This window comes from Flavobacterium sp. IB48 (assembly GCF_016405855.1).
GTDB lineage: Bacteria > Bacteroidota > Bacteroidia > Flavobacteriales > Flavobacteriaceae > Flavobacterium > Flavobacterium ginsengisoli.
The window spans coordinates 403701-461371 of sequence record NZ_JAEFCA010000002.1; the positions used below are offsets into that span (position 1 = coordinate 403701).

Consider the following 57671-nt stretch of genomic DNA (forward strand, 5'->3'; position numbering starts at 1 on the left):
TAGACTTAATCATAATTGTATTTTTTTAAAAACGATATAAAAGGTACAATTTATTTTAATTTTTAGATTGTGTAAAGTCTATTATTTTTTGAATAAGTCTTTTTTCTAAAACACAAATAGCTTTACAATGATCCTGCTTTTACAAAAGTCTGCCAGCCGCGCATGGTTTCAATAAAACGTTCGCTCAATCCTCCTTGCCTTAAATAATCTGCCATTACAGGCAATTGCGGACTGTCGTACATTGGATTTGCTTTTACCTGAAGCGGAAAATCTCTCTGAAGAATCGCTGCGCGGGCAATAAGTACAAAATCGCAGCCTTCATCTAAAAGTTCTCCTGCACGCTGTGCACTCATAATTTTTCCGGCTGCACCTAGACGAACTCCTTTGCGGGGAATTTCAGTAAAAACACTCAACATGGTTTTTCCTTTAAAAGTTCCTTCACGAACTATTTGAGCTGAATCCCACAAAGCGAGATCTAAATAATCAATTAATTCACGATCAAAAATATCGGCCGTTACTTCTCGCAATTCTTCCAAAAGCAGTCCGTAACGTTCAATAGACAATCGCCAGCCAATCTGAAAGTTAGGTCCACAAGCTTTGCGAATTCCTTCGATTACTTCTATGGTAAAGCGGGCTCGGTTTTCTAGGCTTCCACCATACTTATCTGTACGATCGTTTAAATTCGGAGACATAAACTCAGAGAGAATCCATCCAAAAGCTCCATGAACTGAGATTCCGTCAAAACCTGCTATTTGCGCTCTTTTTGCCGCAGCGATAAAACTATCACGAATCCGTTCTACTTCTTCGGTCGTTATTGCCTTAATTCCTTCTATCGTTTTGCTCGACGCTGGAGCTGGTATTCCGCCAATTGAAGGTTTTGCGCGATGTCCGGCATGATGCAATTGCACCGCCGACAATGCGCCACCATCACGAATCGCCGACGCCATTTTGGTCAATCCAGACAAATGATTATCACTATGAATTCCTAATTGTCGTTCAAAAGCGATACCTCCTGCTTCTACCGTAGAAGCACTGGTTTGAATTAATCCGTATCCGCCTTGCGCAAGCTGTTCCATCCAATATTGATCGTATTCAGATGCAGTGCCATCATATTCACTTTGCTGGCTGGTTAAAGGAGCTAACATAAAACGGTTTCTCATTGCAGGGCCGTGCAGCAATGTAAGCGGTTTAAATAAATCAGAAACAGACATATTGTTTATTTTTTTAAGTTCTACTTATTATTATCGAATGCAAAGTTGTCGAGATAATCATTTGAGATAAATGGATGATTTTTACTTTATAATGGACATTTATAATTGAGATATAACAAAATGAAAATTCTCCATCATAAAGTAAATTTCCTCCATTCTCTAGCGGATAATGCTGTCAGATCTTTGCCTTGTTCATAAAAACAATTCAAAATGAAAAAAACAGCTATTATTATTCTTTCTGATCCAAAAGCGGGTTCAGAAGAAGCTTTAGGACGTGTATTCAATGCTTTAGCATCGGCTTATGAATTCAAACACGAAGGTCAAGATGTAAAAATTATTTTTCAAGGTACTGGTATAAGATGGCCAGAACAACTTGAAAAACCTGAGCATCCCGTTAATGCTCTTTATAAAGAAGTAAAAGATCATGTTCACGGACTTTCTAAAGGATGTGTTGCAGTATTTGGCACTGAAGTGTCTGGCTATGAATTGCTAAAAGACAATGAAGTTCCTGGAACTCCTGGTCTTCCTAGTTTTGTAAATCTTAAAAAAGAAGGTTACGAAATTTTGATTTTCTAAACTAAAAACTGCCCTCGAAAATAAAAAAGAGGGCAGTTTTTACATCATCTAAAAATTAGATGGAATACAAAAGAACGCTTAAAATTGTTCCTTTTTTGAGTAATTTAGCGTAGTATGAATACTCCATAAAATCAACATTTAAGTCATAAAGTTATGCAAGAAGATTTTCAATATTACATGAATCAATGTTTGGATTTAGCCAAGAGTGCTTTAAAAGCTGGAAATCCGCCTGTTGGCGCGTTGATTGTATTGGATGGAAAAATAATTGGAACGGGCATAGAATCTGGAAAATCAACTGGAGATATAACCAATCATGCGGAAATATTAGCTGTTAGAGATGCTTTAAAAAACGGATATTCAGATAATCTCCATTTGGCTCGTATGTATACTACTCATGAACCCTGCATTATGTGTTCGTACATGATTCGCCATCATAAAATTGCTGCAATAATTTATGGCACATCTGTTCCTTATGTCGGAGGTTTTACTTCCCAGTTTAATATTCTTTCTACAGAAGATGTTTCAAAATGGGAAAATAAACCGCAAATAATTGGTGACGTGTGCATTGAAGAATGCAACAAACTCAATGCGCAATTTTTAGAGCTAATAAACAAACACTAAAAACATGCTATCTCAATCTGTATATACTCTAGTTAATCAGCAAAACGGAAACTTATCCTTCAAAGTGTTTGAGTTTGACAATAGCAGTTATTTTGATCATATTCAGCGAAATAATTATTTTACTATAATCATAATTACATCTGGAGAAGGATTAGCAAAAGTTGATCTTAGCGAATATTCGTTTCAAGAAAACACTTTATTTGCGTTTTATCCCTATCAGCCTTTTATGCTTGCTTCAGAAAAACCGCTGACTGGCATTTCTATTCAGTTTCATCATGATTTTTTCTGCATTTACAAACATCATAAAGAAATTGCATCAAACGGAATTTTATTTAATAATGTGTATCAGCAGCCTTTTATCTTTTTGGATCAAAATAATAAACAGACGCTTCTTAATATTGTCAAAGAAATTGTTAACGAACTAAAAATGGAAGCTTTAAGAAAAGATGAAGTTTTGGTTTCTTACTTAAAAATATTTCTGGTTTTTGCTACTCGAATAAAACTAGAACAACAATCTATAAAAGAAGTAAACATTACTGATAAACAGCTTTTTATTGTTCAGAATTTACGAAATGCGATTGAAGATAATTTTAGAACAAAACATTCTGCAAGCGAATATGCAGATATGCTGCATGTAACGCCAGTTGTTTTAGCGCGTGCTGCAAAAAATCATTTCAATATGACTCTTTCAGATTTAATAACCGAAAGGATTATTGTTGAAGCAAAAAGAGAACTGTATCTAACCAACAAAACTGTCAAAGAGATTGCCTACGAATTGGGCTATGATGATGAATATTATTTCAGCAGAGTATTTAAAGGCAAAACCGATATATCTCCACAATTATACAGAGATACTATTGGTTTTAATAGAGGGACATTATCATAAAATAGTATAAAAAAACAAAGTTATTATTTCGACAAAATATACTATCACTAAATTTTGAATCAAAAATTCCCTAAAAAATAATAAGATTCTAAATTAGCAGTACTGTTTAATATCAATACCATATTTCCGCCAATTTATAGAATCCCGTCGTTGTTTTTATGGCATCGTTTGTTTAAATTTGTGACTCTTATGAAAAATTGGTGCACTAAATTTTTACTTTCAATTGTCATTCTCTTAAATGGATATGGCAATGTTTATGCACACAATAACATTGTTTTATATAAAAAGTTTTCGTTCTGTACACTTATAGATCATACTCAAAGTGAATCTAAATTAAATCGAGGACGTTCATTTGAATCTTTTAAAAGAAAAATATGTCTTTTCGATAATGAAGAAAACGAAGATAATTTTTCGGCTACTCAAAAACAGGTTGTAAAAAACAACTACTTTTTAATTTTTCACAGTAGTAATCATTTTGTCGTTTCTGCGACTGCTTTTACTCAAAAAGTAAATGACTGCAAAATTTTCAGTTTACTTGACAATAAAGTATATCTGTTATTTCAGGTTTTTAGAATTTGATTTTTAACGCTATTGCTAGCCAATAGCCAATCACTTTATAGTTTTATCCTCTGTATTCTTTAGTTAGATAATAGACGGATATGAACTTATATGGTCTATTCCCAAAGGCCTTTTTATCTAAAATCAAAAATAAATTACGTTTTAATGCTGAAATAATTATGAAGAGAATTTTCATGATCATGACTTTATGCGCCTTAGTTTTTGCGGGCTGCAATTCTAAAAAGGAAGAAGAAAAAGAAGAAAAAACCAAATTTCTGGTTACAAATCCAATCGAAAAAGATACTACCATTACGAAAGATTATGTATCGCAAATACATTCTATTCAACATATTGAGATAAGAGCTCAAGAGCGCGGTTATCTTGAAAAAATATATGTAGACGAAGGACAAATGGTAAAAAAAGGTCAGCTGCTATTTAAAATCATGCCTGCTCTTTATGAAGCCGAATTAAAAAAATCAAAAGCTGAAGTAAGTTTCAGTTCAATTGAATATCAAAACGCTAAAAAATTAGCTGATGAAAAGGTAGTTTCTCCAAATGAGCTGGCAATGGCAAAAGCTAAATTAGAAAAAGCAAATGCTGAAATGGCTTTAAGCAAAGTTCATCTTCAGTTTACAGAAATCAGAGCGCCTTTTGACGGAATCATTGACAAGTTTCACGTACGTCAGGGAAGTTTAGTTGATGAAGGAGAATTGCTTACAGAATTGGCAGATAACAGCTCAATGTGGGTATATTATAACGTTCCAGAATCTGAATATTTAGATTATCAGGAAAAGACAGGAAAAAGCGGTAAAATGAAAGTCAATCTTTTAATGGCTAACAACAAAAAATTCCAATATCCTGGAGTTGTAGAAACCATTGAAGCCGATTTTGACAATGAAACCGGAAACATTCCATTTAGAGCCACTTTTCCTAATCCAAAAAGATTATTAAGACATGGAGAAACAGGAAGCATTCAAATGCCTATCGAACTTAAAAATGCTATGCTAATACCTCAAAAAGCGACATTTGAAGTTTTAGACAAAAAATATGTGTATGTAATTGATAAAAATAATGCTGTAAAATCTAGAGAGATTGTTATTGCTGCCGAAATGCCTCACCTATTTGTAATAAAGGAAGGCTTGTCTCTTAATGATAAAATACTTTTAGAAGGACTTCGTCTTGTAAAAGAAAATCAAAAAATAGACTACGAAGTGGTAAAACCGCAATCGGTTATGTCCAATTTAGAGCTGTATGCAGAATAACCGAATCTAAAAAAGAAGAAATGTTTAATAAATTTATACATAGACCCGTTTTTGCAATTATAATTTCGATTATAATTGTCTTTATAGGTACGCTGTCCATCAAACAGCTTCCTATATCGCAATTTCCACAAATTGCGCCTACAACCGTAAATATCTTTATCGCTTATCCAGGTGCAAGTGCCGATGTATTGGTAAAATCTACCTTAATTACCTTAGAGAATTCGCTTAATGGTACACAAGGTGTTCGTTACATGGCTACAGATGCAACAAGTGCCGGAGAAGCAACACTTAGAATAATTTTTGAACCAGGAACCGATCCTAATGAAGCTGTAATTAGAGTTAAAACAAGGGTAGATCAGGTAATGCCATTATTACCTGAACTGGTTCAGCGTGAAGGAGTCGTTATTACTCCTATTCAACCGAGTATGTTGATGTATGTCAACCTTTACTCGAAGAGCAAAAGCATGGATGAGAAGTTTCTCTACAACTATGCCGATGTAAAAATGATTCCAGAAATTAGCCGTGTTAAAGGTGTTGCAAGAACTCAGATTCTTGGAAGCCGTAAATACGCCATGCGCGTTTGGTTGAATCCTGATAGAATGAGAGCTTATAAAATTTCTGTTGAAGAAGTTATGCAAGCACTTCAAGAACAAAGTATTATTGGCCGTCCTGGGCGATTAGGACAAAGTTCTGGTATTGCTGCACAATCTTTAGAATATGTGTTGACGTATAAAGGAAGATACGATGAGCCTAAACAATATGAAAATGTAATTGTGCGTGCCAATTCTGAAGGTGAAAGCATTCGCTTAAAAGACATTGCAAAAGTTGAATTAGGAAGCGAATTCTTTGATATTTACTCGAATCTAGACGGTCATCCTTCTGCAGCAATTGTATTAAAACAAAACTACGGAAGTAACGCGAGTGACGTAATTAATGATGTTAAAGCGAAACTGGAAGAAATGAAAGCGAGTTTTCCTCCAGGAATGGATTATAAAATTAGTTATGACGTTTCTCAATTCTTGGATGCTTCTATCGATCAAGTTGTTCATACTTTGAGAGATGCTTTCATTTTGGTAGCTTTGGTTGTATTTATATTTTTAGGAGATTGGCGTTCTACTTTAATTCCAATTATTGCCGTTCCAGTATCTTTAATTGGCGCTTTCTTTGTGATTCAGCTGTTTGGAATGTCAATTAACTTGGTTACTCTTTTTTCATTGGTATTAGCAATCGGAATTGTAGTCGATAACGCTATTGTCGTCGTCGAGGCCGTCCATGCCAAATTTGAAGAATTTCCGCATATTACACCTTATCATGCCGTTAAATTAGTATTGGGCGAAATTGGAGGTGCCATTATTGCTATTACAGCCGTTATGGTTTCTGTATTTATTCCTGTTTCGTTTATGTCTGGTCCCGTGGGAACTTTCTACAGACAATTTTCGGTTACGATGTCGAGCTCAATTATCATTTCTGCCATTGTAGCTTTGACCCTTACTCCTGTTCTCTGTGCTATTCTTTTAAAAAACAATCATGGAAAGCAGAAAAAAGGAAATGTCCTGACAAAATCTCTAGATGCTTTTAACAGATGGTTTGAAAGACTTACAGGCCGCTATGTTGTGGTTTTAAAAACAATTGTAAGCAGAAGAGTTTTAACTTTCGGAATTCTAATTGCTTTCTGTGCTTTTATTTTTATAGAAAATAAAGTACTCCCTTCTGGATTTATTCCGAGTGAAGATCAGGGAACCATTTACGGAATCATTCAAACACCTCCTGGCGCTACTTTAGAAAGAACCAATCAGGTTGCTCAGAAATTGCAAAAAATCTGTGAAAAAGTCGAAGGCGTTGAATCTGTTTCTTCTTTGGCAGGTTACGAAATCATGACGGAAGGTCGTGGTTCTAATGCTGGAACCTGTTTAATTAACTTAAAATCATGGTCTGACAGAAAGCATTCTGTAACAGAAATCATGGAAGAATTAGAAAAGAAATCTAAAGATCTAGGTGCTGTCGTAGAGTTTTTTGAACCGCCCGCAATTCCAGGATTTGGTTCTTCTGGTGGTTTTTCTATGCGTTTACTAGACAAAACTACCAGTACCAATTACCAGGAATTTGATAAGATCAACAAGCAGTTTATGGCCGAACTAGGAAAACGTAAAGAGCTTTCTGGTTTGTTTACTTTCTTTGCTGCCAATTATCCGCAATACGAACTGGAGATCAATAATGATTTAGCAATGCAAAAAGGCGTTTCTATTGGTAAAGCAATGGAAAACTTAAATATTTTAATTGGAAGTACCTACGAACAAGGTTTTATCAAATTTGGACGTTTCTTTAAATTATATGTACAATCTGACCCAAAATTTAGAAGACTCCCATCAGATGTATTGAATCTCTTTGTAAAAAATGATCATGGAGAAATGGTGCCTTATTCTGCCTTTATGACTCTTAAAAAAACACAGGGACCTAATGAGATCACGCGTTACAACATGTATAATTCTGCTGCTATTCAGGGTCAGCCTGCAAAAGGATACACCACTGCAGATGCCATTAAAGCGGTACAGGAAACCGCTCTTAAAACACTTCCTAAAGGGTATGATATTGCATGGGAAGGTCTTTCTTATGATGAAGCTGGAAGAGGCAACGAATCGCTTTATATCTTTTTAGTGGTATTGGCTTTCGTTTACTTCGTATTGGCTGCACAATATGAGAGTTTTATTATTCCGTTGTCTGTAATTTTATCTATTCCTGTTGGAATTTTAGGTTCGTTTGTCATTCTTCAAATGATGGGCTTGCAAAACGATATTTACGCTCAAATCGGATTGATTATGCTGGTCGGATTGCTTGGTAAAAATGCCGTACTGATCGTCGAATTTGCTGTATTAAAACATTCGCAAGGCGCGACAATTCTCGAAGCTGCAATTGAAGGTGCCAAAGTTCGTTTTAGACCTATCTTAATGACATCATTTGCCTTTATTGCTGGTTTGATACCGTTAATTTTTGCTTCTGGAGCGGGCGCAATTGGAAACAGAACTATTGGAGGATCTGCGCTTGGAGGAATGCTTTTCGGAACCATTTTCGGAGTAATCATAGTTCCTGGACTATATTACATTTTTGGTTCATTGGCACAAGGCCGAAAACTAATTAAAGGAGAAGAAGAAAGCTCATTATCTGATGATTTCATGCATCATGTAGATGATTTTTCAACAAACAATCAAACGGAGGAAAATGAAGAATAACAGAAATATTAAATACGCAGGTCTTATCTGCGTATTACTCTCTATAGCGGGTTGTAAAACAACTTCTATTGTAGAAAAAACAGAAAACAAAACGGTACCCGAAAACTATGCTGATAATGGTTTAGATACCCTCAATACTGGAAAAGTTCAATGGAGAAGTTATTTTACAGATGAAAATTTGGAGAATCTGATTGATATTGCATTGAAAAACAATCAGGAATTGAATATTACGCTTCAAGAAATTGAAATTGCTAAAAGCGAAGTAAAAGCACGAAAAGGAGAATACCTGCCATTTGTTGGTTTTAGCGCTGGTGCCGACTTAACCAAATCTGGACGATACACCAGCACAGGTTCTGGCGAAGCAACAACAGATATTATGCCTGGCAAAGAAACACCTGATCCGCTTCCTAATTATCGTTTTGCACTGACTTCAAGTTGGGAAATAGATATTTGGAACAAACTTCATAATGCAAAAAAAGCCGCTTTAAACCGTTATTTAGGTTCTATTGAAGGAAAGAATTTTGTGATTACCAATTTGATTGCAGAAATAGCCGATTCGTATTATGAACTTTTAGCATTAGATAATCAACTAGAAATCACCAAACAAAATATTGACATTCAAACCAATGCTTTAAAAGTGGTTAAAATACAGAAAGAAGCCGCAAGAGTGAACGAATTGGCTGTACGTAGATTTGAAGCGCAGATTTTAAGTACGCAAAGTCTTCAGTTTGATATTCAACAGCAAATTACTGAAACGGAGAATAAAATCAATTTCTTATTAGGGCGTTTTCCTCAAAAAATTGCTAGAAGCAGCAATACTTTCAGCACTATTACTCCGGCAGATATTCACGCAGGAGTACCTTCACAGCTTTTAGAGAATCGTCCAGATATTAAAAAAGCAGAAATGGAACTAATTGCTGCAAAACTGGATATTAAAGCTACTAAAGCAAAATTTTACCCTTCGCTAGGCATTTCTGCAGGGATTGGATATGAAGCTTTTAATACCAAATATTTACTGACTTCTCCAGAATCTTTGTTGTATTCTATAGCAGGCGATTTGGTTGCTCCTCTAATTAATAGAAATGCAATAAAAACAGAATATCTTACCGCTGGAGCTAAGCAAATTCAGGCTGTATACAATTATGAAAGAACATTGGTAAATGCTTATATTGAAGTTGCCAACCAATTGTCTAAAATTCAAAATACGGCAAAAAGCTATGACTTGAAGTCACAGCAAGTTGATGCTTTAAACGAATCTGTTCAGATATCTAACAATTTGTTTAGTTCTGCCAGAGCAGATTATATGGAAGTTTTATTGACTCAAAAAGATGCTTTAGAATCAAAATTTGAACTTATCGAAACCAAAAAACAGCAGATGAACGCCTTTGTTAATGTTTACAGAGCATTAGGAGGTGGCTGGAATTAGTAGTTTTCATTTTTATTTTTTGAAAAGGAGATTGGCTGAAAAGCTAATCTCCTTTTTGTATTTAAAATGCTAAGCTCTTACTTAACTAAATATTTTTTTTATAATTTTAGTACATTAAAATTCAGATTTTCTACAAAATTAAAATGAAAATTCGCAGCATGAAAATTTTAATTATAGAAGACGAAAAAGAAATTGCCAAAAACATTAAAAATTACTTTAATAGCAATGGCATTCAATGCGAAACAGCTCATACCTATAGTCTAGCACTTAACAAAATTGAAAGTTATGATTACGATTGCATTCTTTTAGATTTAATGCTACCTGATGGAGACGGATTCGAAATATTAAAAGAACTAAAAAATAAAAATAAAACAGAAGGCATAATTATCATTTCGGCTAAAGAAACTCTAGAAACAAGAATAGAAGGTTTTAATCTTGGAGCCGATGACTTTCTTACTAAACCTTTTCATCTTTCTGAGCTTCTTGTTCGCATGCAAGCTCTTATACGCCGCAAAAACTTTAAAGGCAGTAATTCTGTCGTGTATAACGAAATAACTGTTGATATTCTCTCAAAAAATGTTACGATAAAAGATCAAAAAATTGATCTCACCAAAAAAGAACTTGATTTATTATTATTTCTTATCGGAAACAAAGAAAGAGTGTTGTCAAAATCTGCAATTGCAGAACATCTTTCTGGCGATATGGCAGATATGCTAGATAATCATGATTTTATTTATGCTCATATAAAAAACTTAAAAAAGAAACTCAGTCAGGCTGGCGCTGGAGATTATATAAAAACGGTTTACGGATTAGGATATCGATGGGAAAATGAATAAAAAAAAATTACTTCACAAAAGCACAGAAAGCTTTCTTATTTTTTCAGTTATAATACTTCTGATTGCAGCTCCTGTTTTCTATTTCATTAGCCAATGGCTTTATATATACGAAACAGAAGAAGTTCTTTTGATGCATAAAGGTGCTTTTGTAAAAGAGAGTCATTCTAATTTTACAGAAAAAGATATAAAGCTTTGGAATAAATACAATCGTGATGTTATGATTGTTCCCGATATGGGCGTAAAAAAGGACAGTATTGTTGGGGTTATAATGTACGATTCGATTGCTGAAGCAGATGAACCTTTTCGTATTATATATTCTCCTGTTAAAATAAATGGTAAAAAATATACTTATACAGAAAGAATTAATCTTCTCGAAATGGAAGGAATGGTTTTTAGTGTAGCAGCAATGTTTTTAGTAATCATCATCATACTCCTTATTGGAATTATATTGCTTTCAAAAATAACATCGGCTAAACTATGGAAACCTTTTTACAATACTTTAGATCAAATTCATGACTTTGAAATTGACAAAAACAAAGCTCCGCACTTTACTCCTACTGATATTGACGAATTTGATCGTTTAAATAAAAGTCTTGACCTTTTAATAGAAAAAAACACAGCTATTTATAAAAGCCAGAGAGAGTTTATTGAAAATGCTGCTCATGAACTTCAAACTCCTCTTACTCTCTTCCAAACAAAAATAGAGACTTTGTCACAGCTCAATCTTAATGAAGAGCAATCTAATCTAGTGGGCTCGATTTCTAATGATGTATCCAGACTTAACAGACTTAATAAAAACTTATTGTTGCTCTCTAAAATCGATAATGAAATTTATTTTGATAAAAACCCTGTCGTAATCAACAATTATATAGAAAAACATCTTGACTTTTTTACTGAACAGGCAGCATCTAAAAGTATTGCAATTAAAACCGATTTCAGATTTAGTTTAAAAATAACAGCGAATCCAACCTTAACTGAGGTTCTAATCAATAATCTTTTTCTTAATGCCATTCGTCATAATAAAAAAGACGGAAGCATTATCGTAACTACGCTAGAAAATGAACTTATTTTTCAAAATACTGGAGTAAAAGCCCCTCTTGATACAAAAAAACTTTTCAATAGATTTTCAAAAAGCAATCCTTCTTCTCAAGGAAGCGGTCTGGGGCTGGCTATTGTTAAAAAAATTGCTGAAGCCAACAATTGGAAAATCAAGTACACTTTTGACCAGAATCTACACTGCTTCAGTATTAGATTTTAGCTAATTCAGAATTTCTGCAAAATCACTTTTAATCTTTGTTCTGCAATATATTTATAATCCAGTACAATGAAATTAAAAATGATTTTGCTGTTTTCATTTCTAATAATAGAAGTTTTCAGCACGACCGCACAAAACCATACTGCATCTGTTTCAGGCCTTATAAAAGATAATGTATCTAAAGAATCTGTACCATTTGCCAATGTCCTAATTAAAAACGCCTCTGATCAAAAATTCATAGCAGGAACTGTAACCAGCGAAGATGGACGCTTTACTATTCCAAATATAACTTCTGGAAATTATCTGCTTGAAATTACTTCAACAGGATTTAAAATGAAGACACAGAAACTATTTATCGGAAATCTTTCTGAATATCTTGATCTGAATAGTATTGAAATTGAACCAGACATCAATAATCTTGCTGAAGTTGTAGTGACCAATAAACCTTCAGGATCAAGTAATCAAATAGATAAAAAAGTATTTTCGGTTGCAGACAATATCACGCAAAGTGGCGGATCTGTACTTCAATCTATGCAGTCTCTTCCAGGTGTTACCACCAACGATGGAAAAATTCAGCTTAGAGGAAATGATAAAGTAATAATTTTAATTGACGGAAAACAAACTGCTCTTACTGGTTTTGGAAACCAATCGGGTCTGGATAATATTCCTGCTTCTGCTATTGAAAAAATTGAAATTATAAATAATCCATCGTCAAAATTTGATGCGAATGGAAATGCCGGAATTATCAATATTATTTATAAAAAAAACAAACAAGAAGGCTTTAATGGTAAAATTGGAATTAGTTCGGGATATGGAGCTTTGTGGGAGCGAAAAGCAAATCTTCCTTCTGTACGTCCTCAATACCAAATGACACCAAAAATAAATCCTTCGCTTTCCTTAAATTATCGCAAAGAAAAAATAAACGCTTATCTGCAAGTAGATTATTTGTATACAGAAACACTGAATAAAAACGAATTTGTAAACCGTACTTATGATGATGGCACTGTTATAAATCAGCAAACAGTTAGAAATCGCGATACGCATTTTACAACATTAAAAACGGGCATTGACTGGAATTATAACGAGAACAATACTTTTGCTTTTTCTGGTCTTTTTGGTAGTGAAAAAATTATTGATAATGGAGACGAGCCTTTCTTTAATCAAGATTACTCACAACGTCTTCGTCTATGGCAGTTTTTAGAAGATGAATTAAAAACAACTGTAATGGCAAGTGCTTCTTACGAACATAAATTTATGGGAGCTGGACATAAGCTAAACGCTGGAATTAATTACACTTATCATAGAGAAGACGAGAAATATTTCTTTACCAATACATTGCCTGACTTTATAGGTCAAGATGCTTTTAAGCTCCTTTCTGATGAAAAGGTTCTCGATTTGAATGTCGATTATGTTCGCCCGTTAAAATATGGACGTTTTGAAACCGGTTTTAAATTTAGAAATCGAGAGATTCCAACCAATATGCAGTTTTTTCCAGGCGAAAATTCTCCTATTGATGCGGCAGCTGGCGGCTGGGCAGTATACAAAGAAATTATTCCTGCACTCTATTCTAATTACATCTACGAAACCAATAAAATTGAAGCAGAAATAGGGCTTCGTCTCGAATATGTAAAGTTGAACTATGATGTAAATCCCGATCATCCAACGTATAAAAGTAATGGTTATAATTATACAGAACCTTTTCCGAGTGTTCGTTTTGGCTATAAAATAAATGAACAAAATAAAATTACAGCATTTTATAATCGCAGAGTTGACAGGCCAAATGAAGTGGATATTCGTATTTTTCCAAAATATGATGATGCAGAGATCATAAAAGTCGGCAACCCTGCTTTAAAACCTCAATTTACAAGTGCATTTGAACTTGGATACAAAAAAAGCATCGAAAAAGGAAGTCTTATAGCTTCTCTTTACTATAGAATTATAAACGGAACCATAACTAGAATTGCTACAACTGTTCCTGGAAGCACATTGATTTATAATGTTTTTCAAAATGCAGATAAAAGCACTTCGGCTGGTATTGAGGCCATTTATACGCAAGAACTTACTTCATGGTATTCTTTTAATTTGAATGGAAATCTTTATCAAAATACAATTGATGCTTTTTCGGTTACCAACTTGTATCCGCAACCAAGCACCTACTTTGGCGAACGACAGCAGATGGTTTCTGGAAATTTAAAATGGAACAATACTTTGCTGTTTGACAAGACTTTAAAAGGGCAAATTTCAATGATTTATTTAGCTCCAGACATTATTGCTCAAGGCAAAATTAATTCAAGATTTTCAGTAGATCTTGGAATTAAAAAAACGGTTCAGAAAGGAAAGGGAGAAGTTTTTTTAAATGCATCTGATATCTTTAACACCCTTATAATTCAAAAAGAAGTTCAAGGAATGGGCTTCTCATACAATAGTAAAGATTATTATGAAACACAAGTGATACGTTTTGGATACAGTTACAAATTCTAGATTTCAAAAATTCAAATTTAGATTTTATGGCTTTTGAACTTATAATCTTATTTTAAATGGCAAAAAAGACAAAACTTCAAGAAATTCGCTTAAAGCGTCAAATCAATCAAGACGTTATGGCTGTTCTAGTAAACATGAAGCAGGGAACTTACAGTAGAAAAGAACGAGGTCTTACTAGCATCTCTGATTCTGAATGGGAAAGAATTGCATTGGTTCTAGGTGTCAATAAAGAAGATATTTATCAAAACGACAAACGTGCAAGCCTTTCTTCTGGCAAAACTGGTGTGTCTAATACGTTTACACCTGTAGAAATGCTAAAAAAAATCGACTCTCTCGAAAAAGAGAATAAGAAACTTAAAGCAGAAATTAAAACACTGAAAAAATTAATCAAGCAATAGAACCTCAACATATAAAAAAGTCCTGCTTATTACGTAGCAGGCTTTTTTATGCTTAACTATAGATCATTAAAATTGTTCCAGATATAATAAGCAATACTCCAAAAATTCCTAGCGGACTTATTTTTTCATGCAGAAATATAACTGATAATATTACAGCAATAGCAACACTTATTTTATCTACTGGCGCAACTTGAGAAACTTTTCCGGCTTGTAAAGCCTTAAAGTAAAATATCCAAGAAAGACCTGTTGCAATACCAGACAAACAAAGAAAAATCAAATTTTCTCTAGTAAGTAGGGAAATATTCTTTGTTGCACCCTTAAAAAAAACAATTCCCCATGCCAAGATCAAGATAATTACTGTTCTAATAGCCGTAGCTAGATCTGTATCTACATTTTTGATACCCATTTTGGCAAAAATAGCAGTCAAAGCTGCAAACAAAGCCGAAAGTAAGGCAAATATCCACCACATAATTTATTGTTTTTTAAGATTATTAATGAATTGTAAAAAAGCAAATATTAGACATAATTCTGAAAAAATTCTGCATGTTTTATTCAAAATCCTTCTATGTAAAAACATTCTTTTTCCTTTAAAAATTAGTCTATATAAAGTTCTTATTAAAACTGCATTAAATAAAAATTAATTGAGGAAAAAATCAGAATTAATTCAGAATTGGAATCTAAATTTCCCTTCAAAAAAAACATTTAGAAAAGATTCAACAACATTTATTGCAGTCGTATTAACTATGGATTATCCTTTTTACAAATCGTTTTTAGAAAAAAAAATACCTTTCAGAGACATTTTTCAAAATGCAGAATGTATTAACGCAAGTGTCGGAGACAGATACTCAAAATTAAAGATATCCTTATTTTTTCTGCCTCTATTACTCCTTTTTGCAATTGCAGCCTTTCTTTTTCAAAAAAATGCTTTCACTGCAGATTCTTACATTGCACTGCAAAAAAATAGTTTTTATTACATCAATTCTATTTTAGGCCAATTTCCAAGTATTGAATATAATCTAACACAAGTAGGAAATGCTTTGATACCATTTTCTTTTTTGGCTATTCTTGTTGTTTATGTGCCTAAAATATGGGAAGCTTTGGCCTCGGGATCACTCCTATCTCTTTTACTTTGCAATTTTTTAAAAGGGTTCTTTGCAGTTCCAAGACCTGCGGCCGCATTGGATAATAACAGCTTTATAATTATCGGAAAAATAGTATGCGGAAATAATAGTATGCCTTCTGGACATTCTATTACCATTTTTACAACCATTACAATTTTGCTTTTTGGATTTATGCCTTTAAAATTAAATTCTAAAATTTTATGGTGCTGTATACTGACCGCTTTAGGATTGGTTTTAATATTAACCAGAGTTGCTGTTGGTGCACATTATCCTCTTGATGTAATTGTTGGAGCCATCATTGGATACATCTCAGGATTACTTGGTATTTTTATAAATCGAAAATATAATATTTGGCAATGGATTAATAATAAAAAATTCTATCCTGTTTTTATTCTAGGTTTTACCATGTGCGCCTACTGCCTTATACATAAAATAATTGACGAAAATCTGGTAATTTATTATCTATCTTTAATCGCTATAATTATATCCCTTTATGAAATTACTACAGCCTATATTAAGAGGTAATTTAAAAATAGCTCATTTTGCTCTTTTAATGAGTTTTATTAATTTTCTATTCTTTCACTATCCATTCTTTAAATTTGTATTTCATAATATTGATTATAAAAGTTTTAACGGAATAATTATTATTATCAGCCTTGTAGTAGCAATGATTGTTGCAAACTTCTTTGCTTTTTATCTTTTCTTATTTATATCCAAATACTTTGGCAAATTTCTGCTGGTACTTTTTTTTACTATTAGTGCAATTGCTGTTTATTTTATTAATACATATAGCGTTATCATAGATGAAAGCATGATTGGTAATATACTAAACACAAATTATGATGAATCAAGCAGTTTTTTCTCTTTTAAACTAATAATCTACGTTTTGTTTTTAGGTATTTTGCCTAGTCTATACATTATCAAAACTGAAATTGTAAATGTGCCCGCCAAAACCTTTTTGAAAACAATTTCTCTTACTCTTTTATTTCTTCTAATTTTAGTATTTGTAAATGCTGGAAACTGGTTATGGATTGATAAAAATTCGAAAACATTGGGCGGACTTGCAATGCCATGGTCTTATTCTGTAAACACTTCACTTTTTTATATTCATAAACATAAAAAAAATGAAAAAGAAATTCTATTGCCTAATGCTACTATAAAAGACAACAAAAAATCTGTTGTAATTTTAGTAATAGGAGAATCTGCAAGAAGTCAGAATTTTTCTTTATACGGATACAAAAAAAATACTAATCCATATCTTTCTAAAACAGAAAACCTTTACCACTTTGATGCAACATCTTCTGCAACATATACTACTGCTGGTGTAAAAGCTATTTTAGATTATAAAAAGACTGATGATCTTTATGAAATTCTGCCTAATTATTTGTACCGAAATGATGTTGAAGTTGTTTGGAGAACTACAAACTGGGGAGAACCTCCTGTACATATAAAAAATTATCAAAAAAGAGACGTTCTAATGCCTAGCTGTAAAGGTGAAGGATGCAATTATGATGAAATCCTTTTGACTGGTTTAAAAAAACAAATACTGGCAAGTGCAAAAAAAAAGATATTAATAATACTGCATACAAGTACAAGTCATGGCCCAACATACAGTAAAAAATATCCAAAGCAGTTTGAAACTTTTAAGCCCGTCTGCAATAGTGTTGAATTAGGAAACTGCTCTCAAACAGAGTTAATAAATGCTTATGACAACACAATTGTTTATACAGATTATATCTTGCATACTATAATTGAAGACTTGAAACAATTAAAAGATTATAACAGCACCATGCTATTCGTTTCGGATCACGGAGAATCACTAGGAGAAAAAAATCTTTACATGCATGGTCTTCCTTTGAGCATTGCTCCAAAAGAGCAATATGAAATTCCTTTTATTGTTTGGGTTTCAAACGATTCAATTAAACTTAAGCCTAATCAGACACTTTCGCAACAAAATGTATTTCACAGTGTCTTGAAGTTTTTAAATGTTCAAAGTCCGATTTATGATGAAAATTTAAACATCTTTAAATAATTCAGCGTTTGTATTATTTACAAATCATCTACCTCTGATTGTATTTCAAGATAAGACAAATAAAAAAAGCTCATTTATTTGCTAAATGAGCTTTTTCTTTATCTTGTTATTTTGGCGTAAAACCATCTTTCACGAGCGTAACTTATTCCTTTATACAATACTAATCCGAAAATTACATAAAAAGAAACTTTAAAATAAATAGCAAGATACCAAGATCTAGTTTGAGAATTATAGTATTCTATTGGAGCATCTCTTAAGAAAAAATTTCCTGTCAATTTGCTTTTGTAAAGTGGTTGCTTATCAAAATTTTCCTTTAGATATTCGAGCTTCGTTATTCTTAATTCTATTTCTGATTGATTACCTAAAGTTATTCCTTTGACTAGATAGGATAATCCCGTTCCCTCACCTGTTCCAGCATCTTCAGAAATTTGTTTGATTAATAAAACATCATTTACAGTGTATTTATTTTTATTCCTAAAGCTTTTTAGATTTTCATATTCGTTCAAATAACTATCCGTAATGAGACTTCCTATTGTTATTACAGTAGATATAATCACATTACAAACAATAAGAAAAGCTAAAAATGCTATTCCTGCTCTTTTTATCACTTTAAATTATTTTATATAACATTCAGCTTACATTTCTTTTAAATTGGTTTCTATTTTCTCTCCATCTTTACTTATGGTTACACGTTTCTCAATATTCGCTTTGTCTATGTATGACGATCTTGCTGTTCCATAATTAGTTGTAGAACCTGCGTAGCCCCAATAGTTATAATAATTGGTATATCCTGAGACATAAGAATAGTTGTAAGAGTTAGAAAAATCAAAACTAGCCATAACGACATAAGTGCCTGGCATAAGATCTAAAAACTCAAAATGTCCTTCGTCATCATATACTTTGGCTTTTTTTACTGAATAACCAAAATCAGAATGTAGAGGAACTTCTGGCATTTTTTTCTGTTTTCGTATTTTTTTGTTGACTTCTACCCATTCTTCATAATAATCAGAACTTGGAAAAAGTGTAATCTCAGTTCCTTTTGGAGCATATTGCTTTTTAGCCGTATTTACTAAACCTCCTAATTTTTTACCAGAGTTTGCTCTTGCATAAGCTGTTCCAATAATAACACTATTGCCTTTTGAAATCTGCTGAACAACTTGTTCTTTGTTAAATTTACTTTTAATGGGCTGATAATCTAACTCTTCGTTAACTGTAATTTCCCACATGCCTTTACCCATTGACATTTCGCGTTGCCAAAGGCGGTGATCCTTTTTATCAATTATATAATTATACACAGCACCTGTACTTTCTTCTGAAACAGTAACAAGCCATGTATCATGCTTACCTGTTCTTGGAGAGTAATAGCTAAAACTTTTTACCTCCTTGACACTATAAGGCTCTGTAAGCACTTTTGATTCATCATTATAATAAAACTGAAAAAAACGGGCTTTATAACCTACATCTAATGGCAATGTACCAATCATGTGGTCAGTCCAATTGAAATCTATAAATGGTTCTGTCGGATTCAGTTTTAATTTTTTATCCTTTTTGGTTTTCTTAGAATAATAATTTCCTGTAATGGGGTCAGTAAAATCTAAGTTTAATTTGGTTTCCTTTCTATCGCTAGTATAGCTAATGGGTTTTAGCGTTTGAGCATCTGCTACAGAAATATGTGTGGTCGTTTTTCCATTGTCCTTTGGAGTATAGACATTGGACAACGTTAGCTGATTGTTGGCTAAAGTAATATCATATGCTAATGATCCCATCTTTGTCCAGCTTGTATCTTTAACATAATATACTGTGTAAAGAGACTTTTCCTGTTTAATGTATTTGGTATTGATATCCTTGCCTCCGGGAGTTATTGTCTTCTGACAAAATGCAGTAAATGGAAGCAGACTTACTGTTAAAAAAAGTGCATACAATTTCATAGTGGCTAATAATGATTAATGGGGCAAATGTTTTTGTTTGTAATTCAAATGTAGTAAAAATCTTTTTATTTCTTTTTTTCCAGAATTTATCCAAATCCAATTAATTTATTAAAGCATTAAAAATCAATCAATTACAACATATTACAATTTATAATCAACATTTAGCAGGTTTTTGACTTCCAAAAAACATACTATTTATATACTAAATATGTACACTGGATTTATGTGTACGTAAAAACGTACTTTATTACCCCTTGCCTAAACTATTAATAATCAACTTTACACTTTCGGTTTCAAATACTACTATCTATTTTACTAACTATTAATTGTTTACTAACCTTAAAATTTAAAAAATGAAGAAAATCATAAAATTAACTTGTATGCTAGCCACTACAGCATTGCTATTTTATTCTTGCGAAAAGGAACAAGATTTAGATGTGGCTAAAATTGCTAAGAAAGATGCACCCGTATTGGCTAATAAAGACACTCTTTCTGTAAATTCTGAACTTCAAGGTAGCGCAACTGCAAAAGGAACGGCTACTGCAAGAACCATAACTTTGCAAACCAATACCTTATCTTGCCCTGGTGGATTGTGCACATCGTATGGGGTTTGGTCTACTGGAGTTTATACGGTTTGGTTTCAAATGAAATTTAACAACGGATTTTTCTGGAGCCGAGGCGGCAAATGCGGATATGGTATCTTAATTGGCGACCAAAATACAGGCGGTGATCCTGGTTGGGACGGAAATGGCGGTAGCGCAAGATTTATGTGGTATTGTCCAAACGGATCTAATTCTGCTAAAGGAAGTGGCGCTTATCTTCAGCCTTATGTGTATTATAGAGATCAGCCTGGACAATATGGCAATGATTTTGGAAAGAAATATTATATACAGGAAGGTGTTACTTATAATTGCCAGATATCTGTAAAACTAAACACAGGATCAAATACTGACGGATATGTTAAATATTACGTAAATGGCACAGAGATATTAAACGAAAAAATTCGTTGGGTAACAAACGATTCTAAACGAAATGTCAATGCAGTAAGCTTACATACTTTCCGTGGCGGAAGTCAAGAATACTGGAAAGCTCCTGTAACAAGCTCTATTTACTATCCTAGTGCTTCTTGGGACGCTTTATAATATATAATACACTTTAAAGAAATTTGAACCGAAAAAATAAACCCTACAACTTCGATGTTTTTTAATTAATAAAGCATCGAAGTTGTTTTAGTTAAAACCTTCTACAATTCTTTCTTAAAACAAATACTGGTTTCTATTCCAGCATATTGTCCATAATTTTCGATAACTGTATAAGTTCTAGTATATAATGCCACCGCTTCTACTTGCACATTACTTGTTTCTAAAACAGAAAACTTATAACCCAATTCTTTTGCCCAACTTTCAAGTTGGTTTAAAATATTATATGCTATTCCTCTTCCTCTATATTCTTCAGAAACAAACATACGTTTTACCTCAACAGATTCATTATCGAATTGTTTTATAGCTCCGCAACCAACTGCAACGCCGTTGATATAAGCAATAATAACATGCTTAATAGCATCTACCTTATTAAACTGATTGAAGTATTCCTGCATGTCTCCATTTCTGCTTGCTAAGTTCTCATCTAGTTTTACAATTAAATTTGCAAAATCGGTGTTTTGAGAAGTCGTTCTAACGAATTTTAGATCTTCAGTATATCCGTATATTTTCATATCTGTTAAGTCTTCTTCTCTTTTTCTATAATCTTTCTTTAAAAGCCCTTCATATACAAATCCAGAACGCTCCGCAACTTTAATGCTTGCTGTATTATCTACAGCAATTTTCATAAATAATCTATTAAACTTTTTCTTTGCAAAACACCAATTTTTAAATGCTGTTAATGCTTCAGCACCGTAATTATTGCCACTATATTTTTCGAAAATAAAATAAGCAAGTTCGCCTTTTGGCACTTTCCAGTCAATTTCTCTAACCGATATATGACCTATAAATTCATTATTTTCTTTTAAAAATATAGCGCAAGCAAAACCTTTACTTTCTTGCCAATCTATGGTTTTCTGCTCCATATATTTTTTTGCAGCTTCCAAACTGTCGTTAACCTTTAGCATATTAGTAAAGTAATCGTACAAGTATTCGCGATTATCGGTTATGCTTTTAAAAAAACATTCAGAATGTTCGGGACTGTACGGTTTTATTATAAGGTTTTTGGTTGTTATCATTTTATGGTAAATTGTAGTTGTGCTTTTCTAAAGGTAAAACTATACAAAAACCTGATGCATAAAAATGCTATTTTTCTATTAGTTAATGCGTTTTTTGCATTAGGTTGCTTTTTTAAATAAGTAGTAATCGAAAAGAAGAAATGCTTCAAATCAAAAAGCATTCTAAAACTAAATCAGCTTATTTTTAATCTCTTTATACTTAGAACGACCGATTGGCAACAAGTCGCCGTTTTTGAGTTGCATACTATACTTTCCTCCTGCTTCTACCGCAATTTTATCTGCTTGTTCCCAAGAGAGAATATACGATTTATGTATTCTTTCGAAGGTGTCAGGAAGCAGTTTTTCTAAAGCTTCAAGCGATTTATCGTGTAATTCTATTTTATTATTTGCCAAATGCAATTCGGTATAAATTCCTGCGCCTTTTATGTATAAAATTTCATTAACAGGAACGAGTTTAAAGGTCTTTGCTTTTCTTACTGCCAAAAAACGAACATCGGCGCCAGATTGTTTTCCTTGAGCGGTAAAGCGTGTAAAGGCTTGCGATAATCTGTTTTGATCGAAAGGCTTTGGTACAAAATCTAAAACACCATAATTAAAAGCTGTAATGGCTTTATCGGTGTAAGCTGATACAATAATGGTCTGAAACGGACCAGCAACAAAAGTCTGCAGGATTTCAAACCCATCTTCTCCATTAAGATTCAAATCTAAAAGCAGCAAATCAATTTCATTATTTTCAATAATCAAAAGTCCGTTTTCGAGAGAATCAGAAATCAGAATCTGAGCGTCTTTATCAAAGAAATCACGTGTCATTCTTTCTACTCTCTTGGCAATACGAGCTTCATCTTCAATTATGAGTATTTTCATTTTAATCAAAAATTTTAATGATAGTCTCCCAACCTTTTTCTACAGAATGAGAATCAAAAGACCAATTGGTGCCATAACTTTCTGTTAATCTAGCTTCAATGTATTTAAATCCAGTTCCTATTCGCTTCTCTTTTTTAGCTTTTCGATTTTTGGCAAAAGTCAGCAAAGTGTATTGTTTAAATTGCTTTTCTCTAGTAAATTTTAAACAGAAAACGATACAGCCTTGTTCTGGAGGAAGACTGTGCGTTATTCCGTTTTCTATTATGGTATGAAAAATAGCTGGCGGAATGGTTTCCTTTTCATCAATTTCTTCTTCTTGCCATTCATAACAAATTTCTTTCCGAAAAGACATTACCTCCAAATGTCTTCGGCACAAATCGATTTCTTGTCTGATCGGAATAAGTGTATCTTCAGCAATATCATTCATTATATCAAATTCTTCTGCAAGAGCACGAATAAAAACAACTCCTTCTTTTGGCGATTCTTCTATCCAATCAATCAATGAAGTTAAAGTATTACGGAGAAAATGTGGCTGAATATTTTTCTTAATCAATTCTAATTGCAATCTAGAAGAAAGCAGCAATGATGCATTATGTGCTTCTTCCATCGCTTTTGCTCGTATCGTATGCAAATAAAGCATACAGAGCACTAAAATGGTAAAAGCAATAAACAACCCAAAATCATAAAACATAAAATAATTGACAACAACGCCCGCCAATAAACCAGCTGCAACAATAAGTCCTCCTTTCGTTTTTCTAATTGCGGCATCAATTGCTATTATAATTGAAAAAAATCGAGCTGTAATGGTAAAATAAGCTGCAGAAATATCATAATGCCCATAATAACCAATATAAACTGCTAAAAGAGAAATAAATAAAAGAATCAAAAATAGTTTCTTTCTTTTAAATTCAAATTGAAGCATAAAGTACCACGGCACCAGCATTGAAATAGCAAAAGTAAGCCAACCTATAATCTTTAAACGAGTATAAAATTGATCGTAAGGAATCTCTAAATAATACTTTACATATTCTATAATTAACAGACAGAAGAAAAGCAGACAAATAATTCCGAAAAGCAAAACTGCTAATTCTTTTCGTGTGCTGTTTATATACAAAAAGAAATAATAAATGCCTGCAATAAGAAAAGCGCCCGCCATAAGATTCATAAAAGATACTACAACAAGTGGTGAACGATGAAGCTGGAGATAGTTTTTAAGTTTTACATCTATACCGCGTTCTGCTTCTCTGTTATAAACTTGTGAACCGATTAAAATAACGGTATGTTTTCCAAGATTAGATAATTTTTTCGGAATTTGATAATACGACGTTTCTGTTCCAGGAACCTCAGCACGACTCGATTTTGCCATCTGACCGTTTCTTCCCACCAAAACGCCATCCCAATACACATCAAAAGCACCAAAAGCATTTATCTGAAGTCCGAGAGATTCAGAAGTATTGTTCCGTTTTTGGATTTCAACATCTGTTTGAAATTTAAAACTTGAACTATCTGGTTTTCCCCAGTCCATTTGCTGATGATCATAATCAACCTCATAGGTTACGTCGGTTGTAACGTACTCTTTGTAATAATTACACGAGGTAAATAGCAGCAGTAAAACGTTGAAAAAGTAAGATTTATACATAAGATAAAGATAAAACAAATATCCAATTGCCAAATGCATTTGAAAAGTTCGTAGAGCCGTTTGAATGTATTCAGAAATACCAATTCATTTTATGAATTAATCTTGTACAACAAAATCAATCCAAATGAAAACCTTAATAATCAATACCTTAATTCTATTTATTCCTTTTTTAGGAATAGGACAACAAACCGTTATTTCTGGTAAAGTTCAAGACAATGCGACAAAAGAAGCATTGCCTTACGTAACAGTAACAGTGCTAGATGATGCCTCAAAAACATTAGCTACAACTATAACTGACGATCAAGGCTTATTTAGTCTTGAAACAGCTTTAAGTGATAAAACAACTATTACGTTTAGTTATACAGGTTATCAAGATCATACACAATCTATAGTCGTTTCTGAAAAACAAAAAATTGAATTGGGAACAATTGATTTAATTACTGATGCCGTACAATTAAAAGCAGTAGAAATTAATGGCCAAAAATCGAATATCAGTTTAAAATTAGACAAAAAAGTTTTTGAAGTTGGTAAAGATGTGCTTTCGCAAAATGGTTCTGCTCATGATGTTTTAAATGGAGTTCCGTCAGTCGCGGTTGATCAAACGGGAACAATAAGTTTGAGAGGCAATAACAATGTTTTGGTATTAATTAACGGAAGACAATCTGGACTTACTCAAAGTAATGCTCTTGACCAAATTGCAGCCGATCAAATTGAAAGAATTGAAGTTATTACTAATCCTTCTTCAAGATATGATGCTGCGGGTTCTGCGGGAATTATTAATATTATTTTGAAAAAGAACAAGAAGAGCGGTTTTAGCGGTCAGGTTCGATTAGTTGCTGGATCTCCAAATGACAGTCGACTTAATCCGAGCATCAATTATAAATCGAACAAAATCAATGTTTTTTCTAATTTCAGTATTCGTTCTAGCGATTACGTAGGTTTGTATACGACCAATCAAGTAACCAATAGTACTACTTCGCCAAATTATATGCATCGCGTACAAAATGAAGATCGTCACGATGATGGCAAATTGCTTTATATGGGCGCCGATTTTTTTATTAATGAACATCAGACCATAACAGCTGCTTTCTTAAAGAATGCCACGCATGATAATGATAAAACCGATTTACGATATCTGTACGATAGTGATCTTGAAAATACGACGCCTGACAGTCTTTTGACCAGACACGGAAAGTCTTTGGAAAAACGCGATTATAGTCAGCTTGAGTTTAATTATACCCGAACATTTAAACAAAAAACAAAAAAATGGACGATTGATGTGCAATACGATTGGTGGAATAGCGACAAAAAATGGGATCTTTCTACACAACGTTTAATTCCTGATACGATGATTTATCCTGGCATTAGAACCAGCTCGGTAGGAAACAGCAAAGATTTTTTGGCGAAGACAGATTTTATTCAGCCAATTGACAGCCTTTCTACTTTAGAATTTGGAATAAAAACTGAAATTAGAACTGTTTCAAGTAATTATTTGGCAGAAGAACAACAGGATAATAATTGGGTAATCTATCAGAATATTGATAATGATTTAAATTATGATGAAACCATTACTGGCGCCTATACACAATTTAGCAGCAAAATCAATAAGTTTAGCTATATGCTGGGCTTGAGAGCTGAGTTTACAGATATTTCTATAAAAGATGTAGAAAATGCTTATAGCGATAAAAAAGACTACAACAAACTCTTTCCTACTGTCAATCTGAGCTATAAGTTTGATGATTCGGCTTTACAACTCAATTACAGCAAACGCATTAAACGTCCGTCATTATACGCTTTGTACCCATTTAATGAAGTTACCGATTTGAATGCGCAATACATTGGAAATCCTGATTTGAATCCTTCCTATACTGATGCGTTTGAAATGGCGTTTCTAAAAAACTGGAAAACATTTACTTTGAATCCTTCTGTTTACTATCAATACGAAAAAGGTTTTATTCAAGATTATACGTATCGTCAAGATGATATTTTCCTTACAACACCCATAAATATTGATTACGAAATAAGAAGCGGAATTGAATTATCTGCCTTATACAATCCTTTAAAATGGTTTCAGCTTAATGCCGAAATGAATTATTATCACTTCAAACAAAAAGGAAACTATATGGAACAAAATCTTGATTACAGCAGTCAGAACTTTACTGCAAGATTAAGTACTCAGATCAAACTTCCAGCTAAATTTAGTTTTCAAGGGCGTTATAACTTTCGTGGAGAAAAACGCAATGCACAAACTATCAATCAGGCCTTACAATCAATTGATTTCGGATTAAGTAAACTTCTGCTTAAAGATAAAGCGACTATTGTTTTTGATGTTACGAATGCTTTTAATCTTCGCCAATACAAAAGCGTTACAACTGGAACCGATTATGTTATTAAAGATAATAGCATTCCTAATGCAGCAAGATATCGTCTGAGTTTTGTCTATCGTTTTAATCTAACAGATTCAAAAACAATTAGGCAAGCAAATGACGCTAATAGAGATTAATTTTTACTAAAAAAGCCCTCCATAAACAGAGGGCTTTTTTATTCTTTTTTTATCAAAACTATCGCCAACCTAATGCAGGTGCAACGTGTTCTAAAATAGACGATAAAATATGAATATTGTAATCGACTCCAATGGTATTCGGAATAGTTAACAACAAAGTATCAGCTTCTTGAATTGCTTCGTCTTGAGCCAATTCTTCAATCAGTTTATCAGGTTCTGCTGCATAGCTTTTACCAAAGATTGCTCTTTTATCTTGCTCGATATAACCAAAGCTGTCATTGCCTTTAGCTTGTCCGCCAAAGTAATATCTATCTTGCTCATTGACCAATGCAAAAATCGAACGGCTTACAGAAACTCTAGCTTCACGCTGATGTCCTGCTTTTTTCCAAGCTTCTTTGTATATTCTTATCTGCTCGGCTTGCTGAACGTGAAAAGGTTTTCCGTTTTCATCATATTTAAGCGTAGAACTCTGAAGATGCATTCCGTTTTCGGCAGCCCAAATAGCGGTAGCATTAGACGCTGCTCCCCACCAGATTCTTTCTCTTAAACCTTCAGAATGAGGTTCAATACGCAACAATCCAGGCGGATTTGGAAACATTGGATACGGATTTGGTTCTGCAAATCCTTCTCCTTTAAGCTTATCCAAAAATTCTAGCGCTTTTTTACGTCCCATATCGGCATCGGTTTCACCTTTATCAGGTTCGTAGCCAAAATAACTCCAACCGTCAATTACTTGTTCTGGAGATCCTCTGCTTATTCCCAATTGTAAGCGTCCTTCTGATATCAAGTCGGCAGATCCAGCATCTTCAACCATATATAATGGATTCTCATAGCGCATATCAATTACGCCCGTTCCGATTTCAATTTTACTAGTCTTAGCACCAATAGCTGAAAGCAAAGGAAAAGGCGATGCCAACTGCTGCGCAAAATGATGCACGCGAAAGTAAGCACCATCAATGCCAATTTCTTCAGCAGCTACAGCCAAATCAATAGACTGCAATAATGTATCTGCCGCTGTACGAGTTTTATATGATGGATGATTAGCCCAATGCCCAAATGATAAAAATCCTATTTTCTTCATAATGGCTTTATTTTTTTATTCTCTCAAATATACGCATCACAATTGAGTAATACTAGATTTTACTGCATAATTGCCTCGTAAATTAATTTAATGTTTTAAGAACTTTTCGTGCTCTAAAAAAGAAAGTCGGACAGTTGTCCGACTTTCTTTTTATTGTTTAGAATCAACACTCAAAGGAGGAAGACTAACTTTCTTTTCATTCATCATTTTTTTCACCTGTTCAATAGTTCTATAGCGTTCTATCTGCATCTCGCCTGTAAATGTTTCACTCTGCGGAGCTCTTGGCGGTATTTGCGCATACGTTTTCATCAAGTCGGCAATAGCCTGATTAAAAATTATGGCTGTCCAAGTTTTTTCTGTCCAGCTGTTCATAAACAAATCATAACGTTCCTGCGGATCCTGCCACAAATTGTAAATGGCTGGTACAGTAGCTACGTAAGTTTCGTCGCCTCTCCATCCTAACTGTTGTCCTGGTGCATCACTACCTGCAATAGCGCCATTATCTCCTCGAGTATTAAATACCGCTTTAAATTTACCAATACGAACCGCACCTGGAGAAAGTTCTGCTTCTGTAAAATAGAACCATCTGTCGCGAAGCGGCGTTCCTTTTTTAAACAATACATTAGACATATCGTAACTGTCAAATACCATATCAGCACCTGCTCTATCTTTTTTAGGAAGTTCAACTCCTGCAAGGCTGGCAAATGTTGCCATAAGGTCTAGTCCTCCTACAATATCGTGGCTTTGACTTCCTGCTTCAATTTGTCCTGGCCACCAAGCAATTGCAGGCACACGGCTACCGCCTTCTCTATCAGTTCCTTTGGTACCTCTAAACGGAGTATATCCAGAATCAGGATGTACATCTTGCCAAGCACCATTATCTACTGTATAAATAACGATAGTATTCTCGACAATACCTAAAGAACGAATCTTATCCATAATACGGCCTACATTGTAATCCATCTCTACTACAGCATCAGAGTATTTACTTTTTCCTGGTGATTTTCCAACAAATTGTTTTGAAGGAAGGTTTGGCTGATGATTTTTAGCAAAATTAATACACATAAAGAACGGGTCTTTGCTTTTTCCATATTCATCAAGCTGTTTCAGATTGTTCTCGACCATCATCATATCTAGCTCAGCAATATTCTCTTCTGTAACTTTACTAACTTCACGAGCTTTGCCGCCTGCTTCACCTTCGAGTATTCCAGTCGTTACTTTTTTGAAAAGATCTAGCATCTCTGGAGACATCTCTGGATTCCAAGACTGAAAAGCATAAGTATAAGCATTCAAATGATACAGCACCACATTCTGCATTTTATCAAAACCGTGTGCTATGGGCATAGAATAATCTGCTTCTCCTAGATGCCATTTTCCAGAAAAATAGGTTTTATAATTGGCTTTTTTTAGCACAGAAGCCAATGTCCATTCTTCTTTCGGTAATCCGCCTCCTTGCCCCTGAAAAGCAACAGTAGTCATACCGCTACGATTCGGGATACGCCCTGTAAGCATAGCAGCTCTTCCTGGAGTACAGCTTGGCTGTCCATAAAATGACCAAAATTGCATGCCTTCTTTTGCCATTCTATCAAGATTTGGTGTTGGCATACCGCGACCAACTCCTCCTCCATAAACTCCTAAATCTCCCCAACCCGTGTCGTCTGAGATTACCATTATGATATTGGGTTTCTTTTTAGTTTGAGCTTCTATATCAGAAAGTACCAATAAAGTTAAGCCTGTTAAAAGTACTGCTAGAGCATTTTTCTTCATAATTTCTAATTTTTAGTATGAGTATTGATACTAAAATTAATTTTTTGCCCTCTAACTCTACGGTATATTTATTTGTTTGATGTTCCATTTTATAACATGAAACCAAGTTGTTCAAATGAAACAGTAGTAATCAATTGAAACCAATCTAATCATAAGTAATTTAAATACAATCTTCCGTAATTAGCAAACCTATATGTCTTCAGTCTTTCTCGAAATTTGTATGCAACTAAAATTATAAAAGATGAAACAGATTAAATTAGGAAATCAAGGATTAGTTATTCCGCCAATTGGTTTGGGGTGTATGGGAATGACAGGTTTTGAAGAAGGAAATATGTACGGTCTTGCAGACGAAAAAGAAGCGATTCAAACGATTCATCGTTCGCTTGAATTGGGTGGTAATTTTTTGGATACAGCAGATTTGTATGGTCCTTTAAAAAACGAACAGCTTATAGCTAAAGCGATCGGAAAAGAACGTGATAAATATATAATAGCTACAAAATTTGGCTGGGAAATAGATGATAGCGGAAAAGTAACTTGGGCCATAAACGGAAGCAAAAAGTATATCAAAAAGGCAGTAGAACGTTCACTTAAAAATCTAAATACAGATTATATCGATTTGTATTACATGCATCGTTTAGACAAAAACACTCCTATAGAAGAAACTGTCGACACGATGAGTGATCTTGTTAAAGAAGGTAAGGTAAAATATATTGGACTATCTGAAGTATCTTCTGAAACCATTAAAAAAGCACATCAAGTTCATCCCATAACAGCTGTGCAAAGTGAGTATTCTTTATTTGAAAGAACCGTAGAAGAAAGAGGAATCTTAAAAACATTAGAAGAATTAGAAATAGGTTTTGTAGCTTATTCGCCTTTGGGGCGCGGGTTTTTATCTGGGCAGATTCGTTCTATTGATGATCTTCCTGAAAATGATTTCCGCAGAGCTATTCCTCGTTTTCAGGAAAACTATTTCCATAAAAATATTGAATTGGTAAAAGCGGTTGAAAAAATGGCTGAAGAAAAAAATGTCAATTCATCTCAACTGGCTTTAGCATGGATTATCAGTAAAGGAATTGTACCTATTCCTGGAACTAAACGCAGAAAGTATCTTGAACAAAATATTGGCTCTACTGCTATAGAATTGAGCCGAAACGATCTTTTAAAATTAGAAAGTATTGTACCTTTGGGAACAGATACTGGGGCTCCGTATGATGAGTTCAGTATGGGACTTCTTGACTAAACTAAAAAACCTTTGTTATGAATACTATAGTATCTGTATCTGCTTTTCACCGTTTACTTTCTCTTCCAGAACCTAAACATCCAATGGTTAGTGTTATCAATTTATCTCAAAGTGTTTTTCTTGATGATGAAATCTGGAAAGGATTTACGAATAAATTCTATTGTGTTGCTTTAAAAAGAAATGCAAAAGGAAAAATCAGATACGGGCAAGGACATTATGACTATGATAAAGGCGTATTAAGTTTTACGGCACCTAACCAAGTTCAGTATTTGGATTTTCATACAATGGAATGTGGAGAAGGCTCTCTTCTTATATTTCATGAAGATTTTATTTTAAAACATCCTTTAGCACAGAAAATATTTGATTTTGGATTTTTCTCGTATGCCGTCAATGAAGCACTGCATTTATCTGAACAAGAAGAAAATTATCTGATTGATATTTTAGATAGAATTGACAAAGAATGCCAACATATTGATCATCATACACAAGATATTATTCTGTCACAAATTGATTTGCTTTTAAACTATTCGAGCCGTTTTTACGAAAGACAGTTTATAACCCGAAAAAACAGCAGTCATGCTCTGCTTACAAAATTCGAAAGGTTTATTAATGAGTATTATAATGATGACTCAACGGAAAAAGGTCTTTTAAGCGTTGGTCTAATCGCCGAAGCACTCAGTCTTTCTCCAAACTATCTTAGCGATTTCTTGAAAATACATACAGGAAGAAATACAAAAGAGCATATTTATGAAAAGCTCGTTAATAAAGCTAAAGAGAAACTGTCTGTTAGTGAATTATCTGTCAGTGAAATTGCCTACAATCTCGGTTTCGAACATCCGCAGTCATTCAGTACGTTTTTTAAAAAACGAACACAAATGGCTCCTTTAGAATTTCGGGAAAAGATTCGAAACAATTAAAATTCTATAATAAAAAGAAAGAGCTGTCCAATAATTGACAGCTCTTTCTTAATCAAAATAAATTCTATAAAAGAAGTGTTTTTTTTGCTAAGTAGAAACAACACCTTCATAATAAACGTTGTAAATTTCTTTTAATTCGAGGTTTTTATTTCTTTTACTCTTGAACAACATTATGCAATATCTCATGTATTGTTTTTAAAGCTTCTGTTGAGGTTGCACGAATAGTAATTTTATTTTTCTTGTCTTTAAGCAATTTTGTAAACAAATTATCTTCTGTATTAATATCAACTATTGTTCCTCCGTATTTTAATGTTGTTTCTGCAATCGCCATTGGCAAATTAGTTGCTCCAGATGTACCAACAATAAAAAGAATTCCTGAGTTTTTTGCTACCTTTAAGGAACTAAATTTCTTATTTGTCTTTTCATCATAATATTCATCAAACCATAAAATATTGGGTCTCATCCAACTCCCACATTCTTTGCATTTCAGTAATTCAATATCTTTTTGGTTTAAATCTTCATCTATGTCTTTGCCCTCAATTTCTATTGGCAAATGGTGTATTTCTTTGCATCCATTCGAGCATTTAATTTCTCTGTTATTGCCATGTATTTCGAATATCCTTTCTACACCAGAACGTCTATGAAGATTATCTATATTTTGAGTAATCAAGTGAAACCTATCTTGTAAAAGTTTTTCAATTGCGGCTATTTTGTGATGGCTATTATTTGTCTGAGCACTTTCAAACATTTTCTTTCTAAACAATGAATATTGCCAAACCTCTTCTGGATTTTCTTTAAAATAGGCAAACGTTCCAAACTCTTCTGGTTTATGAAACTTTGTACCTTTTACCCAAATTCCATCTATACCTCTATAAGTCGGAATACCGCTTTCAGCAGAAATTCCTGCGCCAGTCAAAAATGTGAAAAGATTTCTATTCTTTTTGTTATAAACCTGTTTTATGATTTCGGTAAGCTGTTCTTTCATAATTTCTTCATACGTCAAACAAATGTAATTTTATTTAGACAATTGCTCTTTTTTTATTTCTTCAATTCCGTTTCTATAGCTTGTTACAACGAAATCTGGGAAACGTTTTCTAAATTTTGAATCATCAAAAACATTGGCGTGTTCGTATCTTGGAAGCAATTCCTGCAATTCTTTTGCTCTTTTACTAAAAAGCGCTCCTATTGAAAATACAAACTTCGGAATAACTTTATACTTTAATTCTTTGCCATAAATTTTAGAAGCCAACGCAATGAATTCTTTATAGTTAAGATGACTTTCGTCTACAGGCAAATGCCAAGTCTCATTAAAAGCATCTGGAGTATTCCCTATTAAAGCTGTGGCACGACTTGCGTCTGGTGTCCAAATTAAACTTCGTTTTTTTGTATCGCTTAAAGGCACTTTTAGCTTTTTATTTTCCTTAATCGCATTAAAAATTAAAGTATTTGTAATGCTTTGTGTTTTTGCAGGACCATAAAATTCGGGAGCACGACAGATTACTGCTTCTAATTTACCCGATTTTATTTCGTTTAAAACCATTTCAGCCATTTCTTTTCTAATTTCACCTTTTCTTCCAATGGGTTCAAAAGCAGTTTCTTCTGTAAGTACCCTACTATCTTGCGGATACATATAAGTATTATCAAAAAAAACCAATTTGGCTTTATTGATTTTACAGGCTTCAATAACATTTCTCATTATCAATAGAAATTGCTTTTCCCATAAATCAGTATCCATCGGAAGTCCTAAAGTAAAATAGGCTATTTCACTTCCTTTTACAGCTTCTATTGCTTTTTCTTTAATAGTCAAATCTGCCGAAAAAACCATATCTGTATCATTTACTTTTTTCGCTTTACGGCTTACAATTCGTATATCTGAAGTATAATTTCTTTTCAGTTCTCTTGCCAATTCTTCTCCAATCTGTCCATTGGCTCCTAATATTGTCTGCATATTGATTCGCTTTTTTAATTGCTTGAATTCCCTCTGATACTTATTTCTAAATTATAGAAATTTATAACAACATCTCTACAGCTTTAACTCATTTATATTGAATTTTATTGCTAATTTAGAACTTGCTAAGAATCAGTTAATTTACTTCCTAAATTACAACAAAAAACGATATGCAGATTTTACCGTCCGCCAGTTTAGCGCCGTTTATAAAGAACTATACTGTTGTTACAATTGAAAAAGATCTCGACAATGAAGTATTTTATCCAAGCGGATATGTCGATTTGATTATAAATATTTCTGGAGGATTTGCCGCAACCATTATCAACGGCAAACAGAAAGATACTCCTGCCATAGAATTATTGGGGCATCTAACGCTTCCAACGCGTCTTTCTGTAGCAAAAGGCACTTCGGTACTCATTGCAAGAATATATCCGCATGCCAGTGCATTATTTTTTTCTGATCCGCTATCAGAATTTACGAATTATGCCACCGATATGTACGATGTGGCTTTGGGAGAGAATAGAGATTTGTATGATAAGATTATGGAAACTGATGATCTTTTGTCTAAAATCAATGTTTTAGAAACGTATTTTCTTCAAAAATTAAAGAAAAATGAAACCCGATTAAAAAAGGTTTCCATAGTACAGCATTTGAGTCAAGGGTTATTTCGAAATCACCAGCAATTGGATTTACCTTTCCTTGCCCGAAATTCAGGATTATCAGAAAGGTATATCCAAAAACTTTATCTCGCTAATATTGGTATTAGTCCAGCTGCTTTTACATCAGTAATCCGATTTAATAAAAGTTTGGATTTGGTGCTCAATACGACAGAATCATTAACTACTATAGCTTACAATAATGGCTATTATGACCAAGCTCATTTTATAAAAGAATTTAAGAAGTTTACTGGTATTACGCCATCTGCATCCAGAAATTCGCTGCTTAAAAACGATACTGATTTACAGCAGGCTGTCAACATTGGTTTTTAACCTTGTTTTGCAGGATGATTGCTGCTAAACATATCGCGATGCATTTTCCAGCCTTCTTTGGTTTTCTTCCAGATTACAATTACTTTTCCGTCGTCTAGTTTTTTGCCATTCATATCGGTCATTTCATAAAAACTTTCTTCTGTAACAGCTGTTTTTGGATCTCCATAAAGATTCTGAATTGTGAATATAACATGCACTTGAGGTCCGCCTCTAAAAAAGGAGTCAATTTGCTTTGCTCCACATTTTGGTTCTCCATTTGGCGGAAACAAACAAGCATCATCTGTATATCTAGCAACAATAGAACCGTCATTCTTATTGGTAAAATCGGAGAACGTTTTGTTACTCGCTTCAATAATTTTTTGTACTTCTTTTAAAGCTGAATCTGTCGTTTGGGCATTACACCAAAAAGTAAGCATCAAGAGTGTGCTTAAAATAATTTTTTTTTTCATGGTTTATATATTTTTTTACAAAGGAAATTATTCACGTAAGGCAAAAATTGTAAAATAACGAACAACTTTTTCTAATTCGTTTTACCTTTGAATACAATTCAATCTAAAAAATGAACCGGAATCATATTGAAATACATCGAGATGAAATGAAAACTATTGGAATAGATGTTATTCCAATTGGTGCTTTTTCAGAGAAAGCACATGCGCCTCATCGCGATGATCATTATATGTTTATTGTACTAAGTCAAGGCACTTTTGAATTGGAACTAGATTTCAAACAAATTACAATGTCAAACTGTTCCGCTTATTACATAGCGCCAGGACAAGTTCATTCTTACCTCAATCAGGACAATTGTCAAGGATGGTATATTTTTATGGATTCGCTTTTAATTTCTGAGAAATATACTCAGATCTTAAATACGCATTTAAACAGCAAACAGGGAATTCATTTAACATCAGATAGTTTGATTTTTTCTATTATTCCGATACTTAAAAATCTTCTAAAACAAAAAAGCGAATTCTTTCAAGATCAAACCGAATATTCATTGACTGATGCTTTTTTAGGCTTTTTTATCGGAGCACTTATACAAGAAGATACAGCCAAAGAACTTATTGGCGGACAAAAGTACCAGACAGTTAATACATTTAAACAGCTTTTGCAAGAACGATATAAAGAACACAAACAGGTTAAAGATTATGCTAGTTTGTTAAACATTACACCTTTGTATCTAAACGAAATTGTTAAGCAAGTTACTGGTTTCACTTCAAGTTATTGGATACAGCAAACAATTGCTCTGGAAGCCAAGCGCTTATTATATTATACAGAATTGGATATAAAACAAATTGCTTTTGAATTAGGTTATGACGATCATGCCTATTTTTCGCGTTTTATGAAAAAGAATATCGGAATGACTGCATCTGAATTCAGATTAAAAAACCATGATTTGTCCAACAATGCCCCTGCTATAGACAACCATTAAAACTTAGCGCAGGCATAATTTTGCCTTTGTAAAATTATTAATATACAAAGTAAAATTATGACAGAAAGTACAACTACAAACAGTACTCCCAAATTAAACCCTGAATCGAATAGCAAACTTTTAATTCCTATTGTTATAACGGTTTTGGCGATTTATACCACAATTGGCATTTCTCTGGGTATACTTCCAAAATTCATAAAACAAGAATTAGGTTTTGACAATCTTGCCGTTGGTTTAGTTATTGGTATGCAAGCATTAGCTACACTCTTAACGCGTGCTTATGCAGGAAAAACAACTGATGTTTTGGGTTCAAAAAGCAGTACAACACGAGGCATTTTACTGGTTTTATTAGCTGGTGTTTTATATATGTTCGCGTGCTCTGCGGTTTCAGTTCCTTTATTATCGCTTTCTCTATTGCTATTGTCCAGAATCGTTCACGGAATAGCAGAAAGTTTTCTGGTTACAGGAATGCTCACTTGGGGAATTGGTCTTTTAGGGCAGCAAAATTCTGGTAAAGTAATGACATGGAACGGAATTGCTATGTATGCCGGAATTGCAATTGGCGCGCCTTTTAGCCTATGGATTGTCCAATTTGGAACTTTATGGGCTTTCTCTTCAATTCTAGTTCTGGCTTTTATAAGTTGGACATTTTCCAAAACATTACCAACAGTTCCTGTACACAATGGACATTTAAGAACTCCTTTTTATAAAGTAATCGGAAAAGTATTTCCGCAAGGAATTGCATTAGCCTTCTCTTCTATTGCTTTTGCCTGTATTGCATCGTTTATCGCTTTATTATTCAGCCAAAAAAACTGGAATGGAGCTTCTCTTGGATTTCTGTTTTTTGGAGGTTCTTATATTTTAACCCGTGTCTTTTTCTCTTCTTATCCCGATCGTTTTGGCGGGTTTAAAGTTGCTATGATTTCTATTTTGATTGAGATGTCAGGTCAGTTATGCATAGGTTTATCTACTAACAGCTGGACGGCTATTTTAGGATGCACTCTCACCGGTATTGGGTTTTCGCTTGTTTTTCCTTCTTTAGGTGTATTGGCTATACAAAAAATAACACCGCAAATGAGAGGAACAGCTTTAGGAGCTTATGCCGCTTTTTTTGATCTTTCATTAGGAATTGCAGGACCAACCGCAGGTTTAATTGCAGGATGGCTCAGTTATCAGTCCATTTACTTTTTTGGAGCATTCAGCTGTGTTATTGCCATAGCAAGCCTTCTTCAATCGCAACGAAAAGAAATTCAAGCAATTGTTAACTAAAACATTAAATACTAATGGATAAACCTTTACGAAATATTGCGCGATCTATTTTTGTGGTAAAAGAAAAGGCATTTCTTACTCCACATTACATCAGAGTAACTTTTAAAATGTCTGACGAACAAGTAGACCTATTTCAGAATATGCGTTCTGGAAGCAATAATAAAATTTACATTCCTTCTGAAACTCAGACGTACAACACTAATTATGATGAATCAATTTGGGACTCAGATTTTTTTACAGCTAGACGAACCTACACCACACGAAATATTGACTTGATTAATAAAACTCTAAAAATTGATTTTGTAGCGCATGGCGATAACGGTCCAGCTTCTAAATGGGCAGAAAATGCTAAATCGGAAGATTTTCTTGGAATTGCAATAAAAGAAAGCCAAAAACCGCTTGTTCCTAATGCTGAAAATTATTTTATGGTTGGAGATAGTACTGCAATTCCAGTTATTTCAGCTATTTTAGAAACTTTGCCTTCAACTTCAAATGTTGTGCTTTTTCTCGAAGTGAATTCTTATAGAGATACGTTTGTTCTGAATACCAAAGCCCATCTCAATGTAAAATGGATCTATAATTCTTCACCATTAAACGGAAGTGCACTTGCTGAAGAATTCATTGTTTTATTAGCTGAAGAAAAACCACATTATGTGTTTGCAGCGGCAGAATTTGAAACAATCAAGAAAATACGAAAACACATGAAAGAAGAGCTCCAGTTGGAACGTGATCAGTATAATGCAGTTTCATATTGGAAACGCGGAAGTTCTGAAGAAGAATCAAACCACGAAAGACAAAAACAGCGAATGGAATAATACAAAAAGCCCCGAATCAAATTTTGATACAGGGCTTTTTCATTTCGTAGGAATGTTTCTTCGGTAAAATTAAATCCGAATTATGAATTTACGTTTGATTAGACGTTAAGCCTATTGTTTCCTCAAAGCAGGCGTCTCTACGGGACATAATGCATAACGATTCTTTTTTTTTCTACCAACCAGATATTCCTACGGAATATTATTTGCAAATTTATTTGGCATCAAACCATAATTTGGTTGTCAATAAATCTTTTCCTTGATCTGCAACAGCTGCTTGATAACTTGCTCCGTTAAGAGATTGTTCTGTTCCAGGATAGAAAAGACGCGAAGGTAATTTTCCGTCCAAAACAGTTGCAGGACCAGCTGTTAATACAGGGTAGTCTAGTCTTCTCCACTCTGTAAAGGCATCAAGACCTTGTCCGAAGAAAGAAATCCATTTTTGCGTCCCAATCGATTTTGCATAATTTGATGCATCGTATTTCACACTTGCCTGATCAAGATAAGTTGAAATAGTTGCCGCATTTGTAATTCCAAACTGATTCAAAGATGCTGTAATAGCATTTTTATAATACTGTTCTGCATCTCCAGAAATATACCCGCGGGCTGCAGCTTCTGCAAGATTAAATAATGTTTCTGAGTAAGAAGCAATTACAGCAGGAGAAGCCGATGTTAAGAAATAAGTTCCTGGTTTTGATGTTTTAGCAAAACCTTGACTATTAGCATCACTATTTGACAATCCGTTAGCACCGCCAACATATTTTCCAACGCTTGCATCAGAAGGCAATTGAGCAAAAACAGGCAAACGAGGATCTGATAATGCGTATAATTGATCTACCATAGTTTTTGAAATACGGAAATCATCTCTAGTTTCAAACCAAGCCGAAGCTGGATTTTGCTGCGGTGAGCTTGTATAAACAAATTGAAATGTTTCAGAATTGCTGCTAATTAATCCGCCTGCATCGCTTGTCGCATCAATTGCTGCTTGTTTAGCTAAAACAGGTTCTTTGTCCGAAATTCTCAAAGCAATACGCAAACGAAGCGAGTTTACCAGTTTTTTCCATTTCAAAATATCACCTTTATAAGCCAAATCACCAGTAACCGAACCATTTGCTGGATTTAACAAAGATTGCGCTTGTTTTAAATCTTCAAGCAAACCAGTATATACTTCTTTTTGTGTATTGTATGCAGGTGTTACTTTCTGACCAGCTTCTTTGTACGGAATATTTCCGTAAGCATCTGTCAGCAATAAAAAGGTCCAAGAACGTAATGTTAATGCAATTCCTTTATAATTTGAATTTGCCTGAGCATCTGGAAATTTTAAAATCGTATTCAAATCTGTAATTAGAGTCGAATATCCCTTATCCCATAATGCTGTGAAAGAAGTATTTGAAACATCGTAACGATCTGGTTCTGTATATTGAATTTTAGCCCAATGCTGCACAAACAGCAAAGTAGAGTTAAAATTGTTTGCATCTCCCCAATACAAATCGGCACCTTGTTTTAGTGTACCTGTCAAAAGATATGGAGCAAGCGGCGTTTCAGTTGCATTTGGATTTTTATTAATATCGTCCAAAGTATCACTGCAAGAGCTCAGTGTCAATGCAAACAGTATTGTATATGATAGTTTTTTTAGCATGATTCCGAGTTTTTAAAATTTAACGTTAAGATTTAAACTGAAATTTCTAGTTGTTGGCAAAGCTAAACTTTCCAATCCTTGTGCATTTCCAGTGTTGAAAGCTGTTTCAGGATCAATATTTGGCGCATCTTTGTAAATAAAGAATAAGTTACGTCCAGCAGCAGTAAGGCTTGCTCCTTCTAATCCAAGTTTTTTAACTAGCTTTTTATTAAAATTATAAGAAAGCTTTATCTCTCTCATTTTTACGAAAGTCGAACTGTAGATGTACGCCTCGCTAATGTTGTATGATGCCTTATAATATTCCTGAGCGCTAATCACTTTATTATTAGGTGTTCCGTCAGCAAATACACCTCCGAAAATCATTCCATCATCATAAACTGTTACACCACTTGGAGCGGCACCGCCCGTTACTAAAGTTTTCGGATTAGCAGTATTGTCTCCTGGATAATAATAGCTTAAACCACCGTTTTCAGCACCACGTCCTGGAAGAGTCTGCGCTAAAACTCCTGTATAGTTTCCTGTTCTATTAGTTCCAGAGAAAAGCTCACCACCAACACTTGCATCAATAAGGAATGAAAGTTCAAGATTTTTGTAAGTCAAAGTATTCGTAAGACCTGCTAAGTAATCTGGAGTATAATGTCCTAAAACTCTTTTTGTCGGATCTGCTTTTGGAAGACCATTTGCTCCTACTACAATATTTCCGCTTGCATCACGCTCGTAAGCTGTACCATAAAGTGCTCCGTAAGCTTGCCCTACAGATGCCAATACATCTACACCTCCAGAAGAACCAATTGTATAGTTTTTAATGTCTCCTGCATAATCTAAAATTTCAACTTTACTTTTGTTTTTAGAATAATTTAAAGCCACATTCCACTTAAAGTTTTCAGTTTGAATAGGATTTCCATCCAACTGTATTTCAATACCTTGGTTATTAATTTTTCCTGCATTGATTAACTGCGAAGTATAACCGCTAGCAGCTGTAGTTTTTATTTCTAAAATCTGATCAAAACTATTTGTGTTGTAATAAGCTACATCAAAATGAAGTCTGTTTTTCCAGAAAGAAGCTTCAAGACCTACTTCAGTAGAACGAGTTGTTTCAGGTTTCAAATTTTCATTTAGTTTTCTTTGAGACGACGTTTGAATCGGATTTCCGTCAAATGCGGTTTGGAAATTGTAAACCGTAGCCAATTGATACGGATCTGCATCGTTACCTACTTCAGACCATCCTCCGCGAAGCTTTAAGAAATCGAGTGTATTGCTTTTAATATTTAATGCATCTGTTAAAACCACACTTCCGTTAATAGACGGATAGAAATAAGAACGGTTGCTGCTTGGTAATGTAGATGACCAATCGTTACGTGCTGTAACGTTTAAGAAAGCATAGTTTCTAAAACCAAACTGAGCCGAAGCGTAAGCACTGTAAACTCTCAATTTAGATAATGAATTTGATGATGTTAACGGATCTCTAGAGTTTGTTAAAGTATACAAATCTGGGACTGCTAAACGCGGTGCTTTCTGATAGTTATTGGCATCGCTATGGTTACGAATGTTAAATCCAGCAAGCGCATCAACAGTAAAATCGTCGTTAAGCTGTTTTGTATATTGAAATATACCTTCAGTATTTTGCTCATTTACTGTGTAAGCATCTTCTGCATACGACCCGAAAGGAGTTCCATTTGTACCGTATTTGATCGTGTATTTTCTGCGGTCGTTATAATAATCAACTCCCGTACGGAATCTGAAATTTAATCCTTCTGCCAATTTCGCGTCTAAATGGATATCTCCAATTAAACGATTACGTTGTTGGCTTGTTGTATTGTAATACGCATTCCAATATGGGTTGCTATAATAGCTGTTATTCCAGTTGGTATTTCTATCTTTTTCCAATTCATTAATATCAACCTGACGTCCAAACCAAAGAAACTGAAGCATTACACCCGCAGCACGTCCTCCTAACGGACCACCTGGCAATTGTGGAGCATCTGTTACGATATAATTTGCATTAACCCCCACTTTTACGTTTTCAGAAATCTGATAATTGGTGTTAATAGAAAAGTTTGTTTTGTTTATTTCAGTGTTCGGTACAGTTCCAAGTTGTTTTTGGTTATTTACACCTAAACGGAAATCTGATTTCTCGTTTGCTTTTGCAATAGAAACACTATTGTCATAAGTAAGTCCTGTATTAAAGAAATCTTTCACGTTATTTGGATGTGCAACAAAAGGAACAGCTTCTCCTTTAGAATAAAATTGCGGAATAAGGCGTCCGTCCAATCTTGGTCCCCAGCTTTCGTCAACACCATCATTAACTCCTCCTCCTTTACCGTCAACGTAACTAAATTTTCCATTAGAACCCTGTCCGAAACTATTCTGAAAAGAAGGTAAAGTAGCTACTTGAGAAACTGTTATACCGGTATTAAAAGTAACTCCATAACCTCCTTTTTGTCCTTTACCAGATTTTGTTGTAATAAGCACAACACCATGTGCAGCACGTGATCCGTAAAGAGCAGCAGCGTTTGGCCCTTTCAAAACAGTCAACGTTTCAATATCCTGCGGATTCAAATCGGCAATTGCATTTCTGAAATCACGAGTAGCACCACCAAAATTCAATTGCGAGTTATCTACAGGAACTCCATCTACCACAAAAAGCGGTTGGTTATTTCCTGCAATAGAAGTTTCTCCACGAATAATAATACGAGAAGATCCCATATCTCCTTGCGAGTTTGTAATACGTACACCAGCAACTTTACCAGAAAGTGCGTTCAAGAAGTTGGTTTCTTTTGTTGTTGCCAGTTCTTTTCCTTTTACTGCTTGAGTAGTATATCCTAACGATTTCTTTTCTTTCGAAATTCCAAGAGCAGTAACCACTACTTCAGATAAAGCATTTTGCTCTTCGTCTAGATCAATTGTAATATCGTTTTTGTTTACTACAACTTCTTGCTTTTTATATCCTAAATAACTAATTAAAAGCACATAAGGAAATTTTTGTCCAGTTTGAAAATAGAACTTTCCATCTGTATCTGTAATAACACCATGCGTAGTTCCTTGAATCGTTACCGAAGCTCCAATAATTGGCTCTTTTGTAACAGCATCTACTACTGTCCCTTCCAGTTTAGACTGGATTAGCGGCTTTGTCTCTTGAGCTGTAACCCCGATGGAAATCAACAAAATACATAGCCAAGTATATCTTTCTAATTTTTTTTTCATTACTTTGTTTTAGTTTAATAAATAAGGCGAGCAAAGACAGCTTTATGCTATTCTAGCTTTCCTTTTAGAGATGACAAATTTCTTTTAAGCTTCTACCATTTCTGCTGCAACAGAAATGGTTTTTTCTTTTATCTGCAGCACATTCGTTTTTTCATTTTTACTTTTTTTTGGATTACTATTATTTTAAATTGGCCTATAAAATTTTTAACCCCTATTTGGGATCATGTTTCTTAAAATTTATAATGAATTAAAAAAAGAGGAATTTTAACCTTAGAATGCATCAGGATGAAAACGGCCTAATGCGTTTGCTTTTTTCAGAATGAAATATTGTGGTTCTAATCTCTGGCTTTTAACTTATTTTTTAAACTCTACTAATTTGATAGAACAAAGGTATGTTAAAAATTTTAGTTCCCAAATTTTAATTAAACTTTTTGCAAAAAAAATGTTAACTACTTTTTAAAACACAACCTAAACACTTAATAACAAAATAGTTATTAAAAACAGCTGTTTTTAGGATTTTATAAGAATTGTACTAAAAGCATAAAAATTTGAAAGTAGTTTTTACCTTTTTTAAGTCTATCTTAGTAAAGTTTAAACCAAAAAAAAACTCCAAGATCATAAGACCTTGGAGTTTCTATTTTTTATTTCTAATTTATTATAGCTCGTTGAACTCGTGTAGAGATTTCAATGTAGTTTCGTAGAATAAAATTGCGGCGATAAGATTTCCTTTATCAGAGTAAGGCATCATTTTTCTTTGAAACTCTACTGTAGTATCTAAGAAACTTGTTGTTCCTAACGCCTGTCCATCTAATATTTTTTTATTGTCAGCTGTATCAGGAATACCTAAATCTGCCATTGTAACACCCGGTTTTGTAACCAAAGCAATGTAAGGAAGCGTTTTTACTAAAACTTTAATACGTTCAATGTACAATTCTAAAAGCTCTCCTTTTTGCATACCACTTAATTCTTTTTGATCATGGTATTTGCGAATTAAAGCTGTTGTACTAATGATACTTCTTGGTGCATTTTTTGCCTGTGCAGAGACAGCAGCAGTTGTCAAGAAGAAAAGTGCACATAATAAAATAATTTTACTCTTCATTTTCTTATAGATTTGGTTCTTGAATAAAAACAAAAATATATAAATTAACTTAAAATCCAACTTTTGGAGGTTGTTTTTGCCAAAATTATAATAATCTTTTAATCTGAATAAGTAAAATAGTACACCAAAACTATAGAATTAAAGGATTTTTAGTGCCAAAAATTCTTTTCTATTTACGTCTTAATAATTCTAAAACGTCCCGGATATTTTATCCAAATACTTTTTTTATTTCCGTAGTAATCCATAAAATCTTCACATACAAAAACAGCATGCGCTTTTGACCATGCCACAACACCGCAGTACTCGCTTCCAGATTGTCTTTTTAATTTCTGAATTTGCTTGCCTAATTTGAATCCTAAATATTTATAGATGGTTGGAGTATATACAGTACCTTCTTCTAATTCTTCTAAAGCTTTCTCAAAAGTAGGTTCTTTATCAATAATTTGCATGTATTTTGCCATTACAGCATATGTCAGAACAGCATAATCACGTATTTTTTCGCTATCGCAATTATCTTTAATATAAACAAAACCTGCCGATTTTCTAGCTTTTGTGACTTCGCTGCTATCTAAATTAAAAGTTGCATTATTTTTTAATGTAATACGATAAGAATCATTGTTCAATTTTTCACTTTCAAAAAGATTATCTAAGCCGTATACATTTAAAGAAGCTTTAATAAATGCTATAGACGAACAATTTGTGCGTTCTCCTTGCTTAAAACTTTCAAATATTTTATCAGAACTCAATTGCGAGTAGGAACTTGAACAAACAAACATTAAAAGTAAAAAAACTGAAGTAAACGATTTCATGCCTTGTATTATATATTATTCCTCAATTATTATTGAAGAAACTGTATTAGATTTATACAAATCTATAAAAAACCAATCAATTTGTTTATATCTTCACTTTTATCTATTAAAAAAGTCGCTGTAAAACAATAAAAAGCAAATAAAAAACGCCTCAAAATTAACTTGAGACGTTTTACTTTATTCTTTTTCTTCATTATTCAACTTATCATCGAGTTCAGGTTCTTGACCTTTAAACTTTTTAGTGTCGACATCATAATTTTCATCATTTGTCAAAACTTCGTCATGTTCTTTATATTGATGTTTTCTCGTGTCATTTCGATGATCTCCTCCACCCTGTTGTTTAGGATTCGGGTTTTTCTGGGTTTGATTATTCTTTTCCATAATTTTTCGTTTTTAAATGATTTTTAAAATTACCTCAAATACAATAGTTTGACTTATATAATCATTTTTAAAAATTATAAAATAAACCTTTTATTGTGGAGACAAATCCTTGCTTCTGGATAAAATATTTATTTTTACTTCTAATAACTCAAAACAAACAGTCCATGAACTTTCTGAATTTCTTCAAAAAACATAATAGCGAGAAACAACAAAATAAAAATTCAGAATCGACTGCCTCAAAATACTCTAATCTATTTTATACAACTCAAATAGATAATTTAACTGCAAACGATAAAGAATATCAAAATATTAGCATAAATAAGAATATATCTGATTTTTTTTTCGAAAATGAAATAGGCTATAATTATTCATTTTACGAAAATTTTATAGGCTCGCAATCAATTAAAGAAGATGAAAAAATTGATTTTATTGAAAAAGAACTTCAAAACGATGAACATTTAATTCCGTTTTTAAAACAATTTGATTTTTTATTTTTAGAAGAAGAATCAAAATTAAAGCGTTACATCAATCATTTGCAAAACACTCCCGAAAAATTCTCTTTTGATTTTTTTGAATTTACTTTAAAAAACAAACTTGAGAATTGTTACGAAGAAATTCAGAAGTACTTAAAAAACAGAAACAATGGCAAAAAATATTTCTATGAAACTTCAATCCCGATCGTTCTTTTTGATTTAGGTTTTAAAGAAGATTCTTTTATTCTACTAAAATTATTTGTAAACGAATATTTTGAGGGCAAAATTGACTCTATAAATGATGAATCATTTTTTGAAGAAACTAATCCGTTTGCTTATTTAGCATTAAATAATATGGCATTTCAAGCTGAAATAACAGAATTAGCATTTTCATACTTCGCGTCAAGTCATTTAGACAATCATTATTGTCTCAAAAAGTTTTTGTTCTATACTGACAAGAATAAGTTCTTTACTATTATGCTAAATCAATACCAACTTACTCCTGAAGATATTAGTAATGATCCTGGATTTATAAAGAATGACATTAACTGGAACAAACATCTTTATAGCCCATTTTTAAAATCATTATCAATCAGCAATTTTGATCAATATTTGGCTGAAACCACTTATAATGGTGAAATTTTAGTCAAAACTAAACTAAACACTTCCTTATTTGATACCTCAATTGCATCTTATCCTTTAAATTACGAACTTTTCTTTAATACTTATATTGCAAAATTATTGTTCAAAAAAAATATAAAAGGAAGATTCTATCAAAATGCTGAATTGTTTGGAGATCCAAGATATAGTCAGGGTTCTTATGGCTATACTTTAAATTTTGTTGTCGAAGAACAAGTTTTTTCTATTTATTTTGAAACCGAAACAAACTGGTTGGAAGTAAAACCTTTCATAAAATTATTAAATACGGCACTAAAAACGATACATTCAGAGTTTCGATTTTTCTTTTTAGTCGAAGATGTAGATTGTAATTTAATTCTAGAAAAACCAGATGATGTTGTTGATTTTATTAAAGATTTAAATTTTGAAACTACTGTACTTAGAAAATCAATTTAATTAACTCTTCTACGCCTCCATATTATCTTAAAATAGCTTCTGAAAAATAATGCTAATTTTGCTTCATTATAATTACAGTAAAAATTATGTGGACGATATGTCAGGAATGCCGGGGACAAGGCAAAATAAATCGCGGACTTAGTAAAAAAGCTCAAAGACGTTATAAAACAGAATTGACTGCATTTGAAAGTTCGCAAACTAAAGTTGCTCCAATACGCCCTAAAGCACATCTGCATTTGTGCACAAATTGCTCAGGATCAGGATTAATTCAGTCCGAAAAATATCTAGAACCTGATTTGACAAAACCTCACGTTGCTATAATTGGTGCTGGCATTGGCGGTGTCGCTTTGGCCGTGGCATGTTTACATCGCGGAATTCCTTTTTCAATTTACGAAAGAGATACTCATTTTGATGCACGATCTCAAGGCTACGGACTTACATTACAACAAGCCAGTAAAGCCATGAAGGGTTTAGGGATTACTTCTTTAAACGGTATAATTTCTACAAAACATATTGTTCATAATACAGAAGGAAAAATATTGGGCGAATGGGGAACCAGAAAATGGATTGAAACTGAAATTAAACCGTCTGCTACACGTACCAATATGCATATTGCACGACAATCGTTGCGGCAAGCTCTTTTAGAACAGCTTGGAGGAAATAATACGGTGCAATGGGGACATCAATTGTTAGATTTTAAAGCTAATAATGATGGTGCAGAACTTAAATTTCAAGTAAACGGAGAAGAAAAAAACGTAAAAGCTGATCTTGTCGTTGGTGCAGATGGCATTAGAAGCATTGTGAGAAAACTAACAATTGGCGAAGACATAACGCCGCTTCGTTATTTGGATTGCATTGTAATATTAGGAATTTGTCCATTAAGTTCTCTCAAAGATATTTCGAGCCAATTATTAGATTCTGCAACCGTTTTTCAGACTGCAAATGGAAATGAACGAATTTATGTTATGCCCTACACGGGAGATTCTGTAATGTGGCAATTGAGTTTCCCGATGTCTGAAGAAGAGGCTAAAGAACTAAGTGCAAAAGGTCCGAAAGCACTTAAAGAGGAAGCTTGCCGCAGAACACAATGGCACACTCCTATTCCGCAAATTTTAGAAGCTACACAAGAAAGTTTAATTTCTGGATATCCTGTTTATGATCGCGAATTGCTTCGATCGGAGTTATTAGAAAAGAATCAAAATATAACTTTAATTGGCGATGCAGCGCACCCAATGAGTCCGTTTAAAGGTCAAGGTGCAAACCAAGCTTTATTGGATGCTTTAAAATTGGCTAGAAAAATATATAGAGGCTGTAATGCAAAATCTAATTGGAGAGAAACTGGTCTAAGAAAAAGTGTCTTGAACGATTTTGAAGCAGAAATGCTGGAACGCAGTGCTACCAAAGTAAAAGGTTCTGCTGATGCTGCACAGTTCTTGCATTCTGAAATTATACTCCGCGAAGGCGATGAACCTCGAGGAAGATATCCTAAAAAAAGGAAATAAAGAAGAAAGATTTTAGAAGAAAGATTAAATAAAAAATGCTAAACAGGTTTGTTTAGCATTTTTTGTAAAAAGTTATTTTTCAATCATATAGATGCAAATTAAACAATAATTTAATATTATTTTATAACTAAGTTTGACTTGATCTTTTTAATTTTATAATCTCATTTACAAACAATTAAATAATCACGCCATGAAAAATACACAAATAAATTTCAGTCCAAACAATGAGACCTGTACAGACCGAACTTTGGTTTGTGATGGTGATAATAACGAATTAATATTTCGTAAAACTTATGTAGGAGATTGGGGAGATTGGGACGAGAAACCAGATGATATTTTAAAAGAGCAACATCTTTATCTGGATCAAAATACAAGTTTTACAAATGCAATTTAAACTAACGATTGCTTTATTGGGCATTACAATCTAGTATTCTATCTTGATTATGCTAGAACACTAATTGTATTGCTTAAATTTTCTTTGTTTATAAAATCTAGAATAAATTCTCTTACTTCTTTATTTGCCTCTGTTTTAGTAGCAAATGAATTAATATAGAATTCGTCGTCCTTGTCGCTAATATGAATAATTTCGGTGTAACCTTTGGTTATTAAACTACCTTTTAGCTTAATTATATTTACTTCTTGTTTTCCGTCAAGTTCTTTGCGAACCTGTAGTTTTATAGCTCTTTCCATATTCAAAAATTTTTAAATAATTAACTATCATTCAGTTATAAATTTAAAACATTTAATCTATCGAAATAAGATTTTAACACAGTCCGCAACGCATTATTTATCAACATATTATAAACATTTTCCCTTTTCTTAAAAAGAAACTCGAAACACCAGTAAAATCAAGTCTTTTCACATTAATTTCCTGTAAATTCTCTGTCGCTCAAGGTTTTCATAAACGCAATAAGGTTCTCTTTTTCTACTTCTGTAAGCGGAATTCTATTGCCATTATTTTTAAAAATAGGATCTAAATTGGCTGCATTCAAAACTCCGTTATCAAAATAATCCAAAACTGATTTTAAGGTTGCAAACTGACCAAAACTTCCATAAGGTGCTGTATATTCTACATTTCGTAGAGACGGAACTCTGAAACTCATAAAATCAGTTGCAATTCCAGTAACTCTTCCTCTTCCTGCTTCATTAGAATCGGTGTTTAACGGAAATCCAATATTTCTAAAACTTTGGTCTGTAAACAATTCGGTGCTATGGCAACTTGCGCATTTTTGCTGAAATGTTGCATATCCCGCCGCTTCGTTTTCTGTAAACTGACTTTCTTTTCGTTTTACTTTATCATATTTGCTATTGGCAGAAATCAAAGTATACTCAAACTGAGCAATACTTTTGTAAATTCTGTCTGCTGTAATTTCCTGATCTCCAAATGTTTTTTTAAACATCTCTTTATAAGAAGCATCATCTTTAATTTTTCCGATAACTTCCAAAATCGAAGAATCCATTTCTTCATGGGTAATAATCGGAACCAAAGGCTGTGTTTCTAATTGCAGTCGGCTTCCATCCCAATTAAAGAACTTTAGAAACATTAAATTCTGAAGCGGTGGCGCATTTCTAAGCCCTACTCTTCCCTCAATTCCAATAGCTTGCGCATTATGATCGGCAAAGGCATTTGCTTGAATATGACAACTTGAGCAAGAAATTGTATTGTCCTTACTAAATCTTTTGTCAGAGAAAAGTTTTTCGCCCAACTCAGCACCATATTTTGTAGGTTTATTTAAACTCACATAGCTATTTACTTCTGGAAAATCTGTGGGAATATGCAATGAAAGTTCAGGATTATCAAAATAAGTCTCATCAGAATCACTACTGCTACAAGAAGTGAAAAAGATTACGATTATGATGAAGCCGATTATTTTTTTCATTTTAATGATTTTTAAAATAAAGCCGTCTTTTTAATTTCAGACGGCTCTGAATTTTTTTTTAATCAATAGATTCGATTTAATCTGCCTAGATCTCCCTCAATCCTCTTTAAATCTGCGTGAAAAAATCTATACTTAAAAAGTATTTCACGCAGATTTTAAAAGATTTAAGCAGATTAAATAAGATTTCTACCAAAGAGTTAACTTAGTTTTCTACACTAGTTACAGAAAACATTCCTGAAATATCGTTTGTACCGTTTCCCCCTAGATTATCCACAAATTTTACCATTTGCGCTGCAGTATGAACATTTGGAGTAGCATTATCGCCCATTCCTGTCCCTGTAGATAAAGTAATGGTATTGATTTTTCCGCTCAATAATTTGTCGAAATCAGCCTTAATTTTGATTTTTGGAGCATTTTTACCTACAACTGCATTTACAGTAAGACTTAACGTAATATCTCTATATGCATTTACACCTTGTGTATAAGCGCCTTCAGTTCCGGCAACAGTGCTTCCTGTGTGAATAGACATCGTTTTATTATCAGTATCATAAAAACCTTCTACTTTTGTAAAACGATATCCTGTTCCCCATTCCCACATCATTGCTGTATCATTGGCTCCAGCCGCCGCGTAAAATTTAGGGAATCTTGTTTGGTCTAGAGTATTTTGCTCTGTTTTAATACCCAAACCAAATTTAATCTGTTTGTATGAAGCAGATGGCACATTGCTCAAAACATAGCTTAATGAAGCCGTTTTTGCCTGATCTATAACTGTTGCACCTTTATCTAAATCATTTACGTTGTAAGGCACTTCGCTTCCGTCATCTTTTATTAGACGAATATTGCTAATCACATATTTCACTTCAGAAAAATGATGAACTTGTCCTGCCGCCGAAGTATTTGTTGTTGCTGACGCAGAAGTTGCATCTCCTAAAACAATTGTTTTGTCTTTAAACGTATTGTTGAATTCGAATGTTAAATTGTTTGCTGCTGGTGCATCGTCATCATTTGAACATGAAACAAAAGCCAAAGCGGCTGCTGATAATAAAAGGTATTTTTTAAAATTTTGCATTTTTATGATTTTAATTTTTGTACTGTCTTTAAACCATTGAGTTACACTATTCCAACACATAGAAACATAGTTTTCTAAACTAAAAAAAGACGTTTTGCTAATTTAAATTCACATAGCAAACTATGCGTTAAAGTTCAATTTAACCAAATGGCTATTTTATTAATCAAAAGGAAGATTATAAAATAGGCGGCGGTACAAAAATTTCAAGGCAAGGTTCTAGCAGATCCAATTCTTTATAAATTGGCACTTTCTTGGATGTTATAATTTTTATTAGCGAAACCTGAAACTGTATATTTGTGTTTAAAGCAATATCAATCTTTTTGCTAATGCTTCTCAATTCCAAATCAGAATTTTTTTCCGTTTCCTGAAGCTCTTTCTTCAAATGGCATTTACCATGGCATTGCAATTCTGGCTTGGCTTTGTTAACACAAAATTCTTTTTCAATCGCATTTTGATTCAGTTTGAAGTGCACAACGATAAGCGCCTGCTGGAAAGAAACCAGCAGGAACAGAATTGTCATTGTGATACTAAAAACTTTTTTCATTTTTTCTTAGAAATTCAATTTTAAAGACGTGAAAAAATTGCGTCCCATTCTTGGAATATTACCCCAATCGGCATACGTACTGTAATATGCATTTAATAAATTCTCAGCTCCAACTTGTATTGTGCTTTGCACTTTGTTGATTTTAAAAGAATAATTAGCAGAAATATTCCAAATTGCATAAGCAGCCGTTAAATCTTCTCCATATTCTGGACTGTAATTAATTTGCTCAAAATCGCCATTAACAGAAGTCTGAATTCCGAAATTTTTATACATATAATTAAGCGAAGTCAAATAGCTTAACGGACGTATAAATGGTAAATTTCCTCCTTTATTATCCATTCCGCGAGCGTAAGTCAACGTTCCTTTCCAATGCAAATGTTCCAAAATATCGTAGCTCACATTAGCAGACATATTCAAAAGCGTTGCATAATCTAATGATGTATATCCTTTTACACCAACAGATTGATAATTCATCGGACTTCCCATGCTTAAGATTTTACCAATAATGTAGTTCTGAATATAGAAATAGTTTATTTTTCCTTGAATGCTCAATTTTTCTGTTTTAAAACCTGCGCTTGCATTTCCTTCATACGAAATTTCATTTTTCAAATTCGGATCTCCAATGTAATCGTAACGGTCAAAACTATTATAGATATAATAGCCATAACCCTCAGAAACAGAAGGCGCTCTATGACCGTAACCAGTTCCGACAGAAAAATTAAATTGATCAATATTTAAGTTGTAAGCGGCATTAAGACTTGGCAGAAATCTCGTTTTTTCTTGAGGCGCTCCAGGATGAAAAATCCAATTGAATTCTATGTATTTAGAATAATTGTAATTCACTCCTAAAGAACCACCTAAATGCACTTGACTTTTTTCTGAAATATCCCAAGAATTATTCATAGAAAGTCCAGCATAACGAGTCGTAACCCAAGGCCAGCTGTAAGCAAACATCGTTCTTTCGCTTCGATCTTGCGGATACATTCTCATTTCTGCAATAGACAAATTATCGTAAGCATTCAGCTGAATTTCAGAAGAGTAATCATTCTTTTTCAAATTAGCTTTAGAAACCAATCCGTAAGTTGTGCTCCAACCCGGCATGTCCATGTGAACTAAATTTTCTGGTCGAGTTGTATCGTCCATATAATGCTCAATTGCATTAAAATATACTTTTGTATCTACTACTCTAACCAAACCTTCTTCAAACAATTGTTTATAAGAAGCGGAGGTAATAAGAGCGCGAGAAAGCCACAAATCCATTGGCAAAGCAGGATAACCAACATTTTTTGCCACATCAAAAATCGCGTCTAATCTAACCGATGACAAATCGCTGGTTTTGTATGCCAAACCTAACGAAGTATTGAATTTATTGTATTGTGAATGCTTTACTTCGTCATTGTTTCCGTCGTGGTAATTATCTGCTGTTCGGTACGAAATGCTTCCATCTGCCACAAACTTAGTTCCCGAATAAGAGATATTTCCTAAATTGAAAAACTGCTTGTTATTAAACTCAAAACCAGTTTGATATGCTCCGTTCCATTTCTTTTGAAGTCCAAACGGCGTACTTTTTCTTTTTAAATCGATGCTTCCGGCAACAGTTGCTCCGTGCAAACTTCCTTCTTGACCCGATTTAATATCTACTGCAGCAAGATTATTACTTTCTACATAAGACGTAATTGGATCCATTTTATCAGTGCAAGCGCCAAAAACGTGCATTCCGTCAATTGTAACTGTCGAACGTTCTGTACTCATATTATTCAATAAAGGTTCCCAAGCATAAGCTCCACGTTTTATGAAACTGATATTGTCTGACGAAGACAAAAATTCATCAACAGAAACTGCCATTTTCATTTCTGTTTCAATCTTCTTTTTCGTTGCATTTTTTACGGTTACTTCTTCTAAGTTTTTTATGCTATCGTGATGTGCATGCTGATTTTGAGCTGTAACTGAAAATCCCAAGAAAAGCAGCATTATAATATATTTCATGTTTTTAGAATAAAGTATCAATATAAAGTTCACTTTTTACGCCTTCTACTCCTGGCGTATGATCAGTTGGAACAATGGTCCCTTTTACAATTAATCCGTTTTGGTTCATCATAATTAAGTTCAATGTCCAGTTTCCTGTCATGGTATAATTGACAACACCGTGATACAAACCGTCGTCTCCTTGCGTCAAGTCTTTATTATTTGGCGAAGAGTGATTTCCCATAGAAGGTTCTGGCATTCTCGGATCTAATTTTAAAGTATATCCCACAACTTCAGAATACGAAAACTGAGATGGATCTGGAAAAGTTCCTGCAGGAGTCGTTGGTTTATCGTATTTGTAAACACCAGCAATCAAAGCATTTTCTGAAACAGTTGGTTTTTGAGGCGAAATCAATGCAATTATATATTGTTCTCCATCACTTCCTGCAAAAGCAGTCATATTTAAGTTTTTATTGCTTTGTTTTTCTACAGTAACATCTTTATTGATTTCATATTTTTGGCCATCTGCCGTAAAACTGATGTACAATTTCCAACTCGCTGTAGTAGAGCTTTCTCCTGTAAAAACAGAATACCCGCTGTAATACTTTTTAGCAGAATCATATGCAACATTATACTGATGCGGACACGAACTTTTGCTTCCGTCAGCATTACTCATAATTGGCAGAAAAGTTACGGCAGCTGTCGTTAACTCTTGGCTGTTTTGAGTATTGACAATTTTCAGATGAAGCTCATTATATCCTTTATAGAATGTTCCGTTTAAAGCTTCAATGCTAACCTTATAGCTTCCGCTTGTAAGCGAAGTTGCTTCTTTAAATTCCAAGTTTTCAGGAACTTCAGAACCTGTTTCAGCTTCGTAATCTGTTTTGTCAATTGTACAGGAAGTAACCGCAAATAATACTGCGATTATCCAAAAATTAAAAGATTTCATTTGATGAATGTTATAAAAAAATGTTTGAAATTTAGCATTAAGCTATAAATTTTTGAATATCAAAAAATCCAAAATGCTAGTGAAAAGCCAAGAAAATGGCGAAAGTAAATGAAGTTAGAATACAGTTATTCTCTTCAATTACAAAAGAAGATCAATATCGTTTTAAAAGAATAAACTATGCGATTTGTTACTCAAATTTGGATTTAAAATCCGCGTAAGCGAGCAATAAGACATTCAAAATTTCAATTATAAAAAATTGGAATTCGAGAATATTGGAATTAAAAAAAAGATTGATCCCTAAACTCTATAGAGAGGAGGGTGAAAAGTAAGATTAGAAGCTCCGATTGGTTTCTTATCAAATAAAATTGAAGCGTTATCTTTAGATTCGATAACTGGAATTGTGCTAAAATTGATTTCAGCAGTATTTTGAACGTAAACAAGCTCCAATTTATCTTTTAAGCTGTCTTGCATTTTTCGTTCATTATCAGAATATTTTTTAATGCTTTTTTGAAGTTCGCATCGCCCATTACAACTGTTAAATGCTTGTTTACGCTGAACGCAAATAGTTTTAGCAATTTCTTTCTGGTTGATTTTAAAAGAAGCATAAACGAACAAGCTGCCAAAAGATGGCGAGAGAATTAAAATAGAAAGTGCTATGATGATTAACCTTTTCAAGTGCTTGTTCAATAGTTTGCAGGCAAAAGTACATACTATTTTGTATTTATTTTAACGAAATGCAATTTTTATTTCATTTAAAGAAGAGGTTGTTTTATTTCTGAATCATTTCTTGTTTTCGTAAAAAAATTCTTTAACATAAACAGTCTTGATATTTTGCATATTTTATCTAAATTTGAGTATTGTCGTTTTTTTATGACATTTTAATTCTAAAATAGCTACTAAATAACCCCAATTTACAGCGAATGAAAAAAAACTTAGCCATTACCTTTTGGGTACTCTACATGCTCTTTTTTGCAATCCCTTTTCCAATGATTTTGTATTATGCAATCAATAGCGATTTAGATATCAACGATTTAAAAACCAAAGATCCTTATTGGGCTTTAGGGATCGTTTTATTGTCTGTAATTCTCTGGCTGATCCTTTTGATTGGTTATTTCCAAAAATGGATCTTTCAGGTTTTTGTCAATAAAAATAATCTGGAGAAAATAAAATTAAACGGATTACGTCGCGAAGCTGAAATAATTAGTTCGAAGAAAGCTTCTAAATTCAATTCTAAATTTGACAATTACGAACTCGAACTGTGTTTTAAAAATCTTGCGAATACCGAAATCATTCATAAAACCAATATTACGGACACCAAACCCAATGAAAAACGGTTCGAAGCTGGAAAACAGATCAGTTTATTACTAGACAAGTACATGAAAAAACCTCCTTATTTTGTAATTTCATCTGCTACTCCAACTTTAAGCATCAGGAATTTAACAATTAGAATTTTAGGTTGGCTATTTTTTACGTTTATCGTTGTAGCCTATTATTTGTTTTCCTATCAAACCGAAAGTCATGGTATGGGGTGGCGTTTTATGTCTTTTGGACATCCGTTATTAATAATTCCGTTAGTGCTTTTGTTCTATCGCGTTTTGGTTCAATTTATATTTAAAAAACTAACTGGCTTAGATCAAAATTCGGTTGCACTCAAATTTAAAGGAATAAAAACTCAGGCCAAATTAATCAATGTAAGCCAAACAGGAACATATATTAACGAACAACCAATGATGCGTTTTGAGTTAGAATATAAAGACACAAAAAATCTAGTGCATCAAAATAGTTTGAAAAAAGTTATTGGAATTTTAGATTTAGAAATGACCAAAAAACAATTCCTTGATATTTTTTATAATCCCGAAAATCCAAACCAAATTGCTTTTGCAAATGATTTAAACAAAATATAGCAAATGAAAAAGATAGTTATTTTGATGCTGTTTTGCACTTTATTTTTAAGCTGCGAAAAGATCTCAAAAAGTATAGATGAAACTTTAAAACCTAATGATACAATTGTAAATAAAAAATCCGAAAATGTCGCTCCACCGCCTTTGCAAAGTAAAAAAAAGGAAATTAATCTATTGACTAATATCGAAATATTAAAAAAAGCAGAAGAACAATTGAAAAATCTTCCTCAATACAATGGAAAAGAAATCTTTATTTACTCGACCTTATACTTTTATAATGATGGAAGAATAAATGCGATGCTGCAACATCCAGAAAATCCAAAATATGTAGACATTTATGAATTTAACGATGAAAAATGGTCAGGACCAAAACCAGTTCAGCTTTCTGTTCGTGATGATGTTAAAGGACGTTTGGTTTCTTTAAATAAAATCAGTTTTATAAATGCAGCAAAAGTAGCTCAGGTTTATAACGAAAAAACAAAAGAAGTTGAAGGCGCGCAACCTACGACAAGTGTTTATATTTCTATTTGGAATAATAAACTAAGATGGTACCCGTCATCTATAAGCGGAAGCCGAGAACGCTATTCGATAGAGTTTAATGATGATGGAAGTCTAAAATCATTCCAACAAGATTAACTGCCACAAATGCTAAACAATTACGTTTAGCATTTTTTTTATACTAAAATTA

51 protein-coding genes (1 of these 51 only partly in view) are annotated in these 57671 nt (G+C 33.3%); 26 read left to right on the top strand and 25 right to left on the bottom strand.

Going from position 1 to position 57671, the window contains the following annotated elements; all coding sequences use genetic code 11:
- Window positions 1–13, bottom strand: partial view of an NAD-dependent succinate-semialdehyde dehydrogenase gene (locus tag JC605_RS08860; RefSeq protein WP_198855827.1) — the 5' portion only. It extends 1346 nt beyond the left edge of the window; only the first 13 of its 1359 coding nucleotides appear in the window; the start codon lies at window positions 11–13; its stop codon lies off the left edge, out of view.
- A 109-nt stretch (window positions 14–122) separates the two neighbouring features.
- Window positions 123–1211 carry an NADH:flavin oxidoreductase gene (locus tag JC605_RS08865; protein WP_198855828.1) on the bottom strand — a complete coding sequence of 363 codons (1089 nt, stop codon included), beginning with the start codon at window positions 1209–1211 and terminating at the stop codon, window positions 123–125.
- Between the two features lie 210 nt (window positions 1212–1421).
- Here JC605_RS08865 and JC605_RS08870 point away from each other — a divergent pair, with 210 nt between their 5' ends.
- The 11 genes from JC605_RS08870 to JC605_RS08920 all read left to right on the top strand — a co-directional run bounded on the left by JC605_RS08870 (window position 1422) and on the right by JC605_RS08920 (window position 14737).
- On the top strand, window positions 1422–1787 hold the full coding sequence (locus JC605_RS08870) for a DsrE family protein (protein ID WP_198855829.1): 366 nt from the start codon (window positions 1422–1424) through the stop codon (window positions 1785–1787).
- A 153-nt stretch (window positions 1788–1940) separates the two neighbouring features.
- A complete protein-coding gene (locus tag JC605_RS08875; protein WP_198855830.1) occupies window positions 1941–2408 on the top strand; it encodes a nucleoside deaminase in 468 nt (155 codons plus the stop codon).
- Between the two features lie 4 nt (window positions 2409–2412).
- Window positions 2413–3294: an AraC family transcriptional regulator gene (locus JC605_RS08880; protein ID WP_198855831.1), complete on the top strand. Its 882-nt coding sequence runs from the start codon at window positions 2413–2415 to the stop codon at window positions 3292–3294.
- A gap of 189 nt (window positions 3295–3483) precedes the next feature.
- Entirely contained in the window at window positions 3484–3873 is a 390-nt protein-coding gene (locus JC605_RS08885; protein ID WP_198855832.1) for a hypothetical protein, read from the top strand.
- A gap of 158 nt (window positions 3874–4031) precedes the next feature.
- Window positions 4032–5114, top strand: coding sequence for an efflux RND transporter periplasmic adaptor subunit (locus JC605_RS08890; protein ID WP_198855833.1), 1083 nt, complete (start codon window positions 4032–4034; stop codon window positions 5112–5114).
- 20 nt (window positions 5115–5134) lie between these two features.
- On the top strand, window positions 5135–8341 hold the full coding sequence (locus tag JC605_RS08895; protein ID WP_198855834.1) for an efflux RND transporter permease subunit: 3207 nt from the start codon (window positions 5135–5137) through the stop codon (window positions 8339–8341).
- Window positions 8331–9767, top strand: a complete 1437-nt coding sequence (locus tag JC605_RS08900) for a TolC family protein (protein ID WP_198855835.1) — start codon at window positions 8331–8333, stop codon at window positions 9765–9767. The genes JC605_RS08895 and JC605_RS08900 overlap by 11 nt, the downstream gene beginning before the upstream one ends.
- Window positions 9768–9925: 158 nt before the next feature.
- Window positions 9926–10603: a response regulator transcription factor gene (locus JC605_RS08905; protein ID WP_198855836.1), complete on the top strand. Its 678-nt coding sequence runs from the start codon at window positions 9926–9928 to the stop codon at window positions 10601–10603.
- Window positions 10596–11861 carry a HAMP domain-containing sensor histidine kinase gene (locus tag JC605_RS08910; RefSeq protein WP_198855837.1) on the top strand — a complete coding sequence of 422 codons (1266 nt, stop codon included), beginning with the start codon at window positions 10596–10598 and terminating at the stop codon, window positions 11859–11861. Before JC605_RS08905 ends, JC605_RS08910 begins: the two co-directional genes overlap by 8 nt.
- Before the next feature lie 66 nt (window positions 11862–11927).
- Window positions 11928–14339: a TonB-dependent receptor domain-containing protein gene (locus JC605_RS08915; protein ID WP_198855838.1), complete on the top strand. Its 2412-nt coding sequence runs from the start codon at window positions 11928–11930 to the stop codon at window positions 14337–14339.
- A gap of 56 nt (window positions 14340–14395) precedes the next feature.
- Window positions 14396–14737 (top strand): helix-turn-helix transcriptional regulator, encoded by a 342-nt coding sequence (locus JC605_RS08920; RefSeq protein ID WP_198855839.1) that lies wholly within the window; start codon window positions 14396–14398, stop codon window positions 14735–14737.
- Window positions 14738–14789: 52 nt separating this feature from the next.
- Here JC605_RS08920 and JC605_RS08925 read toward each other — a convergent pair whose 3' ends face one another.
- Window positions 14790–15206, bottom strand: coding sequence for an EamA family transporter (locus JC605_RS08925; RefSeq protein WP_198855840.1), 417 nt, complete (start codon window positions 15204–15206; stop codon window positions 14790–14792).
- A gap of 172 nt (window positions 15207–15378) precedes the next feature.
- On the opposite strand from JC605_RS08925, the gene JC605_RS08930 reads away from it, so the two are divergent.
- Both JC605_RS08930 and eptA read left to right on the top strand, forming a co-directional pair.
- The gene (locus JC605_RS08930) at window positions 15379–16383 is read left to right on the top strand and encodes a phosphatase PAP2 family protein (RefSeq protein ID WP_233074066.1); all 1005 of its coding nucleotides are present in this window, start codon (window positions 15379–15381) and stop codon (window positions 16381–16383) included.
- Complete coding sequence (gene eptA / locus JC605_RS08935; RefSeq protein WP_198856189.1) at window positions 16370–17890, top strand: phosphoethanolamine--lipid A transferase EptA; 1521 nt, start codon at window positions 16370–16372, stop codon at window positions 17888–17890. Before JC605_RS08930 ends, eptA begins: the two co-directional genes overlap by 14 nt.
- A 98-nt stretch (window positions 17891–17988) precedes the next feature.
- Here the strand turns inward: eptA and JC605_RS08940 are convergent, their stop codons facing one another.
- Entirely contained in the window at window positions 17989–18498 is a 510-nt protein-coding gene (locus JC605_RS08940; protein ID WP_198855841.1) for a hypothetical protein, read from the bottom strand.
- 27 nt (window positions 18499–18525) lie between these two features.
- Window positions 18526–19818, bottom strand: a complete 1293-nt coding sequence (locus JC605_RS08945; protein WP_198855842.1) for a hypothetical protein — start codon at window positions 19816–19818, stop codon at window positions 18526–18528.
- Between the two features lie 353 nt (window positions 19819–20171).
- On the opposite strand from JC605_RS08945, the gene JC605_RS08950 reads away from it, so the two are divergent.
- Complete coding sequence (locus JC605_RS08950; protein WP_198855843.1) at window positions 20172–20960, top strand: polysaccharide lyase; 789 nt, start codon at window positions 20172–20174, stop codon at window positions 20958–20960.
- 101 nt (window positions 20961–21061) lie between these two features.
- On the opposite strand, the gene JC605_RS23905 is transcribed toward JC605_RS08950, so the two are convergent.
- From JC605_RS23905 to JC605_RS08965, 3 genes are all read right to left on the bottom strand, one after another.
- Entirely contained in the window at window positions 21062–22036 is a 975-nt protein-coding gene (locus JC605_RS23905) for a GNAT family N-acetyltransferase (RefSeq protein ID WP_198855844.1), read from the bottom strand.
- 168 nt (window positions 22037–22204) lie between these two features.
- On the bottom strand, window positions 22205–22900 hold the full coding sequence (locus tag JC605_RS08960; protein WP_198855845.1) for a LytTR family DNA-binding domain-containing protein: 696 nt from the start codon (window positions 22898–22900) through the stop codon (window positions 22205–22207).
- Window position 22901: 1 nt separating this feature from the next.
- Complete coding sequence (locus JC605_RS08965; protein WP_233074068.1) at window positions 22902–24539, bottom strand: histidine kinase; 1638 nt, start codon at window positions 24537–24539, stop codon at window positions 22902–22904.
- Between the two features lie 124 nt (window positions 24540–24663).
- On the opposite strand from JC605_RS08965, the gene JC605_RS08970 reads away from it, so the two are divergent.
- Window positions 24664–27042, top strand: a complete 2379-nt coding sequence (locus JC605_RS08970) for an outer membrane beta-barrel protein (protein WP_198855847.1) — start codon at window positions 24664–24666, stop codon at window positions 27040–27042.
- Window positions 27043–27100: 58 nt separating this feature from the next.
- Here the strand turns inward: JC605_RS08970 and JC605_RS08975 are convergent, their stop codons facing one another.
- Window positions 27101–28123 carry an LLM class flavin-dependent oxidoreductase gene (locus JC605_RS08975; protein ID WP_198855848.1) on the bottom strand — a complete coding sequence of 341 codons (1023 nt, stop codon included), beginning with the start codon at window positions 28121–28123 and terminating at the stop codon, window positions 27101–27103.
- 150 nt (window positions 28124–28273) lie between these two features.
- The gene (locus JC605_RS08980) at window positions 28274–29890 is read right to left on the bottom strand and encodes an arylsulfatase (protein WP_233074069.1); all 1617 of its coding nucleotides are present in this window, start codon (window positions 29888–29890) and stop codon (window positions 28274–28276) included.
- Between the two features lie 241 nt (window positions 29891–30131).
- Between JC605_RS08980 and JC605_RS08985 the strand changes: the two genes are divergently transcribed.
- Window positions 30132–31130: an aldo/keto reductase gene (locus tag JC605_RS08985; protein WP_198855849.1), complete on the top strand. Its 999-nt coding sequence runs from the start codon at window positions 30132–30134 to the stop codon at window positions 31128–31130.
- Window positions 31131–31147: 17 nt separating this feature from the next.
- Window positions 31148–32047, top strand: a complete 900-nt coding sequence (locus JC605_RS08990; RefSeq protein WP_198855850.1) for an AraC family transcriptional regulator — start codon at window positions 31148–31150, stop codon at window positions 32045–32047.
- Window positions 32048–32201: 154 nt separating this feature from the next.
- Here JC605_RS08990 and JC605_RS08995 read toward each other — a convergent pair whose 3' ends face one another.
- Together JC605_RS08995 and JC605_RS09000 are read right to left on the bottom strand one after the other, a co-directional pair.
- Window positions 32202–33050: a Sir2 family NAD-dependent protein deacetylase gene (locus JC605_RS08995; protein WP_233074070.1), complete on the bottom strand. Its 849-nt coding sequence runs from the start codon at window positions 33048–33050 to the stop codon at window positions 32202–32204.
- Between the two features lie 12 nt (window positions 33051–33062).
- Complete coding sequence (locus JC605_RS09000) at window positions 33063–33995, bottom strand: NAD-dependent epimerase/dehydratase family protein (protein WP_198855851.1); 933 nt, start codon at window positions 33993–33995, stop codon at window positions 33063–33065.
- A gap of 170 nt (window positions 33996–34165) precedes the next feature.
- Here JC605_RS09000 and JC605_RS09005 point away from each other — a divergent pair, with 170 nt between their 5' ends.
- Window positions 34166–34984 carry a helix-turn-helix transcriptional regulator gene (locus tag JC605_RS09005; protein ID WP_198855852.1) on the top strand — a complete coding sequence of 273 codons (819 nt, stop codon included), beginning with the start codon at window positions 34166–34168 and terminating at the stop codon, window positions 34982–34984.
- Here JC605_RS09005 and JC605_RS09010 read toward each other — a convergent pair.
- Window positions 34981–35433, bottom strand: a complete 453-nt coding sequence (locus JC605_RS09010) for a hypothetical protein (RefSeq protein WP_233074071.1) — start codon at window positions 35431–35433, stop codon at window positions 34981–34983. The genes JC605_RS09005 and JC605_RS09010 overlap by 4 nt on opposite strands.
- Before the next feature lie 110 nt (window positions 35434–35543).
- On the opposite strand from JC605_RS09010, the gene JC605_RS09015 reads away from it, so the two are divergent.
- Genes JC605_RS09015 through JC605_RS09025 form a run of 3 tightly spaced genes read left to right on the top strand, consistent with a single transcriptional unit; the run spans window position 35544 to window position 38497 of the window.
- A complete protein-coding gene (locus tag JC605_RS09015) occupies window positions 35544–36413 on the top strand; it encodes a helix-turn-helix domain-containing protein (RefSeq protein WP_198855853.1) in 870 nt (289 codons plus the stop codon).
- A 57-nt stretch (window positions 36414–36470) separates the two neighbouring features.
- Complete coding sequence (locus JC605_RS09020; protein ID WP_198855854.1) at window positions 36471–37682, top strand: MFS transporter; 1212 nt, start codon at window positions 36471–36473, stop codon at window positions 37680–37682.
- Window positions 37683–37696: 14 nt separating this feature from the next.
- A complete protein-coding gene (locus JC605_RS09025) occupies window positions 37697–38497 on the top strand; it encodes a siderophore-interacting protein (RefSeq protein ID WP_198855855.1) in 801 nt (266 codons plus the stop codon).
- 211 nt (window positions 38498–38708) lie between these two features.
- Here the strand turns inward: JC605_RS09025 and JC605_RS09030 are convergent, their stop codons facing one another.
- The 5 genes from JC605_RS09030 to JC605_RS09050 form a co-directional block, all read right to left on the bottom strand.
- On the bottom strand, window positions 38709–40133 hold the full coding sequence (locus JC605_RS09030) for a SusD/RagB family nutrient-binding outer membrane lipoprotein (protein ID WP_198855856.1): 1425 nt from the start codon (window positions 40131–40133) through the stop codon (window positions 38709–38711).
- Window positions 40134–40145: 12 nt separating this feature from the next.
- Window positions 40146–43337: a SusC/RagA family TonB-linked outer membrane protein gene (locus JC605_RS09035; protein ID WP_198855857.1), complete on the bottom strand. Its 3192-nt coding sequence runs from the start codon at window positions 43335–43337 to the stop codon at window positions 40146–40148.
- A 655-nt stretch (window positions 43338–43992) separates the two neighbouring features.
- Window positions 43993–44436: a hypothetical protein gene (locus JC605_RS09040; protein ID WP_095929165.1), complete on the bottom strand. Its 444-nt coding sequence runs from the start codon at window positions 44434–44436 to the stop codon at window positions 43993–43995.
- Window positions 44437–44609: 173 nt separating this feature from the next.
- Complete coding sequence (locus JC605_RS09045) at window positions 44610–45245, bottom strand: hypothetical protein (RefSeq protein WP_198855858.1); 636 nt, start codon at window positions 45243–45245, stop codon at window positions 44610–44612.
- A gap of 177 nt (window positions 45246–45422) precedes the next feature.
- Complete coding sequence (locus JC605_RS09050) at window positions 45423–45626, bottom strand: hypothetical protein (protein WP_198855859.1); 204 nt, start codon at window positions 45624–45626, stop codon at window positions 45423–45425.
- A gap of 164 nt (window positions 45627–45790) precedes the next feature.
- Between JC605_RS09050 and JC605_RS09055 the strand changes: the two genes are divergently transcribed.
- From JC605_RS09055 to JC605_RS09065, 3 genes are all read left to right on the top strand, one after another.
- A complete protein-coding gene (locus JC605_RS09055; RefSeq protein ID WP_198855860.1) occupies window positions 45791–47173 on the top strand; it encodes a hypothetical protein in 1383 nt (460 codons plus the stop codon).
- 86 nt (window positions 47174–47259) lie between these two features.
- The gene (locus JC605_RS09060; protein WP_198855861.1) at window positions 47260–48675 is read left to right on the top strand and encodes an NAD(P)/FAD-dependent oxidoreductase; all 1416 of its coding nucleotides are present in this window, start codon (window positions 47260–47262) and stop codon (window positions 48673–48675) included.
- A gap of 190 nt (window positions 48676–48865) precedes the next feature.
- Window positions 48866–49069, top strand: coding sequence for a hypothetical protein (locus JC605_RS09065; protein WP_198855862.1), 204 nt, complete (start codon window positions 48866–48868; stop codon window positions 49067–49069).
- Window positions 49070–49116: 47 nt separating this feature from the next.
- On the opposite strand, the gene JC605_RS09070 is transcribed toward JC605_RS09065, so the two are convergent.
- From JC605_RS09070 to JC605_RS09100, 7 genes are all read right to left on the bottom strand, one after another.
- Window positions 49117–49365 (bottom strand): hypothetical protein, encoded by a 249-nt coding sequence (locus JC605_RS09070; protein ID WP_198855863.1) that lies wholly within the window; start codon window positions 49363–49365, stop codon window positions 49117–49119.
- A gap of 173 nt (window positions 49366–49538) precedes the next feature.
- The gene (locus JC605_RS09075; protein WP_198855864.1) at window positions 49539–50555 is read right to left on the bottom strand and encodes a cytochrome-c peroxidase; all 1017 of its coding nucleotides are present in this window, start codon (window positions 50553–50555) and stop codon (window positions 49539–49541) included.
- A 202-nt stretch (window positions 50556–50757) separates the two neighbouring features.
- The gene (locus JC605_RS09080) at window positions 50758–51624 is read right to left on the bottom strand and encodes an MbnP family protein (RefSeq protein WP_198855865.1); all 867 of its coding nucleotides are present in this window, start codon (window positions 51622–51624) and stop codon (window positions 50758–50760) included.
- 175 nt (window positions 51625–51799) lie between these two features.
- Entirely contained in the window at window positions 51800–52168 is a 369-nt protein-coding gene (locus tag JC605_RS09085) for a hypothetical protein (protein ID WP_198855866.1), read from the bottom strand.
- 6 nt (window positions 52169–52174) lie between these two features.
- Entirely contained in the window at window positions 52175–54154 is a 1980-nt protein-coding gene (locus JC605_RS09090; RefSeq protein WP_198855867.1) for a TonB-dependent siderophore receptor, read from the bottom strand.
- A gap of 4 nt (window positions 54155–54158) precedes the next feature.
- Window positions 54159–55082, bottom strand: coding sequence for a hypothetical protein (locus JC605_RS09095; protein WP_198855868.1), 924 nt, complete (start codon window positions 55080–55082; stop codon window positions 54159–54161).
- Between the two features lie 297 nt (window positions 55083–55379).
- Window positions 55380–55757, bottom strand: a complete 378-nt coding sequence (locus JC605_RS09100; protein ID WP_233074072.1) for a hypothetical protein — start codon at window positions 55755–55757, stop codon at window positions 55380–55382.
- Between the two features lie 245 nt (window positions 55758–56002).
- Here JC605_RS09100 and JC605_RS09105 point away from each other — a divergent pair, with 245 nt between their 5' ends.
- A complete protein-coding gene (locus JC605_RS09105; RefSeq protein ID WP_198855870.1) occupies window positions 56003–56986 on the top strand; it encodes a hypothetical protein in 984 nt (327 codons plus the stop codon).
- Between the two features lie 3 nt (window positions 56987–56989).
- Complete coding sequence (locus tag JC605_RS09110; RefSeq protein ID WP_198855871.1) at window positions 56990–57619, top strand: hypothetical protein; 630 nt, start codon at window positions 56990–56992, stop codon at window positions 57617–57619.
- Window positions 57620–57671: the final 52 nt, after the last annotated feature.

Coding starts and splice junctions, on each gene's coding strand:
- JC605_RS08925 (WP_198855840.1), bottom strand. CDS start 15,206: ATGTGGTGGATATTTGCCTTACTTTCGGCTTTGTTTGCAGCTTTGACT.
- JC605_RS09030 (WP_198855856.1), bottom strand. CDS start 40,133: ATGCTAAAAAAACTATCATATACAATACTGTTTGCATTGACACTGAGC.
- JC605_RS08975 (WP_198855848.1), bottom strand. CDS start 28,123: ATGAAGAAAATAGGATTTTTATCATTTGGGCATTGGGCTAATCATCCA.
- JC605_RS09085 (WP_198855866.1), bottom strand. CDS start 52,168: ATGAAAAAAGTTTTTAGTATCACAATGACAATTCTGTTCCTGCTGGTT.
- JC605_RS08970 (WP_198855847.1), top strand. CDS start 24,664: ATGAAAACCTTAATAATCAATACCTTAATTCTATTTATTCCTTTTTTA.
- JC605_RS08875 (WP_198855830.1), top strand. CDS start 1,941: ATGCAAGAAGATTTTCAATATTACATGAATCAATGTTTGGATTTAGCC.
- JC605_RS09015 (WP_198855853.1), top strand. CDS start 35,544: ATGAACCGGAATCATATTGAAATACATCGAGATGAAATGAAAACTATT.
- JC605_RS08990 (WP_198855850.1), top strand. CDS start 31,148: ATGAATACTATAGTATCTGTATCTGCTTTTCACCGTTTACTTTCTCTT.
- JC605_RS08890 (WP_198855833.1), top strand. CDS start 4,032: ATGAAGAGAATTTTCATGATCATGACTTTATGCGCCTTAGTTTTTGCG.
- JC605_RS08885 (WP_198855832.1), top strand. CDS start 3,484: ATGAAAAATTGGTGCACTAAATTTTTACTTTCAATTGTCATTCTCTTA.
- JC605_RS09065 (WP_198855862.1), top strand. CDS start 48,866: ATGAAAAATACACAAATAAATTTCAGTCCAAACAATGAGACCTGTACA.
- JC605_RS09050 (WP_198855859.1), bottom strand. CDS start 45,626: ATGGAAAAGAATAATCAAACCCAGAAAAACCCGAATCCTAAACAACAG.
- JC605_RS08980 (WP_233074069.1), bottom strand. CDS start 29,890: ATGAAGAAAAATGCTCTAGCAGTACTTTTAACAGGCTTAACTTTATTG.
- JC605_RS09070 (WP_198855863.1), bottom strand. CDS start 49,365: ATGGAAAGAGCTATAAAACTACAGGTTCGCAAAGAACTTGACGGAAAA.
- JC605_RS09080 (WP_198855865.1), bottom strand. CDS start 51,624: ATGCAAAATTTTAAAAAATACCTTTTATTATCAGCAGCCGCTTTGGCT.
- JC605_RS08915 (WP_198855838.1), top strand. CDS start 11,928: ATGAAATTAAAAATGATTTTGCTGTTTTCATTTCTAATAATAGAAGTT.
- JC605_RS09010 (WP_233074071.1), bottom strand. CDS start 35,433: ATGAAAAAAAAAATTATTTTAAGCACACTCTTGATGCTTACTTTTTGG.
- JC605_RS08950 (WP_198855843.1), top strand. CDS start 20,172: ATGAAGAAAATCATAAAATTAACTTGTATGCTAGCCACTACAGCATTG.
- JC605_RS09035 (WP_198855857.1), bottom strand. CDS start 43,337: ATGAAAAAAAAATTAGAAAGATATACTTGGCTATGTATTTTGTTGATT.
- JC605_RS09110 (WP_198855871.1), top strand. CDS start 56,990: ATGAAAAAGATAGTTATTTTGATGCTGTTTTGCACTTTATTTTTAAGC.
- JC605_RS08865 (WP_198855828.1), bottom strand. CDS start 1,211: ATGTCTGTTTCTGATTTATTTAAACCGCTTACATTGCTGCACGGCCCT.
- JC605_RS09000 (WP_198855851.1), bottom strand. CDS start 33,995: ATGCAGACAATATTAGGAGCCAATGGACAGATTGGAGAAGAATTGGCA.
- JC605_RS09020 (WP_198855854.1), top strand. CDS start 36,471: ATGACAGAAAGTACAACTACAAACAGTACTCCCAAATTAAACCCTGAA.
- JC605_RS08895 (WP_198855834.1), top strand. CDS start 5,135: ATGTTTAATAAATTTATACATAGACCCGTTTTTGCAATTATAATTTCG.
- JC605_RS08905 (WP_198855836.1), top strand. CDS start 9,926: ATGAAAATTTTAATTATAGAAGACGAAAAAGAAATTGCCAAAAACATT.
- JC605_RS08920 (WP_198855839.1), top strand. CDS start 14,396: ATGGCAAAAAAGACAAAACTTCAAGAAATTCGCTTAAAGCGTCAAATC.
- JC605_RS08965 (WP_233074068.1), bottom strand. CDS start 24,539: ATGTATAAATCTTACTTTTTCAACGTTTTACTGCTGCTATTTACCTCG.
- JC605_RS08880 (WP_198855831.1), top strand. CDS start 2,413: ATGCTATCTCAATCTGTATATACTCTAGTTAATCAGCAAAACGGAAAC.
- JC605_RS08870 (WP_198855829.1), top strand. CDS start 1,422: ATGAAAAAAACAGCTATTATTATTCTTTCTGATCCAAAAGCGGGTTCA.
- JC605_RS08910 (WP_198855837.1), top strand. CDS start 10,596: ATGAATAAAAAAAAATTACTTCACAAAAGCACAGAAAGCTTTCTTATT.
- JC605_RS09005 (WP_198855852.1), top strand. CDS start 34,166: ATGCAGATTTTACCGTCCGCCAGTTTAGCGCCGTTTATAAAGAACTAT.
- JC605_RS09095 (WP_198855868.1), bottom strand. CDS start 55,082: ATGAAATCTTTTAATTTTTGGATAATCGCAGTATTATTTGCGGTTACT.
- JC605_RS08945 (WP_198855842.1), bottom strand. CDS start 19,818: ATGAAATTGTATGCACTTTTTTTAACAGTAAGTCTGCTTCCATTTACT.
- JC605_RS08960 (WP_198855845.1), bottom strand. CDS start 22,900: ATGAAAATACTCATAATTGAAGATGAAGCTCGTATTGCCAAGAGAGTA.
- JC605_RS09025 (WP_198855855.1), top strand. CDS start 37,697: ATGGATAAACCTTTACGAAATATTGCGCGATCTATTTTTGTGGTAAAA.
- JC605_RS09060 (WP_198855861.1), top strand. CDS start 47,260: ATGTGGACGATATGTCAGGAATGCCGGGGACAAGGCAAAATAAATCGC.
- JC605_RS09055 (WP_198855860.1), top strand. CDS start 45,791: ATGAACTTTCTGAATTTCTTCAAAAAACATAATAGCGAGAAACAACAA.
- JC605_RS09045 (WP_198855858.1), bottom strand. CDS start 45,245: ATGAAATCGTTTACTTCAGTTTTTTTACTTTTAATGTTTGTTTGTTCA.
- JC605_RS09105 (WP_198855870.1), top strand. CDS start 56,003: ATGAAAAAAAACTTAGCCATTACCTTTTGGGTACTCTACATGCTCTTT.
- JC605_RS08985 (WP_198855849.1), top strand. CDS start 30,132: ATGAAACAGATTAAATTAGGAAATCAAGGATTAGTTATTCCGCCAATT.
- JC605_RS09090 (WP_198855867.1), bottom strand. CDS start 54,154: ATGAAATATATTATAATGCTGCTTTTCTTGGGATTTTCAGTTACAGCT.
- JC605_RS09075 (WP_198855864.1), bottom strand. CDS start 50,555: ATGAAAAAAATAATCGGCTTCATCATAATCGTAATCTTTTTCACTTCT.
- JC605_RS09040 (WP_095929165.1), bottom strand. CDS start 44,436: ATGAAGAGTAAAATTATTTTATTATGTGCACTTTTCTTCTTGACAACT.
- JC605_RS08900 (WP_198855835.1), top strand. CDS start 8,331: ATGAAGAATAACAGAAATATTAAATACGCAGGTCTTATCTGCGTATTA.
- JC605_RS23905 (WP_198855844.1), bottom strand. CDS start 22,036: ATGATAACAACCAAAAACCTTATAATAAAACCGTACAGTCCCGAACAT.